Genomic DNA, 57,671 nt, shown 5'->3' on the forward strand with positions numbered 1-57,671 from the left:
ACAAGTTCGGCGTGTACTTCCCGTCGCTGTCCTCGCGCACCATCGTCTACAAGGGCATGCTCACCACGGCCCAGCTGGAGCCGTTCTACCCCGATCTTTCGGACAAGCGTTTCAAGACCAAGCTGGCGATCGTCCACTCGCGCTTCTCCACCAACACGTTCCCGTCCTGGCCGCTGGCCCAGCCGTTCCGCACCATCGCCCACAACGGTGAAATCAACACCGTCAAGGGCAACCGGAACTGGATGCGCGCCCGCCAGTCCCAGCTCGCCAACCCGCTGCTGGGTTACTCCCCGGAAGACCTGTACCCCATCTGCACTCCCGGTGCGTCAGACTCCGCGTCGTTCGACGAAGTCGCCGAGCTGCTCTGGCTCTCCGGCCGCCCCATCACGCACTCGATCATGATGATGATCCCCGAGGCCTGGGAAAACCACGCCACCATGGATCCGGCACGGCGTGCGTTCTACGAATACCACTCCCTGCTTATGGAGCCGTGGGACGGCCCCGCCGCCGTTTCCTTTACCGACGGCAACCTCGTCGGCGCCACCCTGGACCGCAACGGGCTGCGCCCCGGACGCTACTGGATCACCGAAGACGGGCTGATCGTCTTCGCCTCCGAGGTGGGCGTCATCGACGTCGAGCCTTCCAAGGTGGTCAAGAAGGGCCGCGTTTCGCCGGGCAAGATGTTCCTGGTGGACACTGACGCCGGCCGCATCATCGACGACGAAGAGGTCAAGGCCGAGGTCGCTGCCGCGAACCCCTGGGCCGAGTGGGTCAAGGACAACCTCATTGACCTCAAGGACCTCCCCGAGCGCGAGCACGTGGTGCATACGGCCGCGTCCGTCAACATCCGCCAGCGGACCTTCGGGTACACCACCGAAGAGCTGAAGATCCTGCTGGGCCCGATGGCCCGCACGGGCGCCGAACCGTTGGGCGCCATGGGATCCGACACCCCGGTGGCTGTGCTCTCCAAGCGTCCCCGGCTGCTCTTTGACTACTTTGTGCAGTCCTTCGCGCAGGTCACCAACCCGCCGCTGGATGCCATCCGCGAAGAGCTGGTCACGTCGCTGACCTGCGCCATCGGCCCGAACGGCAACCTGCTGGACACGAAGCAGGTCCGGCAGCCCCAGGTCATGCTGCCGTTCCCGGTGATCAACAACGACCAGCTCGCCAAGATCGCCAACATTGAAACGCCCGACGGCGACCGCGTGGCCATGAAGGTCCGTGGGCTCTACCGCCCCGAAGGCGGCGAGAACGCCCTGCGTGCCCGGCTCACCGAGATCTGCGAGCAGGTGTCCGGCGCAATCAACCGCGGCGTGCAGTATGTTGTGCTGTCCGACCGCGACTCGAACGCGCAGTGGGCCCCGATTCCTTCCCTGCTCTTGGTCAGCGCCGTGCACCACCACCTGCTCCGCAGCGCCAACCGCACCAAGACCGCCCTGGTGGTCGAGGCAGGCGACGTCCGCGAGACGCACCACGTGGCTGTCCTGATCGGCTACGGTGCCTCCGCAGTCAACCCGTACCTGGCCATGGAGTCAGTGGAGCAGCTCATCGCCGCCGGTGACGTTGTTGGGGTCACCCCGCAGGACGGCGTCTACAACCTGATCAAGGGCCTCGGCAAGGGCGTCCTCAAGATCATGTCCAAGATGGGCATCTCCACCGTTGCGTCCTACACCGGCGCGCAGACGTTCGAGGCCCTGGGCCTCGGACAGGAGCTGGTGGACGAGTTCTTCGCCGGCACGCATTCCCAGCTGGGCGGCGTGGGCCTGGACGTCATCGCCGCCGAAGTTTCGGCGCGGCACCAGATGGCCTACCCCGAAGGCGGCATCGAACTGCCGCACCGCCCGCTCCTGGGCGGCGGCGAATACCAGTGGCGCCGCGACGGTGAGCCGCACCTGTTCAACCCGGAGACCGTCTTCCGGCTCCAGCACGCCACGCGTGAGCGCCGCTATGACATTTTCAAGGCGTACACCAAGGGCGTGGATGACCAGTCCGAGAACCTGATGACCCTGCGCGGGCTGCTCAAGTTCAAGAACGACCGTCCCGCCGTCCCGCTGGAGGAAGTGGAGCCTGTCTCCAGCGTTGTGAAGCGCTTCTCCACCGGCGCCATGAGCTACGGGTCCATCTCCAAGGAAGCCCACGAGACCCTCGCGATCGCCATGAACCAGTTGGGCGGCAAGTCCAACACCGGTGAAGGCGGCGAGGACGTGGACCGCCTGCTGGACCCGAAGCGCCGCTCTGCCGTCAAGCAGATCGCGTCGGGCCGGTTCGGCGTCACCAGCCTGTACCTGACCAACGCTGACGACATCCAGATCAAGATGGCGCAGGGTGCCAAGCCCGGTGAAGGCGGCCAGCTGATGGCGCAGAAGGTGTATCCCTGGGTTGCCCGGACGCGCCACTCGACGCCCGGCGTCGGCCTGATTTCACCGCCGCCGCACCACGACATCTACTCCATCGAGGACCTCGCCCAGCTCATCTACGATGCGAAGCGCGCCAACCCCTCGGCCCGGGTGCACGTCAAGCTCGTCTCCGAAGTGGGGATCGGCACCGTGGCGTCGGGTGTCACCAAAGCGAAGGCCGACGTCGTACTGGTCTCCGGGCACGACGGCGGAACCGGCGCGTCCCCGCTGAACTCGCTCAAGCATGCGGGTGTGCCGTGGGAGCTGGGGCTCGCTGAGACGCAGCAGACCCTGATGCTCAACGGCCTGCGCGACCGTGTGGTGGTCCAGGTGGACGGCCAGCTCAAGACCGGGCGGGACGTTGTCATCGCCGCGCTGCTCGGCGGCGAGGAGTTCGGTTTCGCCACGGCCCCGCTGGTGGTGGAAGGCTGCATCATGATGCGCGTCTGCCACCTGGACACCTGCCCGGTGGGCGTCGCAACGCAGAACCCCGAACTGCGGGCACGCTTCACCGGCAAGCCCGAATTTGTGGTCAACTTCTTCGAATTCCTGGCCGAGGAAGTCCGCGAGATCCTCGCGGAACTTGGCTTCCGGAGCATCGAAGAGGCGATCGGCCACGCCGAGGTGCTGGATGCCCGCGAGGCGATCAACCACTGGAAGGCCGACGGCCTGGACCTGGACCCGATCCTGCACGGGCTCGAGTTCGACGACGACGCTCCGCTGCGCAACATGACCTCGCAGAACCACGAGCTGGACAAGCACTTCGACCAGCGGCTGATCACCATGGCTACGGAGGCCCTGACTGACCGCAGCCCGGTGAAAATCGCAGTGGACGTGATCAACACGGACCGCTCGGTGGGCACCATGCTGGGCCACACGGTGACCAAGACGTTCAGCACGGACGTGCTGGCGCCGGACACCATCGACATCACCCTGACCGGTACCGCGGGACAGTCGCTGGGCGCTTTCCTGCCCGCCGGCATCACGCTGCGCCTCTTCGGTGACTCGAACGACTACGTGGGCAAGGGCCTTTCCGGCGGGCGGATCATTGTCCGGCCGGACCGCACCAACGTGTTCAAGGCCGAAGGCAACGTCATTGCCGGAAACGTGATCGGCTACGGCGCCACCAGCGGCGAGATGTTCCTGCGCGGCCAGGTGGGCGAACGCTTCCTGGTCCGCAACTCCGGGGCCACGGCGGTTGTTGAGGGCATCGGCGACCACGGCTGCGAATACATGACCGGCGGGCAGACGCTGATCATCGGCCGCACCGGCCGCAACTTCGGCGCCGGTATGTCCGGCGGCACCGCCTACGTGCTGGACCTGCAGACCACCCAGGTCAATAAGGACGCCCTGCAGTCCGGCGAACTCCAGCTCGTAGAACTCGACGCCGAAGACCGGGACATTATCCACGGCCTGCTGGTGAAGCATGTCGAGGAAACGGAATCGCTTCACGCGGCCCGGTTGCTGGAGAACTTCGACGACACCGCTGCCCGCATTACCAAAGTGCTGCCGCGCGATTACGCGGCAGTCCTGCAAACCCGTCTCGACGCTATCGAAGAGGGCCTTGACCCCGATGGCGAAGAAGTATGGGCTCGAATCCTGGAGGTGACCGGTGGCTGATCCACGCGGATTTCTTAAAGTACGCCAGCGTGAAACCCAGCCGCGCCGCCCCGTTCCGGTCCGCATCATGGACTGGAAAGAGGTTTACGAGGCCCAGGAAAAGGGTGTCCTGAAGGCCCAGGCCGGCCGCTGCATGGACTGCGGTGTGCCGTTCTGCCACCACGGCTGCCCGCTGGGCAACCTCATCCCCGAATGGAACGACCTCACCTGGCGGGACAAGGGCGAGGAAGCGATTGAGCGGCTGCACGCCACCAACAACTTCCCCGAGTGGACCGGCCGGCTTTGCCCTGCACCCTGTGAGGCGTCCTGTGTGCTGGGAATCAACCAGCCCGCAGTCACCATCAAACAGGTTGAAGTCTCCATCATCGACGAAGCCTGGGACAGCGGCTGGGTCAACCCGCTACCCCCGACGCGCCTGACCGGAAAGACCGTTGCCGTCGTCGGCTCCGGCCCTGCCGGCCTGGCCGTTGCGCAGCAGCTGACCCGGGTGGGCCACACGGTCGCGGTGTATGAGCGTGACGACAAGATCGGCGGGCTCCTCCGCTACGGCATCCCCGACTTCAAGATGGAGAAGGAGCAGGTGGACCGCCGCATCGAGCAGATGAAGACGGAAGGCACCCGCTTCCGCACCGGCGTCGCCGTGGGTACCGACGTGACGTGGGAGCAGCTGCGCCGCCGGTATGACGCCGTCGTGGTTGCCACCGGCGCCACCGTCCCGCGGGACCTGCCCATCCCGGGCCGCGACCTGGACGGCGTGCACTACGCCATGGATTACCTGGTGCCGGCCAACCGCGTTGTCGCGGGGGAGACGGTGGAGAACCAGATCCACGCCAAGGGCAAGCACGTGGTGATCCTGGGCGGCGGCGATACCGGTGCCGACTGCCTCGGCACCGCGCACCGTCATGGAGCCGCATCCGTGACCACCCTGGCCATCGGCAAGCAGCCGCCGGCGGAACGTGCCGGGCACCAGCCCTGGCCCACGTTCCCCACGCTGTTCGAAATGGCCAGCGCCCACGAAGAAGGCGGCGAACGTACGTACCTCGCCTCCACCGTCGAGTTTGTCGGAGAGAACGGCAAGCTCACCGGCGTCAAGGTTGCCGAAACAGAGTTTGTTGACGGCAAGCGGCTTCCCAAGGCCGGCACCGAACGGATCATCCCGGCGGACCTGGTCTTCCTGTCGCTGGGCTTCACCGGAACCGAGCCCGCGGGCATCACCGAGCAAGTCAGTGCCGAATTCGACGGGCGCGGCAACGTGAGCCGCGACGGGTACTACATGACGAATACCGAGGGCATCTTCGTGGCCGGCGACGCCGGACGCGGGCAGTCGCTCATCGTGTGGGCCATCGCCGAGGGCCGGGCCTGTGCCGCCGCCGTGGACAAGTTCCTGATGGGCAGCACCATCCTGCCGGCGCCGGTGGCTCCGACGGACAAGGCCATCGCGGTTCTCTGACACCAGTCAGTTCGCCGCGGATTAACCTCCACAACAACTTAACCAATGCAGGACACTACTAGGGTAGGTACATGAGACGCGCTAAGATTGTGGCCACTTTTGGCCCGGCAATTGCCAGCTTTGAGAACACCCTCGCGGTGTTGGAAGCGGGTGTGGATGTTGCCCGGATGAACATGAGTCATGGTGACTACTCCGTGCACGACAACACCTACGAGAATGTCCGCAAGGCGGCAGCCCAGCTGAGCAAGCCGGTGGCCATCATGGCTGACCTGCAGGGCCCCAAGATCCGTCTTGGCCGCTTCGTGGACGGCCCCCACGCCCTCGCCGAGGGCGACATCTTCACCATCACCACCGAAGACGTTCCGGGCACCAAGGACATCTGCTCCACCACGCTGAAGAGCCTCACAGAGGACGTCAACGTGGGCGATGCCCTGCTGATCGACGACGGCAAGGTCGCTTTGCGCGCCATCGAGGTAGACGACGTCAAGGTTGTCGCCGAGGTGACCGTTGGTGGCATGGTGTCCAACAACAAGGGCATCAACCTGCCCGGCGTTGCCGTTAACGTTCCCGCATTGAGCGAAAAGGACGAGGACGATCTCCGCTGGGCCATCCGCCGCGGCGTAGACATGGTTGCGTTGTCGTTCGTCCGCGACGCCACTGACATCTCCCGCGTGCACGAGATCATGGATGAAGAAGGCCGCCGCGTGCCGGTCATCGCCAAGATCGAAAAGCCGCAGGCCGTGGACCAGCTGCACGAAATCATCGACGCCTTCGACGCCATCATGGTGGCCCGTGGCGACCTCGGCGTGGAACTTCCCCTAGAGGAAGTGCCGATCGTGCAGAAGCGCGCCATTGAACTGGCACGCCGCTGGGCCAAGCCGGTCATTGTGGCCACGCAGGTCCTTGAGTCCATGATCGACAACCCGCGCCCCACCCGCGCGGAAGCCTCCGACTGCGCCAACGCCGTCCTTGACGGTGCAGACGCAGTGATGCTGTCCGGCGAGACCAGTATTGGCAAGTACCCGATCGAGACCGTGAAGGTGATGGCCCGGATCATTGAATCCACAGAGGTTCATGGCCTGGAGCGCGTTCCGCCGCTGGGCACCAAGCCCAAGACCCGTGGTGGCGCCATCACCCGCGCCGCCGTCGAAATCGCTGACCAGCTGGATGCCAAGTACATCTGTACTTTCACCCAGTCCGGCGATTCGGCACGCCGCCTGTCGCGCCTGCGTCCCGTCAGGCCGGTGTTCGCCTTCACCCCGTTGGAGAACGTGTGGAACCAGCTGGCGCTGACCTGGGGCATCCAGCCGGTACTGGTGCCCATGGTGGGCCACACCGACGAGATGACCGCCCAGGTTGACCGCAGCCTGCTGGAAATGGGACTGGTGGAAGACGGCGACCTGGTGATCATTGCCGCCGGTTCCCCTCCCGGAAAGGCCGGTTCCACCAACTCGCTGAAGGCGCACAAGGTGGGCGACTTCGCCGACACCTCGCGCCTGGGCGGCGAGGCTGGCGTACCCAGGGAGAAGCTCGGTCCCTGGCCGACGGTATAGCAACCTAAAAGGAAGGACCCCTGCCGGCTGGCAGGGGTCCTTTTCTTTTGGTCCGGGTGATTGAGCTTGTTCGGTGATTGAGCTTGCCGAAATCCCGAGAGGTTAGTTGACCTGGTTGATGATGGTCTCGGCGACTTCGCGCATGCTGAGGCGGCGGTCCATGGAGGTCTTCTGGATCCAGCGGAAGGCTTCCGGCTCCGTCAGGCCCATCTTGGTGGTCAGCAGGCTCTTGGCGCGCTCCACGAGCTTGCGCGTGGCGAACTGCTCCTGCAGGTCCGAGACTTCGCTTTCGAGGGCCTTGATTTCCTCGTGGCGGGAGAGCGCAATCTCCAGGGCGGGGATGAGATCCGCAGGGGTGAACGGCTTAACCACGTACGCCATGGCGCCGGCGTCGCGGGCGCGCTCCACGAGTTCCTTCTGGCTGAAGGCCGTCAAGAGGACCACGGGGGCGATGCGGGCCTTGACGATCTTCTCAGCCGCAGTGATGCCATCCATGATGGGCATCTTGACGTCCATCAGGACGAGGTCCGGCTTGAGTTCCTCGGCGAGCTGCACAGCCTTCTCGCCGTTGTCTGCTTCGCCCACTACGTCATAGCCTTCGCCGCGCAGGATCTCGATGATGTCGAGTCGGATGAGGGTTTCATCCTCGGCCACAATGACGCGACGCGCCGGCTGGGACGTGGGTTTTGACTCCGTTTGTTCAGTCACGGGATCTCCTTGGAAAGGTACGGCGGGAACATCACCATCTTAGGTGCGCCCGCGGCCGTAGTTTGATCTGCATGGTCTATTGCGGCGTCGGCGGCGCGATTCTGGAATTCAGCCTATCTGCATGTAGAGTAATTCCGCGTACGTGAAGTGATCGCGTTGCTCACAATCAGCTGTGGGCGTACCGGTTGCAGAGCGTATTCCGCGCCCGAGTGGCGGAATTGGCAGACGCGCCGCACTCAAAATGCGGTATCGAAAGGTGTGTGGGTTCGAGTCCCACCTCGGGCACAGTGTTATCGCAGGTCAGCGGCCGATTGGCCAGTTCAGTGTGGACAAATCTACAGTTTTCGTCGACACCGGCGTAGCATTTTCATGTGGCAAACATCCGCAAACGCCTCAAAAAAGACGGAACGACGTCTTTCATGGTGTGCTGGCGTGATCCAAAAACTGGGGCCAGCCAAGGCATAACAGCGGTCACGGAAATCGAAGCGCAGACTCTCAAACGCCTGCTTGATGCAAACGGCCAGTCCTTTGAGATCGCGCAGTCCGCCCTCCTCACAAATCAAGCAAGGGTTCCGACGGTCGCCGAGGTCGTTCAGGAACATATTGACCTGCTTGTTCGACCTTCGAGCGGGACCACCAAGACATATCAGGTGATGCTCGACCTTCACATCCGAAACGTCATTGGCCACATCCCCGCGGACAAGCTCCACTACAGGCACCTCAGCCACTGGGTGAAGTCGATGGCGGCGAAGGGAAAGTCGCCGAAGACGATCCACAACGTTCACGGCCTTTTGTCTGCCGCGATGAACACTGCTGAGATGTTGCGGTACATCCCTCGAAATCCGTGCCGCGGGGTGCAGTTGCCAAGTGTCGACAAGGCTGAGGACGAAGCCATGTTCCTCACTCACACAGAGTTCAACATGGTTCTTGAAGCCATGGGGGCGCGGTACAAGACCTTCACGAGCTTCCTGGTGATGACAGGGACCAGATTCGGCGAGGCTACTGCACTGAGAGTGGCTGACGTCGATTTGCTCTCTAAGCCACCAACGGTGCGGATCAACAAGGCCTGGAAACGGGACGGCCAGTCGCAGTACTATATCGGAGCCACCAAGACTGGTGCAGGGAAGCGGACCATCGGGATCAACCCTGCCTTGGTTGACCTGCTGGTACCTCTCGTAGCCAGCCGTCCTGCTGATGAGCTTCTGTTTACGACCCCCAAGGGGGAACGGATCATCCACAAGCTCTATTGGCATCATTACTGGGTACCGGCCGTGAAGGCGGCGAAAGTGCAGGGACTGAAGAAATCTCCCCGCATCCACGACCTCCGGCACACACATGCGTCCTGGCTGATCCAGGACGGTGTTTCGCTGTTTACGATCTCGCGACGCCTTGGCCATGCATCAACCCGGACGACGGAGCAGGTCTACGGCCATCTGATGCCGGAGGCGCTGCAGGCCGGCGCTGATGCCACGGAGCGGTCGATCACCGGATTCGTGCGTTGACGTTTGAATCATTGCTGTTGTGATCTGGGCTGTTGGTAGCCGACGGGTGCGAGCCGCCGCCTTGCCCTGGCACCGATCATCCGTTCCTGCGAGGTTGACGCAGTATGAACCGGGACCTCCCGCAGGCGGGCGATCTCCGCGATGTGCTCCGAGGTGAAGATAATCTTTCCCTTGCCCCAGCAGGCGTGCGGGAAGGTACCGCTGGCGGCACCCTCCCGCAGCCAAGCCTCGGTGCACCGCATGAGGGCCGCTGCCTCGGCCGGCTCGTAGAACTCAAGGTCCATGGGAACTCCTAGGTGGCGTAGTCCGCTTGGAAGTTCATAGGGAGGTGAGTCGTGCCGGACATGACTTTCTGAGCCCTAACGGGACCAGGCATATCGGGTTGGGGACACGTGCTAGCGTGGCCGCCCTCCAGAGGCTTTGAGCGCTGCCCCAATGTTCGAGGGTCGGGTGATCCGCGTTGTCAGGTGCAGTGTTTTACAACACATGCGGCGGTCACTCGCTCGGCCACACATCGTGGCCTTGATGCTGATGTTGGCCATGTCGCTCTATCTGCCGTACTTCACCTTGGGCGTCATCGTTTTCGTACCAACCCGCAATTTGTGTCCAGTACGTTCCTAGATTAACAATTCCTTTTCTAAATTCGTCATACCTTAACAATTGTTAATTTCAACTGACGAAAGCAGTCCACCTGTGCCTGCGCAGCTCGGCCATTAGCTGGCTCTGTGCCATATCGATGGCGGCTTGTGCCTGGTCGATTAAGGCGCGTTGGTTCTCGCGTCCAGCGGTGTTCCTGTCCAAGATAAGGTCGTTGGCCTCAACACTGGCTGTGGTCTGCGCGACTGCGTCGACGAGATGTTTTCGCCGCCCGGCAACGGCAGGGTGCAGACCTTCATCACGGCGTCAGGGGCGGAGTTCGAGCGGACGATGTATGTTCCTGGCAACCCTGACCATGTTTAGACGCAACGCAATTGAGCCGGCGGGTCGCACGACTCCGAACGGCGGTCCTCGTCGCACGAGAAGCTGACTACTGTCGGGGCCAACAAGGGCTAGCAACGCCTCAGCGAAAGTTGGTCGCGCGGATCGGCGAACGAAAGTTGTCCGTGGTGGGACCTGATGCAGTCCGCTGACGAGCTGGCGCGCCCGGCCGACACTTCCATGAGGACCACGGGAACAGCACTACCGGCATCATGACAGCCGTCGCGGAGCTGGATTTGGCCGTGCAGCAGCCGGATGGTCTGCAAGGAGCACCATCCGTCGGGGCGGACGGTGGCAATGCGGCGTAGGGCGGCAATGCCTCCGTCCAGGGGTTCGATGAAGTCGTCCCGCCCGAAGAGGCTTAGCCCTCGCTACCAGGCCGGGGCCGTTGGGGACTGGGCATGCGTCCGGGCGACCTGGTAGGAGAGCTTGCCGAGCTCCTTTTGAACGACGGCATATTGATCCATTTGTGGGCCCAGTTGGGCGACCGCGGGCGGCCCTTGTTCCAGTAGCAAGTCGGCGATAGCCCGGGCCTGGGCGTGCACTTGGTGACAGCTTATTCGCGTGGCTGATGGCTATCACCGTTGGAGCGGCCTTGATCGGGGTTGGGCTTTTCGCCCGTGACTTCCGGCGGGCGCGGAATTTTTCAAGCTGAACGGTACCAACGGGAGTTAGGCGGCTGACTGTTCGGTGTTTTCCTTGGGTTGGTTGATCCATGCGGGCCCGGGCAGGGCCAGTATTTTGGGGTCGGTGGTTTTGGCGAAGCGGTTGGGGTGTTTTGCCCTCGCCGCGGCGAGGGTTTCCGAGCGTTGCTTGGCGATGCCGACGGCGAATCCGTAGTGGACGTTGGCGGGAGTGTGGAAGCCGATTCCGGAATGCTGGTGGTGATGGTTATACCAGTCCATGAACTCGTTGATAAAGGCTCTGGCATCGCCAAGGGAAGCGAAGCGTTCGGGAAACATGGGCCCGTATTTCATGGACTTGAAGAGGCTTTCTGAGTACGGATTATCGTTGCTCACCCGGGGCCGGGAATGTGACCGGGTGACCTCCAAGTCCGAGAGCAGCGCGGCCACTGTCTTAGACGTCATCGACGTGCCCCTGTCCGCGTGCACGACTTGCGGGATGCCGTGGATCCCGAAGATTTCCCTCATCATCTCCACTGCCAGAACCGCGGATTCACTGGCGTGCACGTGCGCTCCGACGATGAAGCGGGAGTGGATGTCGATCATCATGTAGCAGTCGAAGTATTTGCCCTTCACGGGCCCGGCCAGCTTCGTGATGTCCCAGCTCAGCACCTGGCCCGGGGCGGTGGCGACGAGCTCGGGCACGGTCCGGGGAGGGTGTTTGGCCAGGCGGCGGCGTTCCTTGACCTGCTTGTTCTCCTCCAGCACCCGGTAAAATGTTGACAACGAGCCCAGATAGACGCCTTGATCCAGGAGCTTCGCATAGACCTGCATCGGTGCCAGGTCCACAAACTCCGGGGCGTTCAACGCCGCCAGTACCGCAGCCCGCTCGGCAGGGCTGAGCTTGTTCGGTGGAGCTGCCTCCGGCTGGTCCCGGGGCGGGGCCGGCTTGCGGTACACCGTGGTGCGTGAGACCCCGGCCAGGGCCGCCGCTTGCCGGGTGGGGACCTGTTGTTGGCGCAGGCCGTGGTAGGCGGCCATCAATTCTTCTTGGACTTCGGCTCGTCCGGTGATTCCTGAATGGCGTTCTCTAAGAACGCCGAGAGTTTTTCCATGATTCCCAAGGCTGCCTCGGATCGTTTCAACCGGCTCTCACTCACCTCCAACTGGCGGCGCAAACGCGCGATCTCAGCCTGGTCCGACGACAGTTTCCCGATTGTCTCCCCAGGCTTCTTGCCAGCGAGGACACCGGCGTCACGGAGCCGGCGCCATTCAGTCATCTGGGATGAATAAAGGCCCTCGCGGCGCAGAAACGCACCGCCTTCATTGCCCTGGCACGCCGCCTCGTACGAGGCCAAATATTCGAGCTTCTGCACTGGGGTGAACGACCGGCGAGGGGTCGGTCCACCGGAACGCGGTCCGGGACTGTTCATAGGACCATCTTGGCCTACGGCACTCAAAACTGGACTGGACATGATTACTGGATTCCTGATTCTCGCCCCACGCGATTAAGCGGACTTGCTATGAGCCCTTGGTACCGTTCCAGCCTGACACGTAGGGGCGGGCCGGTTCCTGACACACACAGCCGAGCAGGCCGCGCCAGGCAACGCGTCGCTCTAATGTTCCAAAAGCTTCCCCTTACGGACAAGTAGTGGCCGTGCAGACGACTTTGGACATTTCGTGCCGACGACTTCGGAAAACGACAGTCACGCTTGCGAGCACGTCCAAGTCAGTGAGACGCCTCGCATCCCAAGGGTTATGAGACGGCGCCTATTATGCCCCTACACTTTCGGCATGACACTCACGGTTGTTCTTCCTGCAGCAGTTGGACTCCTCGGAGTCCTAATCGGCGGTTACCTTGCTGGTCGCCGCGATCAAGTGAACGCGGTCATCCAGATGAACATGGTGGACTATGCCGAGACCAAGGCAATATGCAGGGATGCTTTCGGCCTCCTATTGAAACTCCAGCGGAACGTGAAGGGGATGGCTTCGGGAATGAAACCCGATAAGGAACTGGCTGATGCCCTTACCGATTTGCAGGCTCGGGCAGAAATTCATCTTCCGGCACCGCTGCCGGAAAAGCTTAGGGCAGCAGTGGAAGCGATGACTCCTGTCACTTCAGCAGCGAAGGCAGGGGACTTCGTAACTGCCCAGAAGATTGTGGAAGACGGCTCGATCAAAGCTGCGCGAGTGGAGTTTCTGGAATGCGTGCAGAAGGAGTTTGATCGGCTCTACCTGCACATCTACAAAATGGGAGCGTCCCCGCTAACGATCGCATGGCGCACCGTGCTTCGCCGTTGGCCAGTTTAGAGGTGCTCGAGGACATCTGGAGCTGCGTGGGACAGGACGAACCCCCTCGACGGCAAATCGCGGGCGCCTGACCAAAAACCGCCGACCCTCCAAGATTGCTCTCGAGCGCTCTCCAGGACCTGGACAATGCTGGTAGCCACGACCCATCATCAATGTTGGCGAATACAGCGTGCCGGGCCGCTCCATCGCCATCAACTGCGGCGACAATCGGCGTCGCCCTGTGTTGATGGTAGGCAGCACAGCTCACGGATAGGGTTCCCAATTGCCAATAGACGGACCCGGAGTGCCCCACCTTTACCTACCGGCGCGTATTGACCGTTACCGGCAGTAACGGCCGTGTGGAGGAAGGGCTACAAACGGCTTTCGACGGCCCCGAAATGCGCACCGGAATTACGGTCCCGTGATCGGATTTTTGGCCGCCTAACGGTTGCACGAAGAACCGGAAACATCCCTCGTTTCGGGCTTTGGCGCTCCTACTCTGGAGTCATCCAATCACTCATACCCGAAAGGGGTACTCACGTGAAAAAACTAACCGCCTGGCTGACAGCCATCATCATGGCACTCGGGCTGGGCCTGCTGGCTTCGGGGTCCGCCTCCGCAGCCTCTTACTGCGGACTGGTCTGGAGCTCGCTGGCCAAGTCCAACCAGGCCATGAGCGCCGCGTCAGTAACCAACGTTCGATCGGGACAGCACCCCTGCTTCGACCGCTTGGTGATCGACATCAACGGAAAGGCAGCCGGCTACAACGTCCGCTACGTCTCAAAGGTCGTACAGGACGGGTCCGGACTGCCCATCAATCTGAGGGGTGGCGCATTCCTGCAGGTCATCGCCCACTCGCCCAGCTATGACGGCGCCACGGGCAAGGCCACCTTCGTGCCGGCCAACCGGTCCGAGGTGACCAATGTTTCGAACTACAACACGTTCAGGCAGGTGGCCTGGGCAGGCAGCTTCGAGGGCCACACCAGCCTGGGCCTCGGCGTCCGCGCCCGACTGCCTTTCAAGGTCTTCACCCTTGCAGGTCCCGGCAACGAATCCAAGCTCATGATCGACGTCGCCCACTATTGGTGACGGCAGCTGTGACGGCCGATAAAGCCTGGTAAAAGGCGAAGCCCCGCTCCCAAGGGGGAGGCGGGGCGCCGCTTTGCCTGTACCGTGCGGCGAGGCCTAGTCGGGAACCACCAGCGGCGGCGTGTCCTGGCGAATGGTCTTCCCCACGGAAGAACCCGGGCCGCGGGCGCGACGTCCCGACCAGCTCATTGCCGCTGGGTTCCTGTCGGCAGGGGCCGGGCCCGGGACAGCACCCAAACCGTACCGAAGGCTATCTCTGTGACGGGTGATTGTGGCATGAGTTTTCGAACAACATACGGGACAGCCAGATTACGGGCAATTACACGATCCGACTGTCAGTTTTCGAAGTCGTCTGCACGAGTGTCCAAAGCCGTCTGCACAGCGTGCCCGGTAGGGGATCCCCAACTGGGACGCATGTCGATTAACCGGACCCGTTCAGCGGCGGATACCGGACCGTTCGTGAGCAGGTTCTCTGCGCATACCGCGACTGAGCTGGTCACGGTCGGCCCGGTGTCCGCGGCGGCGGGCTTCACGCCGTAGGACTTTACACGGATACCTACTGTCGAAGGTCCTGTCGAAGGTCGGTCGTCGCGGGACCGGCTGGGACGGCGGGGTGCGGGGCCAGGTCCAGGCGGAGCGCAGGATGAAGGCCAGGAGCAGCACCTCGATTCCGATGGAGAGGCCGTAGAAGGAAGCATACTCCCAGTTCGTCGAGGCCGCGTTGAACACCGTGACGGGGATGTACAGCGATGCCACGACGAGGCTCGTGGCGCGGTTCACACGGGCGGGCAGCGTCATGGAGAGCCACGCCATCAGGGCCGGGATCCCTATGAGCGCGACGAAAATGGTCAACAATGGCCCGCTGATGTCGAACACAAAGACTTTGCCGGCCAGGATGTCGTCGATGCTGCCGGGCTTGTAGAGGTGGAAGTAGTCGACGTAGATGTAGAAGAACATGAAGCTGGTCCAGGCCGCCGCGAGCTTGGCCTGCACCGGGATCGGCGGGTTGTCGAGCAAGTTTGGGGTGTTCGTTCGGATGGTCATCGTTTTCTTCTTTCGGGAGGAGCGGTCCGTCCGCCGGAGTGACGGCAGGTCTGGGCGTGCATACGCACGGGTTGGGTCGTTCTCGTCGGTCCGGTCGTCAGACGGTGATCACGACCTTCCCTCGGGTGTGGCCAGCCGCGACGTAGCGGAGGGCGTCGGCTGCTTCGTCGAGGGGGTAGGTGCGGTCGATGACGGGCGTGACCTGCCCGGTCGTGAGCAGGTCGGCCAGGGTGAGCAGGTCCTGGCGCTTCCCGACCGACAGGAAGGGCTTCAGCTGCTGACGGGTGAACCCGGACAGCACGCGCGCTTTGACGATCCGACTGATGGGGCCGAGCCAGCGGCCGCCGCGTCCGCTGTTGGGGATGAGGGTGCCGGTGGGCATCAGCGCTCGGCGGACAGCCGCCAGGGGCTGGGCTTCCACGTTGTCGAGGATGACGTCGTAGCGCTTCTCCGTGCGGGTGAAGTCGGTCCTCGTGTAGTCAACGACGTGGTCGGCACCGAGCGACCGGACCAAGTCGACGTTGCGGGTGCTGCACACACCCGTCACCTCGGCGCCAAACGCCTTGGCGATCTGTACGGCGAAGGAGCCCACGCCGCCCGACGCGCCCGTGACCAGCACCGTCTGGCCCGGTCGGACGTTCGCGATCTCGCGCAATGCCTGCAACGCCGTCATGGCCGACGTGGGCACCGCTGCCGCGTCCACGACCGACAGGTTGGCAGGCACGGACACGAGGTTGTCCGCCGGGACACAGGCGTACTCCGCGAGCGTTCCAGCGGTGCTCCAGCCGAACACCTCGTCGCCGGGGCGGAGAGCGGTGACATCCTTCCCGACCGCTGCCACCACGCCGGCGAGGTCCCTGCCAGGGATGCCGTGGCGCGGCCGGCGGAGCCCGAACGCCAGGCGCACCAGGTACGGTTCACCGGTCATGACGAAGTAGTCGCCGGGATGTACCGAGGCCGCGCCCACCTGGACGAGCACATCGCCTCGACCGGGCAGCGGTAGCCCTACCTCGGACGACTCGAGCACGGAGGGCGGGCCGTAGCGGTGCTGGACGGCGGCCTGCATCGTCGCCGCCCCGGCCGGACTCGCCCCCAGCACCAGGCGTGCTCCGGCATCCGATCGCTGTTCGATTCCCACAGAAGGCTCCTCACGTCCGAGCTGCGACTCTCGCTGGCTCGTACACCGTACGTCGTACGGTGTACTATGATCGTGATCGTACGATGTACGAATGTCAAGCGTTCGAGAGAGCGAGAGGAGACCCATGTCTGCGAAGGAACAACACCAGGTCGCGTCAGACGCGCGGCTGAGCAAGCAGCGGGTGGTGGTCGAGGCGGTCCGGCTCGCCGACCGCGAGGGGGTCGACGGGCTGAGCATGCGCCGGCTGGCTGGCGCGCTCGGCGCGGGCGCGATGTCGCTCTACCACTACGTGGCGAGCAAGGAGGAGTTGCTGGACGCCATGATCGACATCGTGTTCGAGGAGATCGAGTTCCCGCCCGAAGAGACCGACTGGCAGTCGGCGATGCGACGGCGGGCGGTATCCGCCCGACAGGTTCTCGCACGCCACCGGTGGGCGATCGGCCTGCTGGAGTCGCGGACATCGCCGGGGCCCGCGAACCTCCGCCACCACGAAGCGGTCACCGCCTGCCTGCGGAGGGCTGGCTTCCCGGTCTTGATGGCGACGCACGCCAACTGGTTGCTCGACAGCTATGTCTACGGTTTCGCCCTGCAGGAAGCCGGCCTGCCGTTCGACACAGCCAATGAGTTCGCGGACATGGCCGAGGACGTCTTCCTGCCCCAGCTTCCTCCTGACGAGTTCCCCTACCTCAACGAGTCCGCCGCGGCGCTCATCGCTGCCGGCTACGACCCGGCAGAGGAGTTCATCTTCGGCCTCGACCTCGTCCTAGCCGCCCTCGAGCCCCTAAGAGCCTCCGCATAGCGACGCTCACGAACCGTGCCCGTAAGCCGGTCCCCCTGTCAGTTTCAGAAGTCGTCTGCACTGGATTCCGCGGAATTACGGGGCTTGTGCAGGCGTCTCCCGACACGGAAGTGCTCGAAGTCGTCTGCACCAACAGTCGTTTTTGTTCGAAGTCGCGTGCACCAACCGTCATTCTGTCTGCAGTCGCCTGCACGAACCGCCACGGACGCTGGGCTCTTTAGGCGTTCTGCTGGTTCTCGGCGGTCAGCGTCTCTGGTGGACGGGGCGGCAGGTAACGGCAGAGGCTGGAGCGGGTGATACCCGTGGCTTTGACGATCTCGGAGATAGACTGATTCTCCTGGTCACGAAGGTGCGCTGCGTAAGCGAGCTTCGCTGGATCGATCACGCTGGGCCGGCCGATCCTTTTGCCTTTGGCAGCAGCAACGGCACGCGCGTGGGCTGCGCGTTCGATTGCGTAGGTTCGTTCCATTTGGCCGAAGAGCGCGAGCATCACGACTGCCAGCTGCGACATGGGGTCATCTGGATTGGCTGAATCAACCCGGATCGGGTCGGCCAGGTTCCGGACGCCGACGCCGAGGCCTGCCAGGTCGTGGATGAGGTTCAGGGTGTCCCGGACGGTGCGGCCCAGCCGGTCCAGGGTGTGCACCACGATTACGTCTCCATTGCGGGCTTGGTCGAGTGCTTCGTGCAGTCCGGGCCGGTTTGTGGTGGATCCTGACTTCTTGTCCAGATATATGTGTTTGGCGGGGATCCCTTCGCCGCGTAGTGCGTCGATCTGTATGTCGAGGTCCTGTTTCGCGGTCGAGACGCGGGCGTACCCAATTTCCATGGAACCACTGTACCGATACTTATCCTGCACGCTTCGTATGGGACGCCTGAAAGAAGATAGTTGTGGAACGATATCTGGTCGCGTGTCGCCATTTTTCGGAGGAACAGTCTTGGGCGTTCGACTTCCTAGTACTACAGTCGCGTTTATTTTCGGTGTTGTCGGCGTTTTAATCGGACTTCGGCCCAGGATCCTGTTAATCATGTGTGATGTCTCCAGACATCGGTGACAGTTCTGCCTCAGGACAATGGTGACACTTGCTGCATCAAGACATCGGTAACAGTCCGCTCCTGCGCGCCACTACTTTCGGAACCGTGCTCGGGCCTTGCCGATCCCGACGTATCCGGTGCCTTCTGGCGGCCAGAAGTACTCCGCGATGACCTCGCCTTCGGTGTTGGCGAACACGACACCGTCCGTGTCCCAGACGGCAGTGACGATTCGTCCGCCCATCCGCTTGGTTACCGAGTACAGGGTCCTGCCGATGTTGACCACGCCGTTGGGATAGACCTTGAGCTTCTGGCTGCCGGTGGCTGCCGGGTGGGCAATGCTGCCGCTGATCTTCTGTGATGCTGTGGCCTCGGAAGAAGCTTCTGCTCGCGGCTCCGTGGTGGTCTGCCCTGCCGCTTCCGTATCGGCGGCCGCCACTGGTTCGGCAGCGCTCGGTGCCCCGGTCACCGGCCCCAACACCTCGGGTTCGGGAAGAACCGGCACTGGTTTGGGCCGGGGTGCTTCGGTAACGGCCGTGGCATCCCAGGACTGCTTCGGAGTGATGCGCCCCGGCAATCCCTGGTGCGGACGCTCGGTGTTGTAGATCAGGTCAAACCGGTCGACCTGGGCCTGGAGCTCTGCGTGGGATTGGGCCAGGGGCTGCTTGTCCAGCCAGCGGAACAACGTCTGATGGAACCGCTCGTTCTTTCCCTGGGTGGTCGGTTTATATGGTTTGCCGGTGATCGGCTCGACGCCGAGCGAGGAGACGTAGGTGACCAGCTGGCCTTCCCACCCCCGGCGTGAAGGATTTAGGGCCATGCCGTTATCCGTGAGCAACCTTTGCGGCACACCGTGGGCGGTGATGCCCTTCTTCACGACCGCCAGGGCCGCCTCACTGGTTTCGCCGGCCGCCACGTGGGTGGCGAGTGCGAGGCGTGAATGATCATCCTGCAGCTGGAAGATCACGCACTTGCGCCCACCGGTGAGCACGTACTCGGTGGCATCCAATTGCCAGCACGCGTTCGGGGCCGGATAGACGAACCTGCGGTAAGCGGCACGGGGCTTCTTCTTCGGCTCCAGCCGGGCCACGTTCTTCTCCCGAAAGATCCGTGCCAGCGAGGCCACGGACGGGGCGCGCATCTTCAGGGACACCATCTTGTCGTGCACGCTGATCGGCCCATGATCCAGCCCCGAGGATTCCAGAGCGGCCCGCACCTTCAACGCGTCTTCCTTGAGGTCCTCGGTGAGCTTGGTGGGTGAGGTTTTCGGGCGGCGTGAGCGTGGCTCCAAGGCTGCGGCCTGGCCTTCATCGCGTGCCCTGGCCCGGATCGCGTAGAACGTCTTGCGGGTGATGCCGTGCTCGTCGCAGAATGTGGTGACGGACCCGCGGGGTGCATCATCGGGCCACTGGGCGATCGCAAGGCGGATACGGGCGTTGATGGGCTCATTCTTATTCACCCGTCATTCTTGGTTTCCCATGCCATGCCGGCCAAAGCCGTGTTAACCCTCGAAAAGTGTCACCACCAAAGCCCGCCGAAGTGTCACCATTGTCCTGAGGCAGAACTGTCACCGATGTCCTGCGACATAACAATCCTGTTAATCATGACGGGTGAGCGATGATATTTGGGTGGCAGAAATCCAGGAATGGGCTCAGGGCCTTGAGGAAATCAGGGATCTGATCGGGGGCGAGTTCGCGCGCACGGAGCCGCGGAACAACGCGGTCAACTACATCCGCGGCCTGCTTTCGGATGAGGAGCGAAAGAACTCCTGGACCTTGTCCGAGCGCGCCGGGCAGGGCACCCCGGATGGGATGCAACGGCTGCTCTCGACCACGGACTGGGACCCTGACGCCGTACGTGATGCCATGGTCGGCTACGTGAAAAGGCATCTGGGGGATGCGAAGGGGATTTTGGCCATTGATGAGACCGGGTTCCTGAAAAAGGGGACCGCCTCGGCCGGAGTGGCCCGCCAGTATTCGGGCACCGCAGGGCGGGTGGAAAACTGCCAGATCGGGGTGTTCCTGACCTATGCCTCACCTGCCGGGCGGACGTTCCTGGACCGGGAACTATACCTGCCGAAGGCCTGGATCGAGGACCCTGCCCGTTGCAAGCGCGCGGGCGTCCCGGAAGAGCGGGTGATGGCCACCAAACCCGTCCTTGCGGCCGAGATGATTGAGCGTGCACTGGATGCCGGCATCCAAGCCGAATGGGCTACCGGGGACGCGGTCTACGGCCAACACGCCGGGCTGCGCCGCCGGCTGGAAGCCCGCGGCCTGCACTACGTCATGGCCGTTCCCATGAACCAGCGCGGCATCACTCCGGCTCCCGGTTCATTCGGCATCGAGGGCAGGGCGGATGAACTCTTCGCCGCCCTCGACGGACGGGCCTGGCGCACCCGGACTGCCGGGACCGGGACCAAAGGTGAACGGCTCTACGCCTGGGCGAGGATCCGCATCAACGGCCCCGCCGAGACCGGGGAGCACTGGCTGCTGGCCCGCCGCTCTCTGAAAGACCCCAAAGACCTGGCGTACTTCATCTGCTTCACGCCCGAGAACGTCACCCTGATCGAATTGGCCAGGGTTGCCGGGGCCCGCTGGGCCATCGAGGAAACCTTCCAAACCTCCAAGGGCGAAACCGGACTCGACCACTACCAAGTACGTCAATACACGGGATGGTACCGGCACATCACACTCTCCATGTTCGCGCACGCTTTCCTCAGCGTCATCCGCTCAAAAAAGGGGGCCCTTACCCGGGCTCCGAGCAGCTGGTAAGGCTCTCGCTGCCCGAAATCAGGCACCTCATCACACGAATCGTCTGGCACCGACAACCAGACCCCCATCACGTTATCCACTGTTCACTCTGGCGACGAAAACACCAACACCGCGCCCAGCAATGCCACTACAAAGCACGCAGACAGACCCTACAAGCGCGACTGTAGTACTAGGTTGTGGGCTTTTGTAGGCGATCCACAAAACAACAATCCTGCGCTCGGTCATCCATGCCTGTTGGCTGAGATTGGCGGCTATTTCCATCTCAGGTTGACAATATTGCGGATGTCGATGCTAAAGGTGGTCGGGAACCGCCGAACCAAAGTTGAGAGTCACAAGTCGCGCGCGGCTTAGTTCCGTTTCGCCCTAGTCCTTGAGCAGGAGGCGGAGGTTGTTCATGGCGTCGGTGTTGCCGAGGCCGGCCGCCTGGCGGTAGAGCTTTTCGGCCTGTTCCGTTTCGCCACGCTTCTCGAGCAGGGCGCCGAGGTTGTTCATGGCGTCGGTGTTGCCGAGGCCGGCGGCCTGGCGGTAGAGCTTTTCGGCCTGTTCCGTTTCGCCCCGCTCCGCGAGCAGGATGCCGAGGTTGGTCATGGCGCCGGTGTTGCGGAGGCCGGCGGCCTGGCGGAAGAGCTTTTCGGCTTGTTCCGTTTCGCCCCGCTTCTCAATCAGGATGCCGAGGTTGGTCATGGCGTCGGTGTTGCCGAGGCCGGCGGCCTGGCGGTAGAGCTTTTCGGCCTGTTCCGTTTCGCCCCGCTCCGCGAGCAGGATGCCGAGGTTGTTAATGGCGTCCGTGTTGCCGAGGCCGGCGGCCTGGCGGAAGAGCTTTTCGGCTTGTTCCGTTTCGCCCCGCTTCTCAATCAGGGCGCCGAGGTTGGTCATGGCGTCGGTGAGGCCGAGGCCGGCGGCCTGGCGGTAGAGCTTTTCGGCTTGTTCCGTTTCGCCCCGCCTCTCGAGCAGGACGCCGAGGTTCCTCATGCCGCCGGTGTCGCCGAGGCCGGCGGCCTCACGGAACAGCGTCTCGGCCTGTTCCGTTTCGCCCCGCTTCTCAATCAGGGCGCCGAGGTTGTTCATGCCGCCGGCGTCGCCGAGGCCGGCGGCCTGGCGGTAGAGCTTTTCGGCCTGTTCCGTTTCGCCCCGATTCTCAAGCAGGACGCCGAGGTTGCCCATGGCGTCGGTGTTGCCGAGGCCGACGGCCCGGGTGAACAGTTGCGCTGCGGCGGCTTCCTGGTCGTTTTCATAAGCGGTCACACCTGCGGTCACCATGTTTCCCGCTGGTGCTTCGGCACGCGCGACCGCTTCCCAGGTCTGAGCAGGAATCTTGTCGCCATTGGCGGTGATGTGGTCAACAAGATAGTCGAAGGGACGCCAGTCACCATCCACTGGGGAGAGCAGCCGGAAAGCACCGCCACCTATTTTCCGGTCTGTTGCCCAGTTGATCGCGCAGGGGACATCCTCCAAGCCGTCGTCCAGTTGACTGCGTGAGAGGTACGCCGGGGCGAGGGCTTCGGCAATCGACTTGGGAATGGCCTCTGCTATGCCGCTGCGACTCCAGTCCACGGCTGCGCGGATAAGGGCCGTGCCCAAAGGATGCTCGCTTCTTCCTGACTCCCAACGCTTCATGGCGAGGAAGCCGCCGCCGATGTAGGCGCCAACACCGTAGCGGGAGATACCGGCGCCTATCCGCGCGTCGCCGCTCTGCTCCGCGAGCCGTTGCCGTTCATTATCGTCAACGAGGAGCCGCACGGTGTGGAATTTGACCAACAGCTCCCATTGGGTGCGGGGCAGGTCACCGGTGGGCTGAAAGCCTTCGTAGGCGCTTTCCCTCATTGTGGCAATCACGATATTCCCAGCCCCGGTGAGCTCGTCGATCCACCTGCCCTTCAGATTCTTCGGATCAGTAATGTAGCGATCCAGATCATTGAGCCAAATCACCGCCTGGCGCGGCAGTTCCCCTCCAGCCATCACCTGGGCCAGTCCGTCCGGAACATCCGGGATCACGAGCATCCGCTCGGCATAGTAGGCACGCATCACTTCGGCCGCCATGCGGGTCTTGCCGGCCATCGAGGGGCCCAGCACCAACGCCGGCGCCCCGGATTCCAAGACATCCACCAGCTCACGTTCCGCATCGCGGTGCAGATACGGAATGGCTTCCATCGCTTCATGAACACCCAAGGCTGTGAGGGCTGTCCCGGCCACCGTCGGGAGACGCCCGACCCTGTCCCCGGTCGTCAGCAGCGCGTTCTCAAGCAACCCGGTGCGGGTATCGCGCGCCTTGGCATCCTCTTTCAGACGCACCAACAGCACCCCGCCCACGCCGGCCAGGACCGCGAGCACGACGATCAACCATGACGGCCCTTCCTTCCATTGGTTAATGACAACTGCCAGGACCGCCAGCGCGACAGCGAGCAACAACAGTACCCACGACTGTTCCCGCCGCCGGCGGCGGGAACTCCATTTCGGCTGGGCCATCCTGCGTCACCCCCGGTCTTCTCGCAGCAATCTTCGCCGCTGATATGTCGTCAATCTTGGCCCTGCCGCACAGGGAACGGAAGCCCCGACCAGGGGAACCGCCCGGGCTGGAAAGGCAAAACAGCAGCGGCGACTGGGCTAAGGAGGACAACAGTGCGGTGGAAGAGCCGAGTTGTCGTTCGGCTTACGGGAAGGAAGCGCCGTCTTGCGCCGAGTGCAGAGGACTTCGGACAGTCCGTGCAGACGACTTCGCAAAATGACAGGTCCAGAAAAATGGCATTTGACCGCTTATTTTTGATCAGAACCCGTTGCCGGTATCAAATCCGGGCGGAACGCGCGAAAGAGGGTTTTTGACGTGTTTCGATCATGCGGCACCTGATTATTGAAAGGCGGCCGTATGAGCCGGAACGTGATTGGCTATGCCCGAGTCAGCACCCGGGGGCAATCCCTGGATGCGCAGGTCGATGCACTCGTGGGCGCAGGCGCCATCAAGGTCTTCATGGAGCATGCCTCCGGCGCCACGCAAGCACGGGCGCGGTGGCAGGACTGCCTGGAGCACTTGATGAAAGTGCATGGATCAGCATCTACAGGCCCGATGCTGAGTCGATCAACGACCTTGAGACGGGGAACTCCGCTTTGCTGGAGACCTCTATCATCAGTTTCCTCGCATTTGGCAACGTGTTGGGCATGATCCAGGGCTCGCGATCGGCACCATCATCCGGAGCCTTAGCCGAGTGGATAAACGGATTGGGCCTTGTTAATGGAAAGGTCGAAACGCAGGCACTGATCTCCGAAGAAAGCGCCAGGAAACTCCGCCAGTCTTCAGAGGCGGCAAGGATTGAAACAAGGGTCCACACAAGCCGAGCAGAAGCGCTCGAGCGTCATGGTTCAAGGCTTTCGGGCATTATGAGGACTATCCGCCAAGAGTATGGGCCCATGACGGTGACAATCATCCTGCAGGCATCCCGGGCTAAGGCAAGCAGCGAGGGGCGACACATGTTGAAGGAGGAAGCCTTCAAGCTAAGCGAGGCCACTGACGACGACACTGTCGAGAGTGCTAAGGCCAAGCTTATTTATCTTGACGCAGATGAAGAAGCAACAACGGAAGAGGTGAACTTCGTCAAGCAGAAGATAACTGCCAAGAGAAAGATCGCCACCAGATCCGCCGACGGGAACCCAATCAGGAACCAGTCGGCAGTTGAGGCCATACTTGCTGTTGCCGACGAGCATGATGAAGAGTTGCGCCGGATTACCCGCTACTGATTCAAAACGTCCGACCCCCGGGATACGCTGACCGCAGAGGAAGGAGACAGGCTAATGAAACACCTTAAAGCATTGGTTTCCTCTGCAAGGGACTACTGGTTCGATCACTTGTGGGTGGACCTACTTTTTTCCGGGCTTGTCGTCGGTGGCCATTTGACGATCGTCATGCTCAGCGGCCGCCTAGACGTTCTGTCTCTGGCCTCGCTTGATGAGCGGCGCGGTCTTTACTCTGCCCCGGCTGTCGTTGTCTCGCTAATTGGCGCCTTTAGCGGTGTGGCTATTGGGCAGGTGGCATCAGGCAAGGGCGCTCGAATCCGCGCCTTGAAGTCGGCCGCTGCAAAACCTTTGGCTAACAGTTGGCGAAGCATCTATCTGGCGGCAATACTTGCAGCCTGCATGGCGCTCTTTTGCTTGGCGGTTGATGTCAAGGCACGTGAGGGTGGGGCGGCAGCCCCATTTGTCGTTCGGTGGCTGTTTGAGTTCGGTCTTGTCTACTGCGTAACAAAATTCGTGCGACTAGTAGCCTTGTTTCACCCTATTATCGAATCTTCCGCGAAGGACGATGCTGAGTCCGACGCCGGCCCTAAGCCTGCCCTCGTCCCGAATCCCAATTGGCCAGATAGGCGCGCAGGCTGACAAGTCGGGCTTTAATCCCATGGAATGAGATCTGTTGGGCGCTGCTGCGGACCGGGGTCCGGAGGGCTCCCGGCCGGCAAAAGGCTACAGCGAAAGCTGCGACGGTCTCTTACGGCGTTGGCGTCAGCGCGCGTGCCTCTTCTCAGCTCTGTGTACGATCCGCAGTAAAAGGTCAGCAAGCTGAATCACTTCAGCTGCTTCCAGCGGGTCGTCGAATTGGACCGTGCGGTGACTGGTTGGATTCTTGTAGGCTCCGATGGCTCCAGCAAAGAGATTAGCGGTGGCTTCCTTCTCGCCACCTTCGGCCGCAGCGTCTGTCAACAGCCCATCTTTAGTGTTGAAGGCTTTTCGCATGAGGTTGACGCCGATGGTCTCATCGGGCAGCCCAGCCACGCGTCTGACCTCAACTTCCACTGCCTTAAGCGCTGCGAAGCATGCTGTTTCGTAGTCTCCAAGGGAAAAATTAGAACGGGCGGACGATAGCAGCGGGTTCAGTGCGCCGGCCAGTCTGTCAGCAGCCCATACCTTCGATATTGCCTTCGGATCATCCATGAGCTCGCGTCCCGATGCCGTCACTCGTTGCCACTTCGATGCAGGTGCCGTATCTGGACCCAGCAGTCCGTGCGACTCCAGCCAAGCCCAGGCGTCACTCAGCCGGTTCAACAAGACCTGCTGGTCGGGCTGTTGGTTATCCCTCAGCGCCGACTCAAAACCTCTGAAGGTGTTGTTGGCGGTCACGGTTCCCGTGCCCAGCTTTCCCAATAGCTTCAAAGCTAGATCGGGTAGTGGCAGATTGCGAACGTCTTCGAAGGGGACAACGGGGAGATACATAAGGCCAGCGTAGGTGAAGGTTGGAAAGCAGATCCAAAGGGCACACTGGATCGCGGCCGCGGAAAAGGTCACGGCAGGATCAGCCCGGCTTCCATCTCTGCGGCAACGCCGCCCATGCAAGCCAAGGGCACGCTGTTACCCCGATCCGGTTCCGGCGCCGTCTCCTGCTCGCTTCGGCATCTGCAGCTCTGCTCGTCGGCGGAATCGTCGTGGCAGACGTCATCAAGCCCGCTGGTCCTGGCGCAACCGCCGAAGCAGCCGAGGTCCTGAAAAACGCAGCGGCAGCAACTAGACAGCTGACCCGTAGTGGCTTTGAAATAGAGCTCGTGACCGCGCGATATCACCAGTCGCGAGACACATTGAGCGTCCGGCCTCCTCGCGACGGTAGGCGGAACCAATAATGCTGAGGGACCCGGAGCAGCCCCTGCACTGGATTAGGGGACACCATGCGGGCGAGGGATGAGCCCTTTACTGGTCGTACCCGTTGTCGCCGTGGTCCTCTGGCACACATAGGGATGGTCCGGTGTCCGATGAACCCACCCAGCGCCGCTTCCTGACCGTCGACCAGACAGCCGAAGAGCTCAACGTGAAGTCGAGCCTCATCCGGGCACTCATCAAGACCGGGGAGCTACGCGCCATCCAGATCGGCGGGAGGCATGTGGCGCATCGGGCGCCAGGACATCGAAGACTACGTCAGCGAAGCCTACCGGCGTACAGCCGAACGCATCGCCGCCGGTGAGCTCATGGACGGGGGGGAGCCCGACGCTGAGTAGCCGTTCACTGGTGGGGCCTGACGATCGCGATAACAAGCTGGGGTGCGTTTACTGATGCACAGAAATCGCTCCGTCCGAACGATCTCGTCCTCCAGTTGCCAGACCGAGGGAATCGCGAAACGCTCTACACGCGAGAGCATGTTGGCAGTGACTCTGTCCTCGGCGGACCGGACCAGAAAATACCCGGTGGCTCCAAGAATCAGGATCAGTGCCAGGACCAGCCCGGTTCTGAGCTTCACTGGATCCCCCCAATCCGACTTTGTTCCGCCAGCCTAGCCCTGGTGTATCCCTATCTGGAGGACATGCCGTCGGAATTTGTAGGCCTATCGGTACCCGCGAGGACGCAGGGTTGGTCGGATCGGGTCCTGGCTACCGTCCATGAATCAGCCAGAATTTCGATGTCAGCAGGGCGCGCACACATGGTCTTTACGCTGTCCTGCACCTCCGGGAGTAGGCAAGACGATGCACGTTGGGTGGGGCGGCGAATTTCGCCCGATCGCGACGACGCCCCGCCGCGGTGACCATTCGAGTCTGTCCACTCGAATTCCGGGGCGGCAACATTTCGGGGGACAATCGGCGGCGCACTGTTGACGGCGGCTTCCGCCGGACACGAGTAGTGGTGACCGAGCTCAAGCCAGCGTTCACGCGATGATCATCCATGTGCCCGATTGCTCGTCCGTCAGTCGGCCGCTGGTTGGTTGCGCGAGCACGATGCGAACAGGGCCCATGCCGACCCACCTCGTCCTTGAACGTTCGTCAATCAAGCTCCTCTCACATGCTCTCTCGGAAGGTCGCTATCGTCCTCCGGTCAGGCTCTGCACGGTCGACTTGATGGCCGTGCCAGGGGCCGATTGAATGCCGAGAACCGCGCCTGAACAGGGGAAACACGGGCCTGAAACGACCCACCCCCTATTTCAACATTCACTGGGGTCAGGGCCTGGGGGTGGTCGGGGGCGTACTCCTGTTCGGTGACGGCCAGAGCCCGCTGCGAATGACGGACAGCTCCGGCGGAGTCGCCGGCCTGACCGTATGTAACGGACAGCATGTTGAGTGTGTGAAGGAGGTCATCTGGGTCGCCCTCGCTCTCGACGAGCTGAAGCAGGCGGTTCAATGTCGTTTTGGCGGCCGGGAAGTAGCCGCGCTCCCGTTGGAAGTTACCACCGAGGGTTAGGAGATCTTTCGCTGCTGCCATACCGTCTGTGAATCGTGCTGCATGCTCAGCCGCAGCGAGGACGTGGGGAAGAAGAACCTGATACTCGTCCCAGGACTCACGCTCGAGCTCGGGCAATCCCTCCAGCACAAGGGTGGCGGCAGCGTTCGACAGGGCCTCGCTTTGAGCAGGACCATGGCTGCTTGCCACGACGGATTGGAGAAGGCGGTGGACAGTGATCACGTCGGGCGTGAGCTCGACCAAGCTGTAGCGGCGCAGGACACTCAAAGCCTCATCGAAGTCCAGCTCGTCCAAGTCGTATAGAGGCGCGAGCGAAGTTCATCGGCGGCACCGTGCTCTTTTACGGGGCCAAGTTCACCGGCGGCACCGTGGACTTCGTGGGGGCCAAGTTCTCAGGTGGCACCGTCGACTTCCGCTTTCCCGTAGCTTGGCGGGTACCGCCTCTTGTCCACTGGTACCACGGCCCTCCAGAGAATATGGCCACAGGAACTGCCATTCGTCTGGCACCACTAAGACAATCGTCCACGGCGGCCTGCAAGGGTATGTCCATTGAGGCCGGATGGAAAAGATGCAACGGCTGATGAGTGCATCATTCCCGTCACAACCAGGCACCCCGGCTGCCGCCGCCCAACAGCGGCCACCGGAACAGCGCGGCCAGCAACAACCCAAATACGGGCGCTAAGCATCCTGACATCTGCCAAGGTCCAGGGCGGGCTCTTGAACTGGTGTTACATCCGGTTTCTGAAATTCACCGATACTCACTGAGACGTGACAGCTTTAGCACGCCCAGGCAACTATCAGGAAAATGGCAAAGGCTGCCGCGGCAATAAGAGCCCCTGTGGCGCCGCAGGCGAAGTAAATAGCGCACGCGGCAATAGCCGCAGCGGTCGAGCAAAGGACGAGCGCGATCAGGAACCATTTCCACCATGGAAGGGGAGAATGCGGTTGCGTGCCGCGCGCCGGCTGCTGCCTGGCCTCAATGAACTGACCAAGCCCGCTGTCCAGATATTCGTAGAGGTCGTCTACGTTGCTGGTTAGTCCGTCAATCTCGTCCCATACTTCCAGCACCTCCTGATACTCCACTGTCTTCATCGTGTATTCGGCCAGACGATGTGCGATGTCAGAGCGCGCGCTCCTATAGAGGCTGCTTACGGTCCCGTCGGCGAAGGCATCGCGGATCGCTGTGGATTCCGCGTCAGAACGCTGCCTGACTTCGGCCAAGACCGCCCGAGCGCGTTGTGCCGCCTTGATTGATCGCTCATTGAAGTTCACTGCCAGTCCGCTGTAGGGATCGGTCCCGGAGAATTCACCTATGGCAGCCAGTTTTTCGTTCTCACGAACCTGGATTTCGGTCGCCCCGGCGAACAACCCCATGTCGAGAACGCCCTGGTAGACAAGCTCGAACTTGGATTCTGACTTGCTGTAGATCTTCTCTACACGGCCCATCAGGGTGTCATTGGCCATTCCCTGACCGTCTTCGAATCCTCTTGCGCCTTTACTGCATCGCCATGTTGCACAAGCTTCGATCGAGCATTCCATCGCGAACACCGCCCACCTTCCTGTTTTGCCTGAGAATTACTGCTAACAAGAGAACAGCAGCCGGCGTCACCGGGACGTTACCGCGACGTGCCCAGACAACAGAAGCCGCGCCCTCGGGCAGGGTTCCCGGCGGCTGAGGGGCGTCCCGACGCCCTCGGTGTCGCCTGCCGTCACGGGGAGCGCCGCCTTTCCAGTTCGGCGGCATCGGGCCGGCGGCAGCTGGCCCCGAGGCACTTAAGCAGGTCGTCCGCCCCCTCGCCGAGCCTATCGATGAGCTTCCGGTTCCCGGACAGGCAGCGCAGCAGCTCGCACCATGGGTCGGGCCCGCCGTCGGACGGACCTGCCGGACCGACCATGATTACCGCGGTGAGCGTGACCTCCCGGGTGAACGGCGTTCCACTGGCGGTGATGCCCTGGCACCGCATCCGGGCCCGGTAGATCCCGGGGATTGTCGCCGTGAAGCCGCCGCGGAACTGCCCCGCCGCCATCGGCATGGCTACCCCGAAGGTAATGCCGCCTGGGTCGGTGACGTCGGCCCACACCTGTGCACCGGTCTCGACGACCCGGCTGTACTCGACCAGCCGCGCGTGCAGGCTGACGTGGCTGCCGGGCGTGTAACCCGGCTGGGTGAGCCAGCCCTTCAGCTCTAGGCTGGAGTAGGCGTGAACGACCACGTCGCAGGGGGTGGTGGTTGCGGTGGCGTGCCCCGCTGGCTGGTACTCCGAGGTGTAGCGTCCTCCCTTACCCCGGCGCACGCGGACCAGGACGTGCCAGCGGCCGTCGTGGGTGCCGCCCGGCTGAGACGGCACCGCGGGCAGAGCGACCCGGTATAGCCACATCCCGGGGCGCAGCGCCTGCTCGCCGGTGCCCTGGCCGGCCAGCACGGCGGCATCGATGATCATGCCGTCGGGTGCCTCCAGGACACATTCCAGCCGGCCCGGGTCGGGCGTCAGCAGGAACACGTCCAGGCCGTAATCGGCTTCGGTGAGATCGAATGGTACCCGGTGCACCACGCCAGGCGGCAGCTGGACCGAGGGATCCACCACGATCGAGGCATTGGTGATCTCGGCCAGCACCTGGAGGAAGTACTTCGTCAGGCGGGTTCGCTGGTCGGTGGTGAGCTCGCCGGTCACCACCAGATAGCCGTTGTTGCCCTGCGTCAACGCGGTCAGGGAGGCGACGCTGATGTTGGCCGGCACCCCAAGCCCGATGGCGAAGGTGCTGGCGGTGATGCTAGAGCCCACCGCGGAAAGCATCGGCATGGTGTTCTCGACACCGTCGCTGAGCACCACCATGGCCTGCACGTCGTACGGTGGCGAGGCGGCCGCCTGGCCGTCGGCCAGGGTGTGGGCACCCTCGACCACCCCGGCGCCGATCGAGGTCGCCCCGGCGGGGTCCAGGGCGTTGCTGGTGATGTGCCCGATCGCCGTCGCCCGGCCACCGGTTCCGTTCAGCGGTCCGACATCAGTGATGTCCATCAGGCGCTGCGCGGTGTCGTCGAAACGAACCAGCCCGATGGCGTCGCCTGGGAGCATCGCGCCGACGAAGATCGACGCGGCCTCCCGAAGCTTCTGCACCTTGGTAGTGCCGTCGCCGGCGTCCTCGGCCATGCTGCCCGAGTGGTCGAGCACCAGTGCGACGGCGGACTTCGGCCTGGGGATGGTCCGCGCTGTGACGGCGATGGTCCAGCTGAGGGCGAGCTGGTCGCAGCGGACGGTCACGCTGCCGGTGGCCACGGCCCCCGCCGTCGTGGAGGTGTAGCCAATCCAGATGGGCACGCGGTTCACCGGGGTGATGGAGGCGGCGGGGTCTGCGACGACGATGGTTCCGAGCGGCGCGGTGAACCCGCCAGTCGGGCCGGCCGTGATCCGGAACGTCAGCCGCCGGCAGGAGATGACCTCAAACACGACGGCACGGTGGGTCGTCACTCCGATGCCGCCGATACCTTCGGGAACGCCGCCGAAATTCAGGCTTGGCGACGGCGGAGCTACCGATTCCGTGGGCAGAAACGGCGTGAGGGTCTGGCGGATCACCCGTGCGCAGACCGGGCAGAACGGCCCGTAGTCGCGCATGTAGCACGACGGCAGCGGCCGGTAGACGCCGCAGTTGCTGTAGTCGGCGCCCTCATAGGTGCCGACCGCATTGGGCGGAGGCGGGGTGGCCGGTGGGGTGCAGCCGCTGCACGACACCGGCGGGGTGCTTGTGGTGACGCCGCACGCCGAAGGCATTGGCGTGGCCGGCAGCACCAGGTCGCGCCATTTGTTGGTTGCCCGGTTGGTGTCGCGGGTCACGTTGGGCTTGGGCGACTCGCCGGCCGTCGTGCCGACGCCGTCGCCGCCGTACTCGTCGGCCAGGTTGAACGCGGAGTGGCCCATCTCGTGGATGGCGATTTCGAAGGCGTTGAGGCTCGAGGTCGCTACCGACCCGCCCGATCCGCCGTACCGGGTGCTGTTGACCAGCATCAGCAACTGGTCGACTTGCGGCACGCGTGCCTTGGCCACGGCCTTGGCCTCGGTAGCGTTGCCGGTCAACAGCCGGGAATACTGCACCCCGCCAGGGCCGACACTGCAGAACGTCGAGTCGAAATAAGTCCGCGGAGCCGCCCCTGAACCCGTGCCGCCGTCGCCGCAGGTTGCGGGCTCGTCAGCACCCGTGTCGGTAGAGACGACGTCGATGCGGTACACGTTGATGGCGCACCACAATTCGTCAAACGGCGGCGTCGCCCGGAGCCGGTCAAGGAAGCCCTCCACGTCGGTCCGGTACTTGCCGAGTTCGGTCGAGCGGTAGCCGTCACCGACCACCACCAGGCACCAGCGGTCGACGTCAGAGCCGTGGTCCACGACTTTGGCCGTCGCTCCCACGTAGCCGTCCGATGTCGTCATGGTGCACTCTCCGATTCGCCATCCGGGCGCCGAAGGTCGAACCGGCCGATCGGTGCGGCCGGTCGCAGGGTCCGTTCATCGGTGAGTTGGCTCGCATACAGCACGACCGTCGCTGCCTCGGGCAGGTCAGGGACCAGTACGTCGAACGTGCCGCGCCCCGGCGGCCCGACCACGAGGGACGGGCCGGTCTCGGGGTCGTGGACCTCCACTCGCGTGCGTAACGGGTCGTGCAGCAACCGGGTGAAGACCGGGCGATCTTCGTCGTCGTGCAGCTGCAGCCATTCACCCGAGTGTGTACCGGCCTCGGGCGGGCTAGCCGTCATCGGCGGTACCAGCTTCTCCAGGCGCTGAATGCCGGCAAGCTCCACGTTGTCGCCGTCGAATTCGAAGGTCAGACGGAGCGCCCGACGCGTCGGCCGCGGAGCGCCGTTCCGCTCCTCGGACTCCCCAGTGTCGTCATTCCAGCCACTGGCATCCATGTCGATCCCCTCATCTTTCAGTTGTTTGTTTGTGCCCAGAAGCAGCTCTCCAGGAGCCGGACATCAAGCTCGGCCAGGCAACTGGCTCGTCGGGGGCGCCGCAGTAGGCGGCGGGTCGCCCACCGCCGGCAGAACCGGGTTTGCATTGTCGTGCGCCAGGGAGCCAGGAACGGTGTGGTATTCGTTGTTGCCTGGGCGGCTGCCCGGGAACGGCACCCAATGGTTGAGGCGTCGGGCCCTTTCCTCGCACCCGGAGCAGGGTGCGATCCCCATGGCTGTGGTGGCGCTCTTGATCACGTCGCCGAGACCTTCCGTGCGCGTCGCCGCGCTCTGAGTGTCGTTCGTGGTTTGCCTGGTCAGATCATCCGCATGAATGGCGCCACCGGCACTGGTGCCCGCGGTGCCCTGGATCGCTGGCGACTGGCCAGCGACCGGCTTGTGTGTGAGAGCCGCGACGGCTGATCTTCCAAGAGCCCCCGACGGATTAACGGTGATGCATCCGCGCCCCTTCGCCACCTCGTAGAGGACGGCCAGCACTAGACCCCAATTTATCCCGGCAAAGCTGGCAAAGCCGGCACAAAGCCACAGGAACTCCAAACCGAAGACCGCCGCAAGGACCGCCAGTACGATGGCGGCGGCTGCGAAGACAAAGATCAAAATTATGACGAAATCGATCACGGCGAGGATGACCGAACACGCAGTAATGGCAGAACAGATCACCAGCCACAGCAGGAAGAGCAGCACGCCGATGGCTACCAAGACCAGCCCAATGACCACGAGGATAAGACCGGCCTGGGGATAGAAGTGCATCAGGATGCAGCCGATGATGGCCAGCAGGGCCCCAATCAGCATCAAGAATACGGCGATCCAAAGCAAGACGGCGCAGCTGACACTGCCGCCTCCGCCTCCTTCGCCGGAGGGCGGACAGGGAAGGACGGTAACAGCGGTCGAGGCGCTGGAATCAGGGCAGTCTAAAGCTTTGGCCCGCACCGTGGCGGCGTAGGGACCAGGAGGGACGTAGTCGTGCGGCGGGCATATCGGCGCAGTAGTCGTCACGTCCGGCGTCCCGTCCCCGAAAGTCCACAGGTAGCTGGTGACGCCGGCGCCTACGACCTGCGCGGTGAGGGTGACCGGCCGTACCACGGCTCCGGCGACGCAGTTGCCTGCCGCTGCGGTGAGGGACGTGAGCGTAGGGCAGCACGGTTTCACCATGATCTGCAGGGGTAGGGTTGTGCTGCAGTTACCCGGGCCATCGGCGGTGAGGCGCACCACGTAGTTGCCGGGGGCGAACTCGTGGGTCGTCTGCGGTCCTCCGGATCCGGAGAGAGGCAGGGTCGTGCCGTCTCCACAGTCCCAGGTGTAACTCGTGACTCCGGTCCCCACGATCGTTGCATCAAGCGCAACTATCCGCCGCAACCCATCAGCGGTGCATGTTCCGGGCAGATCTAGGGTGAGGGCGGTAATTTTGGGACATCCGCTTCCACATCCGTCGAAGGTCACGGGCTGGGACAGCGAAGCGAGGCACGAGTCGCCGCGCGTCACGGTCACTTTGACCGTGACGTTGACCGCGACGTTTCCCGGTGCCGGGTACGGGTGGTGTTGGGTTATCCCCGTTGCCGCGGGCAGCCCTTGCGTGGCTGGAGCGGTATCCCATTGCCAGTAGTACAGATCCGATGGATCGGTGTTGTTTAGTACGGCTGTGGCCGTGACGAGGCGGGTGTTGGCCACTGGATCGCAGGGTCCGACCTGAGTGGTGATCTTCTGGATGCCTAGGTTGCAATTCGACTCGCACGGAGACACTACAAAAGACACCTGATGAGTCGGGCAATTGGCCGGGAGGGTGGTCGTAAGGATGGCCGTGTACGAACCGGGCGGGTAGTCGTGCGTCTGAGACAGGGTGAGTGTGGTGCCAGCAGGGACGGTTTTGGGCGGTCCCACTGACATGTCCCCGAAATCCCAATAAACGATTGTGGGTAGTGCCCCGGCAGGGGCCGCAACAGTGGCTTCGAGAGCGACGGTTCGTTTGCCTTTGACGCAACCACTTGTCACAGGGGGAGCGGCCGGAAGCGTGATGGTAGGACATGGTCCGCAGGTCACCGTCACCGCAACCGACAGTTCAGCACACTCGTATGGTGGGGGCGCCACTTTGAGCGTGGCAACGTATGGGTCGGGAGAATAGTCGTGCGTCTCGACGTGCGTGTGGGTCGTCGCGCTGGTGCCAGGAGCCGGATTGGAGATGGTAAAGGTCGGGCCGACCGTGCCGTCCCCGAAGTCCCAGTAAAAGTCCTGACTGGGAGTGGGAATCGCGATCTGCGCATCGAAAGTCACCGGCTGTAGGGGCGGGGAACCTGTGCATGTGGCGTAAGTGGTCAACACATTGGCGCCGTAGCATCCGAGGCAGCTCAGTGCACCCGAGATGGTCCGGGTGCACCCGTTACCACTGGCGCATGAGGCCGTGACCCCGACCTTTTCTTCGCACTGGACGGCACTGATCAGCGGAAGAAGCACGCTGAAACTACCGGTGTAAGGATCGACGGCGATAGGCCCTGTCGTTGCAGCCACGGTAGAGCTGATGAGAACCTCGTCAGTCGGGCACCCCAACAAGACGCCCTGCACCTGAAGCTGGGTCGGCAACACTGAACCAGGCGGGCGCACGGCCTGGAAGAACAAGATCGACAGCGTGCAACACTCCAGTACGCGGGCTGGATCGACCACGACGCACTGCGTATTCCCGACGCATTCGACGGCCACCTGGATTATGTCACCGCAGGAGGGAGGCGGCGACACAGTGATGGAAAGCTCGGCTCTGAAACGTCCGTTCGGGTCCACAGTAACCGCAGGGCTGTTGGCCGTGATGCTGGAACTGATTACCACCTGTCCCGAAGCACACTGTGTCGCCGTGCCGGTCACACGCAGAGCCGTGGGCGTGATCTGACCCGGTGGAACGATACCGTTTACCGACGTTATAGCGATCGAACAGGCCATTGATCCGGGCCGCTTCTCTGAGATTTGCACGAGACATCTCTGCCGCGAGGAGATGTGGGACGGGCTTCTGGTTCCATGTCGACCCAGCATCTATGAATGAATAATGTCGCGTCCGCGTTACTGGACCGTTACACGTCGGCTGCCGCCTGCATCCCCGTCTCAGGACCCTGCCGTGCCGCCAATGGACAGGCCCATGCCTCCGTGTTTCAGGGTTGTGCAGTCGAGTGCGAACACTGGCTTTTCAGTACTCCTCTACACTAATGTCGGCGAGGCTCGGGCGATCCCCGAAGCTCCAGACCCTTCCGATGGAAGGACGGGCAGTCACTGGGTCTTGACGGCCGGACCGGGCCCGCAAGGTCGCCTCGGGATTTTCCAGTCCGGGTGAGCTATCGTCATCGTGGACTACGACTCTGCGTGGCCCCAGCGCTTCGAAGCTCTAGCCCAGCCATCAGGGACGCAGTGGGTGAGAAGGCGGTGTCCGTCGAGCACATTGGATCCGCGACGGTTCCGGGCCTGGCAGCCAATGCCCATTCTCGACCTGCTGCTGACGGTCATGGACGTTGAGGATGAGGCCGCCTACGTCCCGGCCCTGAAACGCGCCAGGTTTGTCCTGCGAGTCCGCGAAGCGGGCATCGAATGATGAGGACGCCTGCAAAAGATGTCCACGTACATGTGTCTCACCCTAAGAACGAGGCCGTCTCCAAGTACCGCGACCTTCGGGACTGGCTTCGAACCGATGAAACTAACCGTGCCCGGACGATGCCCCGCTTCCACCAGGAGCACCTGGCCAGTGCCGAAGAGCGCCAACAGCAGCTCGGCACACCGGCGGCGCGCGACCTGGCCGAGGCGCGTCTGGCGCCCCAAAAGCACGCCCACCCCTCCCGCAAACGATCCATTCTGAGAAGGCCGTCCGAAGATGCCCTCTGGACGCCGCGAGACCCGGATTCATTCTCAAAAGCTTCTCTCACATGAACTGGGCCTGAGCGGATTGTGGGAGTGGTTTGCGAGAAGATGCCAGGTAAGCAGCGAACCGGACTTCACCCCCACCGATGCCGACGAGGTCGAACGGTAACCCTGCCTCCGGTGCATGGTCGGGCCGGGCCCGCCGAGCCGGTCGCGCTCCGGCACGGTCGCGGGCACCTACCACACCGGCCGGTTCATCGAGGTGCCCCCGCCTGGCGAAGCGGCTGCGGGTGCCGACCCCGGCCGACAGGGGGCCGGCCGGCTATGGCGGCCGGGCATCCCGCCGCCGGCCCGATCCCCGCGGACACGCCGGTGACCGACATTAGGGTGGGCTACGCCCGCTGCTCGTACCTGACCCAGTAACTCCAGTCCCAGCTCGACGCCCTGGAAACGCACGGCGTCGATCGTGCCGCGAGCTGCTCGCTGAGGCAGTCGCTGAGGCAGAACGGTTCTGGCTCTGCACGGACTGGCGGGGAATCCCCATCTTTTCCGGGCACGCGATCCCGGAAATCAACCGGGTCCGGTCCAAGATCCCCTGGCGCTGACCAACTTGCGCGTACCCGGGGTCGAAGACGGGTCCCCTCAGTGCAACTTGGCCAGTTCAGTACGCGCGGCACGCAGGAAACGCTCGTGTCCCTCTGTCCAGGAGACTAAGGCTGTCTTAATGTCACCGCCTTCCATTTTCCATTCGGACTCTTGTTGCCGATAGTGGTGTGGGTCGGTTGGACCGCCTTTAGGTTTGCGCGCTTGATGTGCGGCTTTGGCGGCGACATATTCGCGCAGGTGCACGCTGGCATCCCGGGCCATCGCACTGAGCGATTCAGGTGTTGAGACTGCAAGCACGGCTTCAGCCGCTGCAAGCTTCTCCAGATCCTGCTTGTAGTCCGTCGGGTATTGTCCGGATCCCAATCTGCTGGCGAATTGGTCGGATTCCGCCCATTGCTCAACTGCCGATGCGGCCTTGATGAATTCGCTGCAGGCCCGAACGAGCTGGTCACGGCGCCAACCTCGGTCCTCCCTGCCGCGGATGAAGCGCGAGCCAAGTCCAACGCCGAGCAGGGCCATGAGCCCCGGGATCGCGAATTTTGCGATCTCAAGTGTCGTCGCATCCACCGCAATCAGACTCACCGCGGCCGAGGGCAACTGCTCATAACCGCAACAGGAGCGATTGCCCGACATCATTGAGTTCGCGCAGCGTTGCCTTCACCCGCTCAACCTCTGAGGCATAGTTTTTGGCGAACTCATCGAGTTGCGCCCGAGCGGCGTCGAACCGCCCCGAGGTTGCGGCTCCATGCATGTCACGAAGCGTCGTGAGTGCGTGTTGCATAAACGGTTCTATCTGTTCGGTGAACTGCATGTCAGCCGTGGTGAATTTCTGCAGCAGCATATCCAGATCGTTCACCTGTTGATCCCCTTCATCTGGAGCGCTCGGGAGGGTACGTATTTGCTGCCAGTAAATGTTGGCAATCCTTCCGCAGGACGTTCGTTCAAGATTGAAATCACGACGATCAACATAATCAGAGAATTTGTCGAGATACTCCGACATTGTGGAAACATTGGCCACGTCCAAACGCTTTATGCCTTGGATAACCTGTAGCTCTAAACCCAACGATGCCTGCAGCTCCCAGATGATTCGAAGGAGTGCTGCCGCATTGTCCTTGACATAATCAGCCGGTGCAGTCGCTATTTCCCGTGCTAGGTCTTTACGTTCCTTGAACACTTCATCCGGAAACATCCGCTGACCCTCCATTTCTCCGCTGAGCATCCCGCCAAGACCGGCCAGGAACGTTGACCCTTATATCTGAGAAGTATCGCAATGGGACGTTACTAGAGCGTTACTGTCGCTAATCGGCATGCTCCGGTCATGTTCCGGAAGCAGCCCGGATATCGATAGGAAAACCACCGGCGCTGGAGAACAGAAAGGGATCCACACCAATAATGTGGACGCGGCGCGCGCCGCTGTTCGCTAGCAATTCCCGAAGTAGCTCGGTGAAGTGCGGGGCCGCCCATGCCGCGTTGGTTTCGTCAACGGTGTAAGCGAGCAGCTTGTCTTGGGACGGCCATGTGTAGACGACCGTGTGACCATCAAACTCGAGGTCGTAGGAGAATTGTGCGGAACGCTTGACGGCGTTCGCCCAGCTCGTCCTGTAGCCGTGGACAAAGATGAGGATGTCGTGGCTGGTGTCAGTCGGGTTGCCCTCCTCATCGGGAGCTGCCACTGCACGCTGAAGGGACTTAAACCAGAGGTCATGATCGAGCTCGGTCACCGACTGCACGGTGATGTGTAGGTCTGGATTCTCGCGGAACTGCAGTTTGTACCATTTGGGGCTTTCCATGCGCCCCTTGCGGTGGCCGTCGGGTATGCTCACGGCAACGGTGCCATAGTTTAGCCGCGACCCATCAGCATTGGGATCGCTTCGGTCGATGCCGTAGCGAAGCGAGGGCGACTCGCCCGGTTGATGGTTGCGATCAGTCGCGTACCAGATCGGCACGAGCATGTGACGAGGGTTAGGCGTAAGCACGTCTTGTCCCTCGGCCTGGACGGTCAGCGGTTCCTCCTCGAGCCGCGCTTGGGCTTCAAAGGCGACACGTACAGACGCCTCGCCTTCACCGGGATCCTTCCCACCAGCTGTGGAACTGCGGAGCGTCGACTGTCCCTCGGCTTGGAGCGGTTCCTCCTCGAGCCGCGCTTGGGCTTCAAAGGCGACACGTACAGACGCCTCGCCTTCACCGGGATCCTTCCCACCAGCTGTGGAACTGCGGAGCGTCAGAGTTTTGTCGAGGAGGTCCATGACGCGCCGCTCGAGCGGAAGCGCGTCACTGCCTGACGCGTAGCGTCGGATGAGCTCGCGGACCTCCATAGATGCTAGGTGCGTGAGTCGGTAGTGGTTTACGGGTTCCGCAGGTTTGTACCGTGACGGCCCAGGGGCCGGTCTCCTTTTCCTGGAAAAGGGGCCGACCTTTGGGCATTCTTGCGGAAGAAAGGCTGGAAGCTCCTGCGGGGCGCGGTTCTGTGGTGCGGGTCCGGTCCCGGGGCACTGTCCCCGGCCGTGTTCAGGCGGTTTGGGCCCGGTAGCTGAAGAGTTTGAGCAGGTTGTGGCAGCCGGCCATCAGCTTCCATTCCCCGGCTGCCTTTTCCAGCCCGCGCAACAGGACATGTTTGCCCTGCCGGGTGTTGATCTGTCCGAAGACCGGTTCGACGATGGCTTTGCGCCGGGCGTAGACCGCCTTGCCCTTCTTTGTTTTCAGTTTCCGGGCCATCCGCTCGGTCAGGGTGGCGTCCGCCGGGATCCTGCCCCGTGGCGCTTCCGGAACCGGGCGTCCGTGTTTCATCCGCCGGGTGGAGATGAAGAACTCGGTGGCTCCGCCGGCTTCAAGGTCTTTGACGTGTTCCAGATTCGCCGCCGAGCAGTACCCGGCATCGGCGCTCCACTTTGACGGCATGGCCCTTAGGGTGTCCTGGGTGTTCTGGACCATCGGGACCAGTTGCTGCACGTCGACCGCGGTGTTGTTCAGCTCGGTGGCAACGATGACCTGGTGATCTTTATCCACGACGGCCTGGCCGTTATAGCTGTAGTGGTAGGAGCCGTCCGCGGTCTTCATGATCCTCGCGTCAGGGTCGGTGAAGTTGCGCTGGGCGGTGGGTTTCGGCACCGCCGCCTCCGCGGCGGCATCGCCCTTGCCGGTGACATCCCCGTCATCGTCCCCACGGGTCCGGGCCTTCTCTTCGGCCTCGCGGCGGGCCTTGTCCGCTGCTTCGGCCTCGATGGATTCCCGGGCAGTCTGCATGGCCTGGGCGCGCCGGGTCCGGTTGGCCAGCTCGGCGGGCAGTTCATCGCCGCGTTTGCCGGGCCCGTAACGGGCGTCCTCGGCCGCGTCCACGGTCTTCGCCTCCGCCATCAGGTCGCTGATCTCATCGGCCAATACCTTCTGCTTCTCCGTCAACCGGGCATAGGACATGGCCTTGTGCCGGGAGGCGTTGGCGCGGACCTTTGTCCCGTCCAGTGCGACATGGCCAAGTGAGACCATGCCCGCGGCCCGGCAGAGCTCCAGGGCCTGGAGGAACACGTTGGCCAGCGCCGCGAGGTGGCGTTCGCGGAACCGGGCGATGGACCGGAAGTCCGGGGCCTGCTGGGCGGCCAGCCAGCGGAACGCGACGACGTCCGTGCACGCCTTTTCCAGTTCCCGCGAGGACCGCACCCCCACGCAGTACCCGTAGAGCAGGATCCGCAGCATCAGCCGCGGGTCATACGGGGGCTGGCCTTTGGCCTTGGCATAGGAAGCGTAGAACCGGGTCAGATCCAGTTCATCGTCCACAAGCTCGCCAATGAATCGTGCCAGATGGCCCTGGGGCAACCATTCCTCCAGCGAGGGCGGGACCAGCATCACCGCATCCGGCTCGAACGCCTTGAAGCGTTTGTTGGCCCCGCCATTGGCATCCATCGGCACCTCGGTCGGCAGCTCGACCCGCTCCACGAGCGACTCATCGAACAAACCATCCTGCGCGGAAGACCCGGTATCCATGCCCCCGATTCTCCCAGCCACCACTACCAGGCCCCGGTTAATTCGTCGGCGTTTTAAAAACCGGATGTGATGTCTCCAGACATCGGTGACAGTTCTGCCTCAGGACAATGGTGACACTTGCTGCATCAAGACATCGGTAACAGTCCGCTCCTGCGCGCCACTACTTTCGGAACCGTGCTCGGGCCTTGCCGATCCCGACGTATCCGGTGCCTTCTGGCGGCCAGAAGTACTCCGCGATGACCTCGCCTTCGGTGTTGGCGAACACGACACCGTCCGTGTCCCAGACGGCAGTGACGATTCGTCCGCCCATCCGCTTGGTTACCGAGTACAGGGTCCTGCCGATGTTGACCACGCCGTTGGGATAGACCTTGAGCTTCTGGCTGCCGGTGGCTGCCGGGTGGGCAATGCTGCCGCTGATCTTCTGTGATGCTGTGGCCTCGGAAGAAGCTTCTGCTCGCGGCTCCGTGGTGGTCTGCCCTGCCGCTTCCGTATCGGCGGCCGCCACTGGTTCGGCAGCGCTCGGTGCCCCGGTCACCGGCCCCAACACCTCGGGTTCGGGAAGAACCGGCACTGGTTTGGGCCGGGGTGCTTCGGTAACGGCCGTGGCATCCCAGGACTGCTTCGGAGTGATGCGCCCCGGCAATCCCTGGTGCGGACGCTCGGTGTTGTAGATCAGGTCAAACCGGTCGACCTGGGCCTGGAGCTCTGCGTGGGATTGGGCCAGGGGCTGCTTGTCCAGCCAGCGGAACAACGTCTGATGGAACCGCTCGTTCTTTCCCTGGGTGGTCGGTTTATATGGTTTGCCGGTGATCGGCTCGACGCCGAGCGAGGAGACGTAGGTGACCAGCTGGCCTTCCCACCCCCGGCGTGAAGGATTTAGGGCCATGCCGTTATCCGTGAGCAACCTTTGCGGCACACCGTGGGCGGTGATGCCCTTCTTCACGACCGCCAGGGCCGCCTCACTGGTTTCGCCGGCCGCCACGTGGGTGGCGAGTGCGAGGCGTGAATGATCATCCTGCAGCTGGAAGATCACGCACTTGCGCCCACCGGTGAGCACGTACTCGGTGGCATCCAATTGCCAGCACGCGTTCGGGGCCGGATAGACGAACCTGCGGTAAGCGGCACGGGGCTTCTTCTTCGGCTCCAGCCGGGCCACGTTCTTCTCCCGAAAGATCCGTGCCAGCGAGGCCACGGACGGGGCGCGCATCTTCAGGGACACCATCTTGTCGTGCACGCTGATCGGCCCATGATCCAGCCCCGAGGATTCCAGAGCGGCCCGCACCTTCAACGCGTCTTCCTTGAGGTCCTCGGTGAGCTTGGTGGGTGAGGTTTTCGGGCGGCGTGAGCGTGGCTCCAAGGCTGCGGCCTGGCCTTCATCGCGTGCCCTGGCCCGGATCGCGTAGAACGTCTTGCGGGTGATGCCGTGCTCGTCGCAGAATGTGGTGACGGACCCGCGGGGTGCATCATCGGGCCACTGGGCGATCGCAAGGCGGATACGGGCGTTGATGGGCTCATTCTTATTCACCCGTCATTCTTGGTTTCCCATGCCATGCCGGCCAAAGCCGTGTTAACCCTCGAAAAGTGTCACCACCAAAGCCCGCCGAAGTGTCACCATTGTCCTGAGGCAGAACTGTCACCGATGTCCTGCGACATAACAGTTTTAAAAACCGGAACCCTGGCTACTGACCCACGCACCTAGCCGAGTGTCGCTGGCTTCGAGCTCCCGCAGGAGCACTAGAAGCTCGGCCTCGAACCGCGTCGCGCGCTCGCCTAGCGCAGCGAGTAGCCGCCGCCAGATTGTCTTGAGGTCTATCTGTACGAGGTCGATCTCACGCATTCGTGCCCCCGAGGTCCAATACAGCCCATGCTATTCCGTGTGGCGACACCGTCTATTTGGTTCATTCGCGGCTAATCCATGTTCCGATATGTAGTTTGGAGCATGAGCTATGTTTTCAGCGCTGCAACAGCTTGGCTGATGAGGCCGCACCTTGGTGTTTGTCGTGCCAAACCCACCGCATCGATTCGTCCCAGTTTATCGCTGGCGTAGCGGAGCCGGAAGGTGGTCGTTGGGGACCAACAGTGTTGGGGGCTGGCACCATGCTGGCCGTTGAGCTGTTCGGTGAAATGAATGCGCCCCGAATCGCCGGTCCAGCCAGGCGGCCAACGCGCCATCAGTTGCGGGACAGCAGAGAGTAGGTACCGCCGGGCTGACCCGGCCGAGATAAGTGTGTATTACATCGTGCTGGCTCCGGCCCTGCGCCAATGCGTTTAGACGGCTAAGACTGCGTTGAGATCGTGGATGCGCGGCTTCACGGTGCCCGAACGCGTCAAGGCACACAACGCATCAAGGATGGGCTTTCTTGTCGGCCCGAGTCCATATGACATGTCGCAGGGCGGTAGTTCGTGGCGGCCTTGCGTTCGCTCATCGAAAGCTCCATGGCTCACAGTATGCGTCGGGTCGGCGGATGCCATCCCAGCAGGCGCGCCGTTAAGCGGGCATCTTCGATAGCAGCAACGCGGTCATCCTTGATCAGTCAATGCGGCCTGCCTGTTGCCCCCGGGGTGTAGAACGAGTATGTTCTCAAACTATGGCGTGCACTATGGTCCCTGCTCGGTATCGAACCCGTAAAGAATCCGTATTTCTGGGTCGGTTGTGGCCCGGGCTGGCGGGATGTCGTGACGGCGCTTAAGGGTGCCTTCGTCAAGTTCTCGGGGGGCCTGCTTGGCGCTCTCCCGAACATCGTCCTGTTTCAGTTCAATCCGGAGACGGTCAGCCGTGCCCCTAGCCTCGCCTACCCGCCGGGACCGCCGGACGGTTCGGGCCCACCGTCGTCCGATCAGCCGGGGGAACCGGATGAGAGCATCTCGTTCTCGTTGCGTCTGGACGCCACTGACCAACTGGCCTCTGGCAATCCGATCGCCGCGGTGAGCGGCGTACTGCCCGCGCTGTCGGCGATCGAGCTCCTCATGTATCCGGAGGAGTCGATTGCCTCGTCGCTGTTCGGGGGCGGTGGGCAGACGCACACAAGCCCACTGGCGCAGTTGCCGACCGTCCTTTTCTTTTGGGGTGTCTACCGGCTGCTGCCCGTGAACGTGACGAACCTGTTCGTAGTCGAGCGCGAGTACGACCAGATGCTCAACCCGATCCGCGTCGAGGTGAACGTCTCGTTACGGGTCCTCACCCCCGTGCGGCTTCCGGCGTCGGCGACCCTCGAGTCGGGAGCCTACAAATACACTCAGACAGTGCGCGAGGTAATGGCGGCGCTCAATCTCGCGAACACCGCCAGGAGTTTCTTGGGCGGCGCGCTGTGATCAACGACTCGGGCAGCCGTTACGTGAGCGTCGCACGGCGGGCGTACACCGTGACGACCGAGGACGGGCGGACGCACGCGGTCATGCCAATTCGGTTCCTCCCCCCGCCGTCGGGCTGGTACCGCCACCGGGTGGTCGAGGGCGACCGCCTCGACCTGCTGGCCGCGACCTACTACGGGCGGCCGGAGCGGTTCTGGGTCATCGCCGACGCCAATCCCGCCGTCGACCCGGAGGCCCTCCTCGTCCCAGGTGCGGACATCGTCGTCCCGCCAGACCGGACGGCGTGAGTACCGTGCCCAACAAGGCGTTCGAACTGCGATGCGGCGGTGTTCCCGCCCCCGATCTCTATCCGCACGTCGATCACGTCGAGGTCCTCGAACGCCTAGACGGCACTTCCTTCTCTGTCCGATTCCGGTCCACGCAGGGCACGAACGGGGAGTGGTCGTTGCTGTCCGACGAGCGCTTCGCCCCGTTCCTGCCCATGGGGGTCTCGCTCGGATTCACCGGCGGGGGGAACGGCCCGCTCGGCGGCAGTACCGGAGGCGGACTAGACGCGCTAGTAGAGGGCTACGTCACCGGCGCCAAGGTGTCGCTGACCGGTTCGGATACCCGTCTCGACGTGTTGGGTCGGGATCCGTGGGCGGTCCTGGAGACCGAGGAGAAGGTTCTCGCGTGGCCCGACCTGAGCGACTCTGACATCGCCCGACAGATCCTCGCTGGCGCCGGCATCGACGTGGATATCACGCCGACGTCGCCGGTCCACCAAGCCGACGATGTCCTCATCGTGCAGCGCGGCACCGACGCCTCGATGCTGCGGGAACTCGCACGCCGCAACGGCTACGAGTGCCGGTTCACCGTCGAGGACGGCCGGACCGCCTGCCGTTTCGGGCCGCCGCAGCTCGACGGCTCGCCACAGCCCGAGCTTGCGGTACGGTTTGGTACGGTCAGCAACCTGCGAACGTTCGAGGCCGCGCTGGACGGTCGTCGCCCCCTCGCAGTCCGCGCGGCGCAGATCGGGGCCCTCACGCGTGAAATCGTGGAGGCCGAGGCCAGCAACCCTTCGTTGCGACTTACGGGCCGCATCGGACTCGCCGATCTCGCGGCACCCGGCTTGGCCCGCGCTGCCGTCCCGTCGCGCGCCCATGGCATGCTGCTGCTCGCGGCAACGCCGGGGGACGACTCAGCGGAGCTCAACCGGCACGCTCAGGCCGCCCGGGACGAAGCCGCGTGGTTCGTCGACGCGAGGGGCGAGGTGAACGCCGATGCATACGGCCACGTCTTGCGAGCCGGGCGGACGGTGCTCGTCAAAGGCGCAGGGTCTCGTCACAGCGGCGTCTACTACGTCACCTCCGTGGTCCACCGGATGCGGCCGGACGGTGAGTACACCCAGCAGTTTGAGGCGCGCCGGACGGCCGTGGGCCTCGACGGCTCTGAGTCGTTCGGCGGCGCTTCCGGCGGCCTGCCGTTCGGGCTCTGAAAAGGGACGGCCATGGACCCGATCCAAGAGGTGATCGCCCGTCTCGTCGAATACGTCGAGAACCGCCACTTCGGCAAGTACCGCGGCATAGTCACCAGTGTCGACGACCCGCTGTCCATCGGGCGGGTCCGCATCAGGGTGCCACAGTTGACCGCGGACACCGAGCTCGGCTGGGCCCTACCTTGTCTGCCCTTCGGTGGGATGCCTGGCGAGGGACTGTTCACGATCCCGTCAGAGGGGGCGGGGGTTTGGGTCGAGTTCGAGGGCGGTGACCTAAGTCACCCGGTTTGGACCGGCGCTTGGTGGGGCCGGGATGAGGTGCCGGAGGGCGCCACCCCCGCGCAGAAGGTATTCCGGACCTCCGCCGGCCACGTGGTCGTCCTCGACGACGACGAGGCGACCCTTACGATCACCGACGCCAACGGGAACTCGGTGACGATGGACTCGGACGGCATGGTCCTAGAGGACACGAACGGGTCCACGGTGACGATGGACTCCAACGGGGTCACTATCGACGCTACAACCGTCATCGTCGGCGGCACAGCGACGGACCACCTCGTCGGACACAAGGCCCTCGACCAAGCTCTGCAGTCGCTCGTCAAGGCACTGTCCCTGCACACGCACGGGACGGCCGTCGGCCCGTCAACGCCCCCGACCTCCCCGATCGTCCTCAGCATCGACCCGGCGAAATCGCGTCACGGGGTGGAGCTGTGAACGGCGTCGCCCACGTCCGAGTCCCCGTGGAGGTGGCCCCGGATGGCGCGCTCCGGACGACGACGGCCGAGGAGCATCTGCGCGACCTCGTTCTCCAGATTCTTTTCACCGACCCGGGCGAACGGATCAACCGGCCGGACTTCGGATGCGGGGTGCGCCGGTTAGTGTTCTCCTCCGGCAACGAGGTCATGCGCACGACCGTGCAGTTCCTTATCACCCAGAATCTCGACCGGTGGCTGGGCGACCGCATCCGCGTCGAGCAGGTCGATGTGCGGGCAGAGCCGGGGTCCGAGGAGATACTCACGATCTCCCTCGTCTACGTGGTCCGGCGCAGCGGCGCACGGCAAGGGTTCACCGTGACGACGGCGGGCTCCGCAACGGTCTCGGCCCTGGAGGGGCGCACGTGACCGCGGCGCATCCTCCCACCAGCATGCCGCTATCAGGGACCCGGCCGCTGCTGCGCAGGGGAATGGTCGGCATCTCCCACGCCGAGGTGGCCGACCCCGTGCCCGCCAGTAGCACCGGGCCGGGGAGCCCTCCGCTCGTCGTCGTCACGCTCGTGCCGCACGACGCGACGGACCGGGCACCGTGGCTGCTGGAGCGGACCGGGTGGGGGCTCGTCGGTGGTGCGCACGCCCGCCCGCACATCATGGCCGTGGAGGCGACCGCAGGGCGCAAGGACCTCGTCACGCTTGTCCTAGACGCCGAGGGAGACCGAAGCACCTATACGCTGGGCCTGCTGGGCGAAAATGCCGATCCCTTTCACGACTCTGTATCGCTGCGCTTCCGGCTCGACTGCGACACGGGCATCGACTGCGCTCTCGCGGGGCCGCCACCGCTCCCGGCGCCGACGTCGGCAGTTCGCGTCGACTACCTGGCACGCGACTTCACAGGGTACCTTCGAGCACTGGGGGACTTCCTCCCTACGCGTCCGGCCGGGTGGCCAGAAACGAGCGAGGCAGACGTCGCCGTCATGCTCGTCGAGCTGCTTGCAGCGACGGCCGACTCCTTTGGCTACGTCTTGGACCGGGTGGCGAACGAGGCGTTCCTCGGGTCAGCGAGGCTGCGGTCGTCTGTGGCGGGCCACCTCGCCCTCGTCGGCTACGACCTGGACCCCGGGGCGTCGGCGTCGACCTGGCTGCAGGTCCGGGTCGCTCGGGTCCACCTGCTCGCGGCGGGGTACGCGGTGGGTACCCCCCGTGCGGCTGGGGACGCGAGGGGGGCAGGTGCTGCGGAAGCCGATGATGGGCCCGTGTTCGAGACGATGACAGACGCCGTTCTTCGTCCAGAGCACAACGAGATGGTGATGTACGGCTGGGACGCCCCCGACGGATACTTGCCCACCGGTGCGACGTCCGCCTACCTCACAGGGGACCTGCCGGCGCTCGCCTCCGGAGACGTCCTCGCCCTGTTCGACACGCGCACTGGCGAGGCTGAGCTGGTCCGCTTGGACGCCATTCCGGACCGCATTCCCGCGTCCGCCTACGGCGCCGCGGGAACTCCCGCCCTGACACGGGTCTCCTGGTCAAGGGCGGAGGCGCCGCTGGCACCGCACGCGGTCGCGGACACCGTCGTGCTTGGCAATCTCGTCCCCGCCACTCACGGGCACACCCAGCGGGAGCGGATCGTCCTCGCTGGCCCGAGCCGCCTGACCGGGGCTACGCCGGAGGCCGGGCGAGGCACGGCCTCCGGCGTAGCCACCCCCGGGGCCGTCGAACCCGGCGGGACTGTCCTGTTGTCGGTGTGGGGTCTGCCCGACGGGCAGGACGTGGTCGTCATCGTCGAGTCTCCCCGAGGAGAGGAGTCGCGCCGCACTCGGCCCCAGGTCGTGCGTGACGGGGTGAGCATCGGCCTCGACGCGGAGCCTGTGGTCCTAAGGTCGGACGCGCCGCCAGGGATCTGGCGGGCGCTCGTCGGCGCTACTGTGGACGAGGCGCTTGGCGAGCCCCAAGTCGTCGTCATGTGGGAGGTGCTCGACGGGACGGCCGCAGGGACTACTGCTGGGGCCTATGGTGGACTTACGGAGGGGTCTCCGGCAGTTCCCCGGCCCCCGAGGCTGCGGCTTCCAGTGTCCGCAGCCCCCGTAGCGGTCGTCGACGGCCGTGCCCAGCTGCAGGTCGTCATCGACGGGGTCGAGTGGGAGGTCGTCGGGTCGCTGCTCGACAGCGGCTCGCGTGACCCCCACGTCACTACGGAGCCGGGCGAGGACGGCGCCCTCACGGTCCTGTTCGGCCAGGGTGGCAGAGTGCTCGCGGGCCAGGACGCCTTCGGTCGCCGTCCCCCGGACGGTGCGGTCGTCGACCTCCGGTACCGGGTCGGGCTCGGCGCGGACGGCAACGTTGCGGCGGGCACCCTGACCGTTCCCGTCGACCAAGGTACCGAGACCGGGACCGCTGACTGGTTCCTGTCCGTCGGTCAGCCCGTCCCAGCGACCGGTGCCCGGGACCCTGAACCCCTCGAGCACGCCCGCCGGGCGGGGCCCGCGGCAGCGCGCCGCCGGGATGTGGCGGTCACCGCCGAGGACTATCGGGCGGCCGTTGCCGATTTCGATCGTTCGCGCGGCGGCAGCATAGTCTCCCGAGCCGGGGTGGATTTCCGATGGACGGGGAGCTGGCTGTCGGTCGACCTCATCCTCGACCTGGCCGCCGGTGCGGTGTTGGACGACAGACTCGCCGAAGACCTGCTTGCATTTCTCGACCGGCGGCGCCTGGCGGGGTACGACCTGAAGTTGCTGTCCGCCGAGGATCTGCCCGTCCAGCTCGCTATGACGATCTGCGTGCGGCCGGGGTTCCTAGCTTGGGCAGTCAGCCAGGAGGTTGCGCGTGCGCTAGGGCCTGGCGTCCGCGAAGATGGCACCCGTGGGGTGTTCCATCCGGACAACCTGAGCTTTGGCGAGCCCGTCGAGATCGGGCGGATCTACCTCGCGGCCGCCTCCGTGCCGGGTGTAGAGTCCGTGACCGTCGACGTGCTTGCGCCACTGCACTCGGCTGACCCGGCGGCTGAGACGGCCGCGGCCCGGGCGGCCGGGCGCCTCGTGGTCGGGCGCGACCAGATCGCCCGGTTGGATGACGACCCGGCGCATCCCGAACGGGGCCGGCTCACGCTCGTGACAGCTGGGGGACGATGATGGTAGAGCGACCGTGGAACCCGCCGGGCCTAGACCGGGTGCGCTACCGGGTAGGCACCTTTGACTCTTTCCGCCGCTCGATGCTCGACGAGCTCCCCTCGCGTTTGTCCGGGTGGCGGGAGAATGACGCCGCTCCGGACCGCGCGACCGCACTCGTGGAGGCCTGGGCCTACCTCGCGGACAACCTGACCATGTACACGGAGCTTGCAGCCAACGAGGCGCTCCTGCCCACGGCGACACAACCCGATTCGCTGCGTCGCCTCGCGGAGCTGGTGGGGTATCGGCCCAGCCCCGGCGCCTCGGCCGTGGCGCTCTTGGCGTTGTCGATTGAACCTGCGCGCCGTGGCGAGGTCGTGACGGTCCCAGAGGGCCTGCGGGTCGGTGGCCGGGCCGCGCCCGAGGCAGTTCCCGTCGTGTTCGAGACAGACCAAGCCGTCGACGCACGGGCCGAGCACAACCGGGTCCCACTCGCCGCCATGTCCCCCGCCAACCAATTCGCACCGCTGCCGGCGCTGGCGACTGTGAACGCCCTTTCCGGGTCAGACGCCGAGCTCGGTGACCGTGGTACGTCCGGGGCCTCATCGGGGGACTACAACCAAGTCGCAGCCGAGCTCGGCCAGGTCTTTCCCCTGCTAGCGTCGTCGCTGCTGCGGACCGGTACCAGACCAGTCCCCCCACCGGAGCCTTCACCCGTCCCCGACCCCGTCTCGCAGGCCCTCCCGGACCCGACGAGTGTCACCCGACGGGCCGTCACCCTCGTCGGCACTGGTCTTCGGCTGCGGCCGGGCGATTGCGTCCTGGTCTTGGATCGTTTCGAGGCCGGGGTCCCGGTGGGGGAGGGCCTGCTACGTCGGATCAGCGACGCACGGGAGGATCGTCGCCGCGGCCGGACCGTCGTCGAGTGGATCGAGGACGCCACCGTGTACGCGGCGGCACCCGGCGGGGCACCGGCGGTGTATGCCCTGAGTGAGGTGGCGGCACCCTTTGGCGCCGACGCCCCGGCGTATGCCAGCCTCCCGAAAGAGGTCACGGGGACCGGTCAGCGGTTCCCCGTTGACTGGGACACCGGTGTCGGGCAGTGGCTCCCGGACGGCGACGCCTCGACCCTATTCCTCGATCGGATCGTCGACGCGGTGGCCGCGGGAAGCGAGCTGGACCCTTCGTTCGCTGTCCTAGTGGACCTCGTCGGCACCTCGCGCCACTATCGGACTTTCCGCATCACGGGCGCCGACGCCGTGACGCATCTCGGGTTCACAATCGAGGCCCGCGTGACGAGGCTCGCGCTCTCGGCCCCGGTCTCGGCGAGGACGTTCCTGCGGCGGGCGACGACGGTGCTCCTGGCGTCACGACGGCTCGTACTCGACGATCGGCGGCCGCTCCCAGAGGCGGTCGCGGGCGACCGGCTTCTTCTGGAGGGTCGCCTGCCCGATCTCGTGTCGGGGCAGGCGGCGATCGTCACATCAACCGCCGTCGCACCTGGACGCCCCGGCGGGCAGACCGTCGTCGCCGAGTCGGTGACGGTCGACTCCGTCACGGTGCTCGCCGCCTCCGGCCTCACCGCGGTGACGCTGCGGGAGCCGCTGGTGCACGCTCACCGCCGGTCAACGGCCGTCCTGCTGGGCAACGTCGTGCCAGCCAGTCACGGCGAGACGGTCCCCATGGAGATCCTCGGTAGCGGGGACGGGTCTGCGTGGCAGGCGTTCGCACTGCGCAAGGGCCCGCTGACGTACGTGCCCGACGATGACGGCACGCTGCGAAGCACGCTGCGTGTCACTGTCGACGGTGTCAGCTGGACCGAGGTGGAGTCCATCGCCACCCCGGCCGTCTCGGCATCGGGCGAGGCCGCCTACATGCTGGAGAGGCACCCGGCCGACGAGGGCGTCACCGTCGTCCGGTTCGGCGACGTGACCTCCCGGCCACCGACCGGCCGGGACAACGTCGTGGCCTGGTACCGGCGGGGGATCGGGGATGCTGGAGCCGTCCCGGCAGGCGGAATAACTCGCATCGTCGATAGCCTGGCCGGTCTGCGCGGCGTCGAAAATCCCCTGCCGGCCGAGGGCGCAGCCGACGCTGAAGGTCCTGCGGCGATCCGCCGCAACGCCCCGGCCGCACTCCGGACGATGGACCGCGCGGTCTCTGTTGAGGACCACGCAGACCTCGCCCTCACCTTCCCCGGCGTGGAGCGGGCCCGGGCAAGGCTCGTGCCCGCGGGCTCTACCGGTGCTGTCGGCACGTCGGACGCGATCCACCTGGCTGTCGCAGGACCGGACCGGCGCCCCATGTCGAGGGAGGGATCTGCGCGATTGCGCCGTTTCCTCGACGCCCGCCGCGATCCCAACCGCCCACTGCGGATCGTCGCGGTTGAGACGGTGGCGGCCGACCTGTCCGTCGTGGTGGACGTGGATGACCGGTACGGGCAGCGCACGACCCTCGCCCGGGTCCGCGCAGCGCTCACCCAGCGAACTAACCCGGACGGCAGCCTCGGCTACCTGGCGACGCTGGGCTTCGGGCAAGCACTGCGGCTCAGCGGCGTTTACGCGGCCGTCCAGATGGTGCCGGGGGTGGCCCGAGCAGTCGTCATCCGACTGGCGCCGGCGACGGCACCAGACAGTCCCGGCACCGTACTTGACTCCGTGCCGGTCACGGCGACCGGCTTGGTGCTGGTCGCGGACGACCCAGCTGATGTGGCTGGGCGGCACGGCAAGTTGGTTGTCACCCGCGGTTCCGGGGGTTTCGCCGAATGAGCGTGTCCGAGGGGGCGACGGAGATGTGGCTGGCCCGGCTCTACGCGCGCGTCCCGGCCTACTATCGCCAGTTGGACATCGAACTCGCCCGCCGCCAGTTCCCCGGCATGGCCGACGACGAGGCCCTCGGCCGCGCACCGCTACGCTCGCTGCTCCGCACGATTGCCGCGCAGGTCGCTGCCGTGCGGCAAGGGATCGACGATCTGCTCGACGATGTAGTCCTCGAGACCGCCGATGACTGGGTCGTGCCCTATCTTGGCGAGCTCGTGGGCACTCGCCTGCTTGCCGACCCCGTGGGTCACTCTCAACGCCAGGACGTCCGCAACACCGTGGCTTGGCGGCGCTCCAAGGGAACGCCCGCCATGCTCGCCGAGCTCGCCCGCGGGACGACCGGGTGGGGGGTCGACGTCGTTGAGGGCTTCCACACGGTGGCGTGGACCCAGCATGTCGACCACGTCAGGCAGACGCGCACTCTCACGCCGTCCCTGCGCGACGCAGTGGCCTTGACGGCGGTGGAGACCGCCCACGATCCGTTTGCCCACCTCGTCGACATCCGACTGCCCGGGCGCGGCGGGCATCGTACCGGCGCCGGTACGTCCGGGGGACGATACCACCCCCGTTCAGTAGTGTTCCACGTGCGTCCCCTCGAAGTGTTCCGCCTCCGAGGGGTCACCCCGGCGGCCGCCGACCCTGGCCATCCCATTCCCGCAGCCGCCCGGGCCTGGACGTTTGATCCGCTCCACCGTGAAGTGCCCCTTCTCGGAGGCGACGGGCTCCAGGTGGATCCAGTCGCCTTCGCCGCCGATCCGGGCGCCTGGGCAGGTCCGGGCCGCGACCTTTCTGTCCGGCGTTGGGGGGTGCCACTCGCCCTCGCCCGGAAGAACGCCGGCGGGGTCGGTCTGACCGGCGGAGATTCGGCGATCGCCGCGGGCGGCGGTTCGGCGGATGGCGAGCCTGTAGCGTCATTCGGCTTCGGGGCACCCACCCCGGAGACTCGGTTGCATACAACCGAAGGCCTGCGGGTTCTCGACCCGACCGTCTTCTCCCGCCCCGCGGAGCACGTCACGATCACGGCGCTGTGGATCCCCGAGGGCGGCGGGCCGCCAGTCCGGCTGGGGGCAGTTGCCAGCGCCCTGCTGCCCGACCATGCCGACGCCTACCGGTCCGATTCCCCACTCGGCTCCGCCGGGAACCTCGTCCTCCGGGTCGCTGCCGGGCAGCCCGATCTCGGCCTGCCCGGTTGGCAGGCACTGCCCGGGCCAGCAGACACTTGCCGGGTTCCCGCGTGCGAGATCGCCATCCGCGACGATAGCCCGCCGCGGGCGGCGCGCCACGACGGCGTCCCGTCCACCACGGGACGCTGGGCGGGGGCCGTGATCGCCTGGCTCCCTGCGGTCGTCGTTCGGCCGGGCCAGCCCGTCGACCTGCTCCTCCGCACAGACGGCTCGACGGTTGCGGTGGACGTGTCGGGCGGGGCTCCGGTAGTGGTCGCGGGCGGCCCGGCCCGCACCGGCGAGGGCCAAGCCTGGCCGCCCGCTCTAACGGGCCGGCCGGCGTCTTGGCCGTACGTACCTGGCGGCGGGGTGCACCGATTCCGCGGCGCCCGAGCCGCCGACCAGTCGAGGTTCGACGGGCACGCGCCGCTACTCATCGAGGTCCACGTTTTAGCTGGTGCGGGGCAACTCGCGGGCGTCCTGCTCACCGCGGACACACCGATCTCTGACCTCGACCCTGGTCTGCGCAGCAGACTCGCTCTCGATCCAACCGCCGGTTTCCTTATGGCCGGAACCTTCGTTGCCTCCCGCGACGCCGTTGCCGACCGGATCCCCGGCGAGCGCGTCACCGCTGTGGCCCTGCGGCTGTCCACGGTGACCGCCCCCGCGCCAGGCGCTCAGGTCCCGGTCGCGCCCAGTTGCGAGATCATCCTCACCGACCGTGCGGCTAGGGCACTGTTGGTTCATCTCCCGGAGGCTGACCTCCCCGTGGCGGCCAGCGCGCCGGGTTCTTCGGGCGATAGAGCGTGGTTCGTGGTTGGAGCCGACGGGTCGACGTGGGCCCTGCCCGCGGGACTGCAACCGGCCCCGCCCGGAGGGCTGCCCGACGGCGCAGTCCTCGCGAGGGTGGCCACAGGACAGGTGCTGCCGTTGGAGGGCACGGTGCCTTCGCGCCGGCGGCGGCTAGTCGCGGGGCCGCCGGTCGCAGGGGAGCTGGGCATCGACGCCGTCCGGGGAGGGTTCTGTCTGGCTCCTGGCGACCCATTGCTGGCCGTCGGTCCGGCGGATCTCGACCTCGGCGTCGACCTCGTCGAGGCGTACCCCGCGCCGGTTGGCGCACGGGGCGTGCGTCCGGCTGCGGACGACGTCGTACCGCCTACCCGGGTCGTGGCGGTGACGGGTGATGCCGCCGTGCCACTGCCCCTCCACCGGATCCACCGGAGCCTCGGCGAGGCCCTTGCCGCGGCTGACGCGGTGTGGGCCGCGACCGGCGCTCCTGCGGAGGAGGTCGTCGAGATCGTCGACAGCGCATCCTATCGGGAGGACGTCACGGTCGATCTCGGATCGCCCGACCCAGGAGGTAGGTTCGGCCGGCGGCATGTGATGGTGCGCGGGGGCGGGCCCGAGGGCGGCTCGAGACCGTGCCTGCTCGGCTCGGAAGGCGCGGGCCCGCGCGGACCTGTCGTAAGTATTGCGGGGGTGAACGGACTCGGTGCCGTCGATGCCCTGCGCGTGGACCGAGGGTTGGCACTGGACGGGCTCCTAGTCAGCGGCCAGATCGCCGTCGTCGGGGGAACGGTGAGGTCGGTCCGGCTGACCGGTTGCACGCTCGACGCGGGGGGCGTGCAGTCGCCACCGCCGTCGTTCCTGTGGATGGACGACGACCCGGACCACCAGGGCGAGCTGACCGTCGTATCGGCCGTCCTCGCCGGGGTCCGGGCCGGGCGGGGCCTCGCTATGGTGCGACTCGCTGATTCCGTCGTCCACCGGCGCGTGGGCGACCTCCGCGGGCTGGCGATCGGGGGCCTGGATGCCGTCCCTCGCACCCCGCAGGACGAGTCCGTGGACCCGGGGGGTGACCGCCAGGTCCGTGCAGTGTCCATCGTTCGGGCCACGGTCATCGGCCGTATCCGCGCCGGAGTCCTCGATGCAACTGATGCCCTGCTGACCGGGCTCGCAGTGATCGACAGCCGACAGGAGGGCTGCCTGCGGTTCAGCCGCGTTGAGCCCGGATCGGTGCTTCCCCGGCGCTACCGTTGCGTGCCCGAGGACCGCCCCGCCGATCTCTGGGACAGCAACGCCGGGGGCCTCGCTGACCAGGCCCACGCTGCTTTCGGCTCCTTGCTACCCGCATCCCCGCTGTTCGCCGTGCCGACCGATGCGTCCTCCCCCCTCGTTCTCAGTGCCTCCGAGGACGGCGATCAGGTGGGTGCGTTCGCAGCCACCCATCCGGGCCTACGGCGGGCGAACCTAGGCGCGAAGCTCGCCGAGTTCCTGCCTGCGGGCCTCGAACCCGTGGTCCGGCCCGCCGACGGCCAATTGCCGCTCCCGATCCGTGTCCCGTCGACCTAGGAGAGCCACATGAAGGCTGATTTCTCACGTGTAGACCTGCGCGGGGCACCCGACGAGTGGCTACAGCAGCAGGGACGGCTGTGGCTGGATTCGGACTGGAACGAGGCGGTGCTGGCCCGGCTGCGCCGGCTGGAGCTCCACGCCCGGGATCTCGTCGGCCCGGTCGGGCGCCCCGAGCCCGCCACAGCGTTCCGGATAGCCGACGCGGGGGGAGGCAACCTCTCGATCGGCGGTGGACCGGGCCCGGCCGGGCACCTGTACGTAGCAGGTGTTCTCGCGACGAACGCCGCCCCGACCACGTACACCACGCAGCCGGGCCTGCCGTCCCCCCCTCCTCTGCCTTTGCCCTCTGCCACCGGGGTCGGCTGGCAGCTCGTAGGCGACATGGCGGGCGCGCGGACCGCGCACGGGGCCATTCTCCTGCCGCCCCAGGGGACAGCGCAGAGTCGAGTGCTCGTTTGCGGTGGCACAGACCTGGGGGCGGCGGTCTCCACCGCAGAGCTGTACGACCCGGTGATGGCCACGTGGACGTCGACGGGGGCAATGAGTGCGGCGCGGGCCGGTCACACCGTGTCCGCGCTGGGCTCCGGTCGGGTGCTCGCGGCGGGCGGGCTCGGACCGGCGGGGCTGCCTCTGACGACGGCCGAGGTGTATGACCCAGCGACGGGGACATGGACGGCAACGGGGCCGATGCCGACGGCCCGCTTCGACCACACCGCCACGGTGCTGACCGACGGCCGGGTACTGGTCGCGGGCGGGTTCGGTCCCGGGGACGGGTCGCTGGGGTCCATCTCTGGAGGACCGGCGGCGCTCGCGTCGGCCGAGGTATACGACCCAGCGACGGGCACATGGGCCGATGCCGGAGCGATGATCCGCCCGCGCGGCCGCCATGCCGCGGTCGGTCTCGCCAGCGGCCCCACCCCCGGCGCGGTGCTAGTGTGCGGGGGCGAGCAGGCGGGGACCGCCATCGCATCTGTCGAGATCTTCGATCCTGCGACGGGTACGTGGGCCGCCGGCCCGGACATGGCGGGCGGGCGCGAGAACCACACGGCCGACCTGCTGGTCGATGGGCGGGTCCTCGTCGCTGGCGGCACCGCGCTCGGCGGGGTCCTGGCGACATGCGAGATTTTCGACCCGGCGGCGGGTGGCGCTGGCGCGGAGGGGGCTTGGCTTGCTGCCGCGCCTCTGGCCAATGCCCGGACCGGCCATGCGGCGGCCCGGCTGTTA

General features: G+C 64.7%; 37 protein-coding genes, 1 tRNA gene and 2 pseudogenes (2 of these 40 running past the window's edge). 21 read left to right on the top strand and 19 right to left on the bottom strand.

Features of this window, described 5'->3' with window-relative positions:
- The 3 genes from gltB to pyk all read left to right on the top strand — a co-directional run.
- On the top strand, positions 1-4,016 hold the 3' portion of the coding sequence (gltB, locus tag AC3IT0_RS08830; protein WP_489323344.1) for a glutamate synthase large subunit. The gene continues 595 nt to the left of window position 1, outside the view; only the last 4,016 of its 4,611 coding nucleotides appear in the window; its start codon lies beyond the left edge, outside the window; it ends in the stop codon at positions 4,014-4,016.
- On the top strand, positions 4,009-5,466 hold the full coding sequence (locus tag AC3IT0_RS08835; RefSeq protein ID WP_489323345.1) for a glutamate synthase subunit beta: 1,458 nt from the start codon (positions 4,009-4,011) through the stop codon (positions 5,464-5,466). Before gltB ends, AC3IT0_RS08835 begins: the two co-directional genes overlap by 8 nt.
- Positions 5,467-5,537: 71 nt before the next feature.
- Complete coding sequence (gene pyk, locus AC3IT0_RS08840; protein ID WP_489323346.1) at positions 5,538-7,019, top strand: pyruvate kinase; 1,482 nt, start codon at positions 5,538-5,540, stop codon at positions 7,017-7,019.
- A 102-nt stretch (positions 7,020-7,121) separates the two neighbouring features.
- On the opposite strand, the gene AC3IT0_RS08845 is transcribed toward pyk, so the two are convergent.
- A complete protein-coding gene (locus tag AC3IT0_RS08845; RefSeq protein ID WP_056345656.1) occupies positions 7,122-7,727 on the bottom strand; it encodes an ANTAR domain-containing response regulator in 606 nt (201 codons plus the stop codon).
- Positions 7,728-7,930: 203 nt separating this feature from the next.
- Here AC3IT0_RS08845 and AC3IT0_RS08850 point away from each other — a divergent pair.
- Together AC3IT0_RS08850 and AC3IT0_RS08855 are read left to right on the top strand one after the other, a co-directional pair.
- Positions 7,931-8,012, top strand: a tRNA-Leu gene (locus tag AC3IT0_RS08850).
- Positions 8,013-8,098: 86 nt separating this feature from the next.
- Positions 8,099-9,229, top strand: a complete 1,131-nt coding sequence (locus AC3IT0_RS08855) for a tyrosine-type recombinase/integrase (RefSeq protein ID WP_489323347.1) — start codon at positions 8,099-8,101, stop codon at positions 9,227-9,229.
- Between the two features lie 8 nt (positions 9,230-9,237).
- Here AC3IT0_RS08855 and AC3IT0_RS08860 read toward each other — a convergent pair whose 3' ends face one another.
- Both AC3IT0_RS08860 and AC3IT0_RS08865 read right to left on the bottom strand, forming a co-directional pair.
- Complete coding sequence (locus AC3IT0_RS08860; protein WP_489323348.1) at positions 9,238-9,513, bottom strand: hypothetical protein; 276 nt, start codon at positions 9,511-9,513, stop codon at positions 9,238-9,240.
- Between the two features lie 1,365 nt (positions 9,514-10,878).
- Positions 10,879-12,263, bottom strand: a protein-coding gene (locus AC3IT0_RS08865) for an IS3 family transposase (RefSeq protein WP_489323349.1) whose coding sequence is annotated in 2 segments (ribosomal slippage) — positions 10,879-11,945 and positions 11,945-12,263 — 1,386 coding nt in all. Because the reading frame shifts where the segments join, the coding sequence is not laid out codon by codon here.
- Between the two features lie 361 nt (positions 12,264-12,624).
- Between AC3IT0_RS08865 and AC3IT0_RS08870 the strand changes: the two genes are divergently transcribed.
- Positions 12,625-13,140 (top strand): hypothetical protein, encoded by a 516-nt coding sequence (locus AC3IT0_RS08870; protein WP_489323350.1) that lies wholly within the window; start codon positions 12,625-12,627, stop codon positions 13,138-13,140.
- A gap of 519 nt (positions 13,141-13,659) precedes the next feature.
- Entirely contained in the window at positions 13,660-14,208 is a 549-nt protein-coding gene (locus tag AC3IT0_RS08875) for an AMIN-like domain-containing (lipo)protein (protein ID WP_489323351.1), read from the top strand.
- A gap of 435 nt (positions 14,209-14,643) precedes the next feature.
- On the opposite strand, the gene AC3IT0_RS08880 is transcribed toward AC3IT0_RS08875, so the two are convergent.
- Together AC3IT0_RS08880 and AC3IT0_RS08885 are read right to left on the bottom strand one after the other, a co-directional pair.
- Complete coding sequence (locus tag AC3IT0_RS08880) at positions 14,644-15,252, bottom strand: DUF6326 family protein (protein WP_489323352.1); 609 nt, start codon at positions 15,250-15,252, stop codon at positions 14,644-14,646.
- Positions 15,253-15,349: 97 nt separating this feature from the next.
- Positions 15,350-16,390: an NAD(P)-dependent alcohol dehydrogenase gene (locus AC3IT0_RS08885; RefSeq protein ID WP_489323353.1), complete on the bottom strand. Its 1,041-nt coding sequence runs from the start codon at positions 16,388-16,390 to the stop codon at positions 15,350-15,352.
- A 124-nt stretch (positions 16,391-16,514) separates the two neighbouring features.
- Between AC3IT0_RS08885 and AC3IT0_RS08890 the strand changes: the two genes are divergently transcribed.
- Positions 16,515-17,189, top strand: coding sequence for a TetR/AcrR family transcriptional regulator (locus AC3IT0_RS08890; RefSeq protein WP_489323354.1), 675 nt, complete (start codon positions 16,515-16,517; stop codon positions 17,187-17,189).
- A gap of 217 nt (positions 17,190-17,406) precedes the next feature.
- Here AC3IT0_RS08890 and AC3IT0_RS08895 read toward each other — a convergent pair whose 3' ends face one another.
- Together AC3IT0_RS08895 and AC3IT0_RS08900 are read right to left on the bottom strand one after the other, a co-directional pair.
- Entirely contained in the window at positions 17,407-18,018 is a 612-nt protein-coding gene (locus AC3IT0_RS08895) for a recombinase family protein (RefSeq protein ID WP_489323355.1), read from the bottom strand.
- A 297-nt stretch (positions 18,019-18,315) separates the two neighbouring features.
- The gene (locus AC3IT0_RS08900) at positions 18,316-19,680 is read right to left on the bottom strand and encodes an integrase core domain-containing protein (protein ID WP_489322008.1); all 1,365 of its coding nucleotides are present in this window, start codon (positions 19,678-19,680) and stop codon (positions 18,316-18,318) included.
- 169 nt (positions 19,681-19,849) lie between these two features.
- On the opposite strand from AC3IT0_RS08900, the gene AC3IT0_RS08905 reads away from it, so the two are divergent.
- A complete protein-coding gene (locus AC3IT0_RS08905) occupies positions 19,850-20,992 on the top strand; it encodes an IS701 family transposase (RefSeq protein WP_489323755.1) in 1,143 nt (380 codons plus the stop codon).
- A 363-nt stretch (positions 20,993-21,355) separates the two neighbouring features.
- Here AC3IT0_RS08905 and AC3IT0_RS08910 read toward each other — a convergent pair whose 3' ends face one another.
- The gene (locus AC3IT0_RS08910; protein WP_489323356.1) at positions 21,356-23,458 is read right to left on the bottom strand and encodes a tetratricopeptide repeat protein; all 2,103 of its coding nucleotides are present in this window, start codon (positions 23,456-23,458) and stop codon (positions 21,356-21,358) included.
- A gap of 397 nt (positions 23,459-23,855) precedes the next feature.
- Between AC3IT0_RS08910 and AC3IT0_RS08915 the strand changes: the two are divergent.
- From AC3IT0_RS08915 to AC3IT0_RS08925, 3 genes and pseudogenes are all read left to right on the top strand, one after another.
- Positions 23,856-23,966: pseudogene (locus AC3IT0_RS08915) on the top strand (recombinase family protein); the annotation flags it as partial.
- A gap of 29 nt (positions 23,967-23,995) precedes the next feature.
- Positions 23,996-24,721 (top strand): hypothetical protein, encoded by a 726-nt coding sequence (locus AC3IT0_RS08920; protein WP_489323902.1) that lies wholly within the window; start codon positions 23,996-23,998, stop codon positions 24,719-24,721.
- 54 nt (positions 24,722-24,775) lie between these two features.
- On the top strand, positions 24,776-25,357 hold the full coding sequence (locus AC3IT0_RS08925; protein WP_489323357.1) for a hypothetical protein: 582 nt from the start codon (positions 24,776-24,778) through the stop codon (positions 25,355-25,357).
- A gap of 123 nt (positions 25,358-25,480) precedes the next feature.
- Here AC3IT0_RS08925 and AC3IT0_RS08930 read toward each other — a convergent pair whose 3' ends face one another.
- From AC3IT0_RS08930 to AC3IT0_RS08980, 11 genes are all read right to left on the bottom strand, one after another.
- Positions 25,481-26,188 (bottom strand): TIGR02391 family protein, encoded by a 708-nt coding sequence (locus AC3IT0_RS08930; protein ID WP_489323358.1) that lies wholly within the window; start codon positions 26,186-26,188, stop codon positions 25,481-25,483.
- Between the two features lie 1,581 nt (positions 26,189-27,769).
- On the bottom strand, positions 27,770-28,426 hold the full coding sequence (locus AC3IT0_RS08935; RefSeq protein WP_489323359.1) for a tetratricopeptide repeat protein: 657 nt from the start codon (positions 28,424-28,426) through the stop codon (positions 27,770-27,772).
- 483 nt (positions 28,427-28,909) lie between these two features.
- Positions 28,910-29,596, bottom strand: a complete 687-nt coding sequence (locus tag AC3IT0_RS08940; RefSeq protein WP_489323360.1) for a hypothetical protein — start codon at positions 29,594-29,596, stop codon at positions 28,910-28,912.
- Positions 29,597-29,841: 245 nt separating this feature from the next.
- Positions 29,842-32,553: a M64 family metallopeptidase gene (locus AC3IT0_RS08945; RefSeq protein WP_489323361.1), complete on the bottom strand. Its 2,712-nt coding sequence runs from the start codon at positions 32,551-32,553 to the stop codon at positions 29,842-29,844.
- The gene (locus AC3IT0_RS08950; RefSeq protein ID WP_489323362.1) at positions 32,550-33,032 is read right to left on the bottom strand and encodes a hypothetical protein; all 483 of its coding nucleotides are present in this window, start codon (positions 33,030-33,032) and stop codon (positions 32,550-32,552) included. The genes AC3IT0_RS08945 and AC3IT0_RS08950 overlap by 4 nt, the downstream gene beginning before the upstream one ends.
- 63 nt (positions 33,033-33,095) lie before the next feature.
- A complete protein-coding gene (locus AC3IT0_RS08955; RefSeq protein ID WP_489323363.1) occupies positions 33,096-34,760 on the bottom strand; it encodes a PKD domain-containing protein in 1,665 nt (554 codons plus the stop codon).
- A 2,802-nt stretch (positions 34,761-37,562) separates the two neighbouring features.
- Positions 37,563-38,162: a hypothetical protein gene (locus tag AC3IT0_RS08960; RefSeq protein WP_489323364.1), complete on the bottom strand. Its 600-nt coding sequence runs from the start codon at positions 38,160-38,162 to the stop codon at positions 37,563-37,565.
- Positions 38,128-38,715, bottom strand: coding sequence for a hypothetical protein (locus AC3IT0_RS08965; protein WP_489323365.1), 588 nt, complete (start codon positions 38,713-38,715; stop codon positions 38,128-38,130). The genes AC3IT0_RS08960 and AC3IT0_RS08965 overlap by 35 nt, the downstream gene beginning before the upstream one ends.
- Before the next feature lie 127 nt (positions 38,716-38,842).
- Positions 38,843-39,772, bottom strand: a complete 930-nt coding sequence (locus tag AC3IT0_RS08970) for an alpha/beta hydrolase (protein WP_489323366.1) — start codon at positions 39,770-39,772, stop codon at positions 38,843-38,845.
- 262 nt (positions 39,773-40,034) lie between these two features.
- Entirely contained in the window at positions 40,035-41,423 is a 1,389-nt protein-coding gene (locus tag AC3IT0_RS08975; protein ID WP_489323756.1) for an IS1182 family transposase, read from the bottom strand.
- A 241-nt stretch (positions 41,424-41,664) separates the two neighbouring features.
- Entirely contained in the window at positions 41,665-43,029 is a 1,365-nt protein-coding gene (locus tag AC3IT0_RS08980) for an integrase core domain-containing protein (protein WP_489322008.1), read from the bottom strand.
- 1,151 nt (positions 43,030-44,180) lie between these two features.
- Between AC3IT0_RS08980 and AC3IT0_RS08985 the strand changes: the two genes are divergently transcribed.
- From AC3IT0_RS08985 to AC3IT0_RS09025, 9 genes and pseudogenes are all read left to right on the top strand, one after another.
- Positions 44,181-44,816 (top strand): hypothetical protein, encoded by a 636-nt coding sequence (locus AC3IT0_RS08985; protein WP_489323367.1) that lies wholly within the window; start codon positions 44,181-44,183, stop codon positions 44,814-44,816.
- 83 nt (positions 44,817-44,899) lie between these two features.
- Positions 44,900-45,103 (top strand): tail protein X, encoded by a 204-nt coding sequence (locus tag AC3IT0_RS08990; RefSeq protein ID WP_489323368.1) that lies wholly within the window; start codon positions 44,900-44,902, stop codon positions 45,101-45,103.
- Positions 45,100-46,293 carry a phage late control D family protein gene (locus AC3IT0_RS08995; RefSeq protein ID WP_489323369.1) on the top strand — a complete coding sequence of 398 codons (1,194 nt, stop codon included), beginning with the start codon at positions 45,100-45,102 and terminating at the stop codon, positions 46,291-46,293. Before AC3IT0_RS08990 ends, AC3IT0_RS08995 begins: the two co-directional genes overlap by 4 nt.
- 12 nt (positions 46,294-46,305) lie before the next feature.
- A complete protein-coding gene (locus AC3IT0_RS09000) occupies positions 46,306-47,007 on the top strand; it encodes a phage baseplate assembly protein V (RefSeq protein ID WP_489323370.1) in 702 nt (233 codons plus the stop codon).
- Positions 47,004-47,414, top strand: a complete 411-nt coding sequence (locus tag AC3IT0_RS09005; protein WP_489323371.1) for a GPW/gp25 family protein — start codon at positions 47,004-47,006, stop codon at positions 47,412-47,414. The genes AC3IT0_RS09000 and AC3IT0_RS09005 overlap by 4 nt, the downstream gene beginning before the upstream one ends.
- Before the next feature lie 62 nt (positions 47,415-47,476).
- Complete coding sequence (locus AC3IT0_RS09010; RefSeq protein WP_489323372.1) at positions 47,477-50,134, top strand: baseplate J/gp47 family protein; 2,658 nt, start codon at positions 47,477-47,479, stop codon at positions 50,132-50,134.
- Complete coding sequence (locus tag AC3IT0_RS09015) at positions 50,131-52,878, top strand: baseplate J/gp47 family protein (protein WP_489323373.1); 2,748 nt, start codon at positions 50,131-50,133, stop codon at positions 52,876-52,878. Before AC3IT0_RS09010 ends, AC3IT0_RS09015 begins: the two co-directional genes overlap by 4 nt.
- Positions 52,875-56,444 carry a hypothetical protein gene (locus AC3IT0_RS09020; RefSeq protein WP_489323374.1) on the top strand — a complete coding sequence of 1,190 codons (3,570 nt, stop codon included), beginning with the start codon at positions 52,875-52,877 and terminating at the stop codon, positions 56,442-56,444. Before AC3IT0_RS09015 ends, AC3IT0_RS09020 begins: the two co-directional genes overlap by 4 nt.
- 9 nt (positions 56,445-56,453) lie before the next feature.
- Positions 56,454-57,671 (top strand): annotated as a pseudogene (locus tag AC3IT0_RS09025) (Kelch repeat-containing protein); its annotated part runs 45 nt beyond the window's last position; the annotation flags it as partial.

The sequence above is a fragment of the Pseudarthrobacter sp. KH_020_B genome (genome assembly GCF_057840185.1).

What these genes read in the sequence shown, in the direction of transcription:
- pyk (WP_489323346.1), top strand. Translation starts at nt 5,538, where the DNA reads ATGAGACGCGCTAAGATTGTGGCCACTTTTGGCCCGGCAATTGCCAGC.
- AC3IT0_RS08860 (WP_489323348.1), bottom strand. Translation starts at nt 9,513, where the DNA reads ATGGACCTTGAGTTCTACGAGCCGGCCGAGGCAGCGGCCCTCATGCGG.
- AC3IT0_RS08870 (WP_489323350.1), top strand. Translation starts at nt 12,625, where the DNA reads ATGACACTCACGGTTGTTCTTCCTGCAGCAGTTGGACTCCTCGGAGTC.
- AC3IT0_RS08880 (WP_489323352.1), bottom strand. Translation starts at nt 15,252, where the DNA reads ATGACCATCCGAACGAACACCCCAAACTTGCTCGACAACCCGCCGATC.
- AC3IT0_RS08890 (WP_489323354.1), top strand. Translation starts at nt 16,515, where the DNA reads ATGTCTGCGAAGGAACAACACCAGGTCGCGTCAGACGCGCGGCTGAGC.
- AC3IT0_RS08895 (WP_489323355.1), bottom strand. Translation starts at nt 18,018, where the DNA reads ATGGAAATTGGGTACGCCCGCGTCTCGACCGCGAAACAGGACCTCGAC.
- AC3IT0_RS08910 (WP_489323356.1), bottom strand. Translation starts at nt 23,458, where the DNA reads ATGGCCCAGCCGAAATGGAGTTCCCGCCGCCGGCGGCGGGAACAGTCG.
- AC3IT0_RS08925 (WP_489323357.1), top strand. Translation starts at nt 24,776, where the DNA reads ATGAAACACCTTAAAGCATTGGTTTCCTCTGCAAGGGACTACTGGTTC.
- AC3IT0_RS08930 (WP_489323358.1), bottom strand. Translation starts at nt 26,188, where the DNA reads ATGTATCTCCCCGTTGTCCCCTTCGAAGACGTTCGCAATCTGCCACTA.
- AC3IT0_RS08940 (WP_489323360.1), bottom strand. Translation starts at nt 29,596, where the DNA reads ATGGCCAATGACACCCTGATGGGCCGTGTAGAGAAGATCTACAGCAAG.
- AC3IT0_RS08945 (WP_489323361.1), bottom strand. Translation starts at nt 32,553, where the DNA reads ATGACGACATCGGACGGCTACGTGGGAGCGACGGCCAAAGTCGTGGAC.
- AC3IT0_RS08950 (WP_489323362.1), bottom strand. Translation starts at nt 33,032, where the DNA reads ATGGATGCCAGTGGCTGGAATGACGACACTGGGGAGTCCGAGGAGCGG.
- AC3IT0_RS08960 (WP_489323364.1), bottom strand. Translation starts at nt 38,162, where the DNA reads ATGATGTCGGGCAATCGCTCCTGTTGCGGTTATGAGCAGTTGCCCTCG.
- AC3IT0_RS08965 (WP_489323365.1), bottom strand. Translation starts at nt 38,715, where the DNA reads ATGTTTCCGGATGAAGTGTTCAAGGAACGTAAAGACCTAGCACGGGAA.
- AC3IT0_RS08970 (WP_489323366.1), bottom strand. Translation starts at nt 39,772, where the DNA reads ATGGACCTCCTCGACAAAACTCTGACGCTCCGCAGTTCCACAGCTGGT.
- AC3IT0_RS08975 (WP_489323756.1), bottom strand. Translation starts at nt 41,423, where the DNA reads ATGGATGCCAATGGCGGGGCCAACAAACGCTTCAAGGCGTTCGAGCCG.
- AC3IT0_RS08990 (WP_489323368.1), top strand. Translation starts at nt 44,900, where the DNA reads ATGCCAATTCGGTTCCTCCCCCCGCCGTCGGGCTGGTACCGCCACCGG.
- AC3IT0_RS09000 (WP_489323370.1), top strand. Translation starts at nt 46,306, where the DNA reads ATGGACCCGATCCAAGAGGTGATCGCCCGTCTCGTCGAATACGTCGAG.
- AC3IT0_RS09010 (WP_489323372.1), top strand. Translation starts at nt 47,477, where the DNA reads ATGGTCGGCATCTCCCACGCCGAGGTGGCCGACCCCGTGCCCGCCAGT.
- AC3IT0_RS09015 (WP_489323373.1), top strand. Translation starts at nt 50,131, where the DNA reads ATGATGGTAGAGCGACCGTGGAACCCGCCGGGCCTAGACCGGGTGCGC.
- AC3IT0_RS09020 (WP_489323374.1), top strand. Translation starts at nt 52,875, where the DNA reads ATGAGCGTGTCCGAGGGGGCGACGGAGATGTGGCTGGCCCGGCTCTAC.